Origin of the sequence: Bacillus sp. FSL L8-0099 (assembly GCF_038006385.1) — a bacterium.
Classification (GTDB): Bacteria; Bacillota; Bacilli; order Bacillales; family Bacillaceae_G; genus Bacillus_A; species Bacillus_A toyonensis.
Genome location: NZ_JBBOVC010000001.1, coordinates 911626 through 969296, shown reverse-complemented (window position 1 = coordinate 969296; position 57671 = coordinate 911626). Strand labels below are relative to the sequence as shown.

The following is a 57671-nucleotide window of genomic DNA, read 5'->3' as shown; positions in this document are numbered from 1 at the left end:
CACAAAATAGCATTCACTTAAACTCCACAAATATTATAGACATTGAAATACTTCGAACAAGCAATAATGATATTTCCAAATCTCAAACAGACAATGAAGAAATGATAAAACCTATCGTTTCGGCAGTTCAAAATGGAACCTCGAAAACAATTACATTAGATCAAAAAAAGAAACAATCGGCACATTCTACTATAACCGTTACATATAAAGATGACGCAAAAGAAGAGTTTCTTGTCTGGATCGATAATAAGGAGCAAATTACAATCGCTAAAGATGAGAAGAAAGGTAAAGTAGAAGCTGTGACATTAAACATGAAACACTCTAAAATGATGAAAGATTTCTTTAAAAATGATAAAACGTAAAAAGGATCTCCTTTAAGGAGATCCTTTTTCTCTTTATACAATTTGCTTTATACAAGCAAACGAAATACATACTATTGTTATGCTCCTTATCATTCGAAGAAGAAATATTAATTATATATTATGGAGACGGTTATTTACTCTCTAATTATATGACTATCGTTAATATTGATTTGCTAAATCGTGCTGTCCTATGTACCGATGATGACACTAAATTTTTTTATATAGTTGATGTTAAGTAAAGGAAGTAGCTTTACATCCTACTTCCTTTACTTAACCATTTCCATATTTATACTTTTATAAAATCTATTTAAGGTCTAATTTTGCTAAATCATGTTGTAAAACATTATTTCCTTCTTGTGGATTAAATACGATTGCACTAAGACCAAAAACATTCGTAACAACATCTCTATCATTTGGATGAATTATTCTTACTTCGTAAGCAAAAAGTCCTGGAGGAAGAGCTGCCGAACGAAAAGTAACATATTGATTAGGTGCTAATGTTCGTGTAGAAGGATCTACTAATGGTAACAATACAGGAGAACCAGATGACCAATCAAACATTTCAACAGTTACTCTATGAGTATCATCTGGATCAACATTCATAGCATCAACAGTAAGAAATAAAGTAGCAGAATGTCTACGTAATACACCCGTTGATAACGTTTCATTGTAATTTTTACAACATTTTTTAGAAGAATAACCATAGCCATAACTCATATCAATTTCCCCCTTTCATTTACAATTAAGGACAAGCATTCCTTATAATATATAATGCTATTATTATTTTATTGAAAGGTATAATAGCGGAATTTCATCTATATTTTCTAATATTTAAGTTTACGTTTGTTCACTCGTATTGAAAATAAAGTGAAACTTTAATCAGTGGGGGTTTTGTTCATCCCCCACTGATTATTAGCCTTCACCAATCGGGCGTTTACAGGCAGCCCGACAAATAGCGGGATAAATTTTATATCATTCTTGTCCATGAACTAGTTCCTAAAAGGTCCCTTTTCTACAATAAAAAAAAGAGCTGTCCATAAGTCGGTTTCACCAACTTATGAGACAGCTCCTCTTCACTTCACCTTATTTTATCGATGAATCCAAACTGCACCTGCAGACTTGTCTTCTGCTTGGCCTACTACTTCAAACTTTAATCCTAGTTTCGGCAACTTACGTCCTGCATCTGGAATCACGCTGTTGATATACTGCTTAGAATCATCAAATTTCGCAACACCTGGTAATCCTTTATAGTCAAAGATACCGCGAGTTGGCGAATCTACTCTCCATGCTGGTGTTTGATCGAATGAGAATGCAGCATCAGCAATTTGATAACGCGTACTGCTCTTCACAGTCGGTTGTCCATTTAATGTCCCTACGATTGCCTCTGGATGAGAATCTACTACTCCTAAGAATCCTTCACCTGGATGAACCCCTACCCAGTTATCTGTAAAGCTTTGATCCGCATACCATACAACCATTCCTGTATTAAATACTGGACCACGCGCATGTTGTAAAGCCGTGTCAGAACCAGCGTAATTTCTCCACTCTACATAGTAGTTATGTTTCTTCTGTTCAAATCCGTTAGACACCGTAAATCCTTTTAGTGTCATTGCTGGTTGGCCTTCTGCATCATCTGAGAAAACAACTTTTCCATTTACAGTTAATGCAGCATTATCTAATGCAAATCCTTTATAAGCTACTGCGATATCTGTTAAATACTCAAATTGCAGTTTTACTTTTTTCCCTTTGAATTGGCTTAAATCGTATGATTTATCAACCCACTTACCATCAGTTGTATCCACGCCGCCTTTTACATCTTTTTCGCCCATTCTATCAATGCGTGTCTTCGTTCCATCTTCTGCAATCGCATATACGTCAAGGAAATCATACTTCGCTTCTAGTTCGTAGAATGCCTTATAATCAAACTTAGCATCCGTTGCATTTGTTAAGTCAAATACTGGTGTCTCAAGTGTTGTATGAATGTCATTTCCTTTTGTGCTGTAGTAAAACTTCTTACCAAATGCCGATTCGATATTTTTAATATCTTTGTCCGGTAAGTTAACACGAACGATTCCTGGTCGTTTTGATTTTGTAACACTTTGATCTAAATATGTTGCAACACCGACTCCCGTGCGAAGTTTATCGTAATCTACCTCAACGATATTCGCCCAATTGCCCTTCATATTCTTTTGGAAAAACTCTTTATTTTGTGGTGAGAAACTTGTTGGCTCTGTTCCTGCAATTTTTCCAGCCCAACTACCGCCACTCATAATAGACCAAGACTCAACAGGTTCACCTTGCCCTGAGTACTTCGTATCGTACTCATCTGGTAATCCTAAATCATGACCATACTCATGCGCAAACACACCAACCGCTCCATCTTCAGGCTCGATTGTATAATCATATGCAGCCATCTTTCCGCCCCAATTTGAAACAGAAGATTTTGTGCCATCAATCGCATATGGTTTTGATCCAAGTTTTGAACGATGAGACCAAATTGCATCATCTTTCAATTTACCGCCACCAGCTTCTTGACCAACACCAGCATGTACAACCATTAAATGATCAATAATGCCATCTGGCTCGTTTTTATTTCCATCACCATCTTGATCGTATTGATCAAATTGATCATAGTCTGCTAAATTGATCCCTTTTGCTACCGCTGCTTTTAATGCTTCTTTCACAAAATCGCGTGGCCCTAAAGGACCTTTGTTATCATGACCAGTTCCAGCATCCGCACCATAGTCTGAAGCTTTTCCTGGAACAGTAAGCCATTCCGTTACAGTTCCATCAACTGTGTAGCTACCACCAGATTGTTCTTCATAATATTGTTTAAATGTGTTAATCTTCGATCCGTCAAATAACGTAAACGGTTCATCACCAAATAACATTTTTTGATAATGTTCACGATTGAAGTCCTTAGAATACATGTATCCTGGCTCTTGATCAATATTGTTATGCTTAAAATCGCTAAATTCTACGAGTAAAACAAGTACTTTATCTTTTCGGACAGCTCCATTGTACTCAGCTTGCTTCGCTGATGTAGTAGGTACTTTTCCATTTAATTTCCCTGGATTTAATCCTGCACCTTGTCCAGCTACTGGTCCTACTTCTGGCTGCTGCGCCTGTTCATTTTCCTTCATTTTTGAATCTTTTACTTTTTTCATAAAATCAGAAGCTTCTTGCGTAAGACTATCTCCTGTCAAGACTTCTTTCCCAGGGTTTTCCCCTTTCTTGTTCTCAACATACTTTTCAACAGCCTTTGACGTCTCAGCTTGTGATGCAGATTGATCAATTACGCCCCGTTGTTTTAGCGCTTCTGCCAAACGCTCCTCCGGTATTAAATGCTCATCTATCGGTAGAGATGATGGCGCATCAGCATACGCCGCATGACTTCCAAAAGCAAAACTACTACTTAGTACTGCCGCTGTTGCTAAAACTGATAATGGTTTTAACTTCTTATCCTTTTTCAATGCATTTCCTCCCCAGTGTCTGCAAATTATCGTTTTTTTGTCGATAACAACATAATATTCTTTATAATACGAATATTCAATCTTTTTCAACAACCAAAATGTTGAGAAATATTTTTTGTGCAGGATGAAATACGTAAGATAGCAAAATACAAAGGTTCTGCTTGTTTATGTTTTTTAAATTTTGCATATAACCATAAAGTGGGATCACTTGTTCTTTCAAATTGATAGCGATGGAGTAAAATGCTTATTTACAATACTAAGGAAATACAACATACAAACAGGCTGTTATTTGTTTTAAGTACAATAGTCATACTTGCTCGATGCACTTATTTTTTGGCAATAAATAAATGATCACCATCTAAGGAATCTTATTTATATTCTAATTACCTTTTAAATTATCGGAAAATTATTGAAAAAGTTTTTTCTTACTATCTATCACTCTAACACACTTAATTTCTTGCTAGTATATACATATCAATATACAAATAAATATAGTAGAAAGCGAGGAGAATTATGGTAAGTCATCTAAAACCAAAAGATATAATCACACAACTTTTAAATAATTGGTATCAAGAGATACGTGCCCAGCACCTAAAAGAAGCAAAACATTTAAAAACAGAGATTGATACACACATAAAAAGTATTAATGAAGATCCAAATTTACTATTCCATTACTCACTTCTTACTTTTCGCTTTAAAGTTTTGCTCGATCATTTAAGCATCACACCCACAAGCTTCCAGGCAATTGATTCACTGGATATACCAAAAAATGAATCGTTGTCTTATTATTATCACTTTTTCAAAGGGATTCATGCCACACTAATTTCCAACAACAATGAAGCCTGGGAATACTACGAAAAAGCCGAAACACTATTACAACATATTCATGACGATCTTGAAATAGCCGAGTTTAGCTATCGTTTTGCTAACTTCTATCTTCATACCTATCAACCTCTATTAGGAATTCAACATGTGACTAAAGCTAAAGAAATCTTCTCTAAACATAATGGCTATGAAAATAATGTTGCCGCTTGTGAGAACTTATACGGTTTAGCATGTATTAATATAAAACAATTCCCTGTAGCAGAAGAAAAATTTAATTCTGCAATAGATATTTTACGTAAAAATAATGAGGATTCCCTAATATTAAGAGTCCGCAATAATTTAGGTTTTTTATATAGTAGCCAAAACTTATCCGCTTTAGCAATTCGACACTTATCAGAAGTAACAACTAAAACTCCAGAGCATTTTAGGGCCATTTTTCTTAAGGCTAGAGAACATTTAAAGATTGGGGAACTTGAACAGTCGGCCGAGTTAATCGAACGAGGATTAGCAATTTGTGAGAAGCTAGACAATAAAGAATACCTATATCATTTCAAACTTTTAGATTGTATAAATAAAGGTGTTTCGGCTGCTATTCTCGAAGAATTATCTTTGGAAGCTATCTCATTTTTCGACACACAACAACTCTATACTTACACACAAGAATACACTGAAAAATTAGCAATCAAGTTTTACGAAGAAAGCGACACTGTAAAAGCTAGTAAATACTTTTATATTAGTCATCAAGCTAAAGAAAAAACTTTTGAAAAAGGAGCGTTAAAATAATGAAAAAACTTTTTGGAACGATTTTAGGTTTATCACTTTCAGTTGCATTATCTATTGGATTAGCATTCCCTTCACAATCAGATTCTAAGAAACAAGTTGATTCGACTAAATCTAGTACAATTATGTACATGCAATCAAGCCACGGTGACTCCTGGTAATACAAAGAGTTTTTTATCTGTTACCATCATTAATTAGGAAAAGGGCACTCCCTCAATGGAGTGCCCTTTTCCTAATTAATAGACAACATATAGCAGACTACTTATTAACTTCAGCCCATTTAACCTTGAACTCCGCACCGAAATCATTTGCGCAACACGTTCGAAAATATAAATCTATGATGTTAGAAACAGACTAATCATCTGTTCTTGTTGTTTCAATTTCATACTAAAAAGGAATGTATTGTATCATGTTGAAAACATAATTTATAACTAAATCGATTTACTTTCATTTACTTTTAAATAAAGATTAAAGAGAGCTTTTAAATCCATCTTTATTCTAAAGCTACAAACGAGCATACATTATGCTCGTTTTTCAATTGGTAGTTTAAATGTAAAAGTACTGCCTTCCCCTAATTTACTTTCAACGGTAATTTCTCCTCCATGTAGTTCGACAATCCATTTTACCATCGACAATCCTAAACCTGTGTTTCCCATGTTTGAAGATGTTCGTGCTGCATCAACTCGATAGAAGCGTTCCCATATTTTCGTAATATGTTGCTCGCTGATGCCTATGCCATTATCGGAGACTTTACCTATTATGTTCGTTCCATCACGGCATAGTTGTATATTCACACTACCATTCTCTTTACCATAAGCAATCGCATTCGTTAATAAATTCATTAATAAACGCATCATCAATGTTTGATCTGCTTTAATAAACAGGTCTTCCTCTATATTTGTTGTTATATCAATCGAGGCTTCTTGAACCATTAATGAAAGCTCTTCTACAACGATTTCCGTTAATTCACTCATATTGATACATTCAAATTGAAAAGTATCATGCTTTCCTTGATCAACTCGTGCTAATAATAAAAGTTGCGAGATTAACGAGGACATTTTACGTGATTGCCTTAAAATTACTTCTAAAGATTCTTCCATTTCTTTCGGATTATTCCTCTGCGATAAGGCGTATTCGCATTGCGAAATAATCACAGATGTTGGCGTTCTTAATTCATGAGATGCATCAGATGTAAATTGTTTTTCACTTTCAAATGATTTCTCCAATCGCTCAAACATGTTGTCAAAGGTTTGTGCTAAATGATAAATTTCGTCTTTCGATGAACCTTGTAAATTAATCCTCTTCGAAAGGTCTTTACCATCACCAATTTCACTAGCTGAATCACTCATTTGTTTCACAGGTCGAAACGCTCTTTGCGTAATAAAATATCCTCCCACTGCCGCAATGAGAATAAGTAATGGGAAAGAGATGAGTGTTACCACGATAAGCGTATTCATCGTTGATGATAATTGGTTCATCGTCATTATTCCACGAACCCAGACTTGCTCATCGCCGCCTACGTTATGGAGAAAATCATATACGATCCATTCTTTATTACCATTTTTAATGGTTTGTATTTCATCGGATTTAAGCGATATCTTTTTATTAAAGCTTGTTGGACTATTTCCTGCCAGTAGCTCACCTTGCTTACTATAAATGAGGAGATTTACTCCATCTTCTAAAGTTTCAAACTCATCGTCAATCTTTAACTGCCCATGCTTATATTTGATATCTTCCATGCTTTCTTTTACTGTGCTCTTTAATTGATTTTTCATATTAAAAAGCACAACTTTATCTGAAGAAGCTAAAATAAAAGCTAACACGAGTGCCATAATAATTACAATTAACCCCGTATACCAAAGGGTTACTCTCATTTTTATTGATAGTTTTTTCATGACTCTACTCGCAATACGTAACCAGTGCCTCGTACTGTATGAATTAACTTCGTTTCAAACTGACTATCAATTTTTTTACGAAGGTATCGGACGTAAACATCAATAATATTTGAGCCACCTTCATAGTCGTAATTCCACACATGTTGCTCAATTTTATCTCGTGTCAACACAACTTCTTTATTACGAATCATATATTCTAAAATAGCAAATTCTTTACTGGAAAGATTAATAACCTGCTCTCCCCTTGTTACTTTATGCATATTGCAATCCACCACTAGATCAGCAATTTCAAACACATTAGAGGTATTCCCTGTTTTTCTTCGCATCAACACTCGAATTCTTGCTAATAGTTCATCAAAAGCAAATGGCTTTACTAAATAATCATCCGCACCTAAGTCGAGTCCTTTTACGCGATCATCAATTGTATCTTTAGCTGTAAGAAGCAAGACAGGAGTTGTATTATTGTCTGCGCGTAATCTTTGTAACACTTGTAACCCATCTATTCGGGGAATCATAATATCAAGCACAATCAAGTCATAAGTAGCCATGCTTATATAATCCAAGGCATCTGCTCCATTCCCACATCCATCGACACTATAATATTCTGCATTTAATCGTTTTACTAATATATTTTGTAAGTCTTGTTCATCTTCGACAATAAGAACTCGCATTAGCATCCTCCTTTTTTCTTATTATATATATCACTATAGTTCCAAAACATTAAAGAAAGATTAGAAACGATTTAATTATATCATTTTATTTTTTGGCACATTAATCTTCCTTTAATGTTTGTTCAGTAATATAAAGGCAAGGATAAGGTGCTCAATTAAAGGGAGGAAAACATAATGAGAAACTGGATGATAATTGGAGCAATGTCTTGTTTATTCTTAACAGCTTGTTCTACTCAATCTGATAACAATACAGAAGTACAACAACTGAAAGCGGAAAATGATAAATTACAAAAAGAAGTTGCTCAACTACAAAAAGAACCAAACAAAACAGAGCCTGCTACGAATGATACGAAGCAAATACAAGATTTCAAAAATGAAGTCTCATCTATTATAGAAAAGGCACATAACACAAAACCAGTTGGAGCAAAAGAAGAGGACTTAAATACGTACTTAGCAGCAAAAAAAGAAATTGACCAATTAGATGACAAAATAGATTTATCTGATAATCAGCTAGAAGCAGATTATCGCGCTGGAACGATAACTGTTGAACAATATCAAACACAAGAAAGAGAACAAGATATACTGGAAGATCAATTAGAGCAAGCAGAAAATGCACTTGAAGCAAGATTTGGAATAGATGATTAATCATTAAGGAGTGAATGAAAATGTTAAAACATAAAAAGAAAATAATGATAAGTGTAATTGCTACTTTAGTAATTGGTATTGCTATTGTTGGTGGATATTTTGGTATGGGTTACAATTATGCAAAAAAGAATGACAACTACACAGAAAAACAAGTTCGTGAAATTGCTTTAGCACAAACAAATGGAGAAATTATTCATGTGAAAAAAGAATTTGAATTAGAAGATGACAACTTAACACAATCTCAATTCGAATATGAAGTGGAAATCAAGACACCTGATAATCTATTGAATGTTTTAAAAGTTAGCGCTAGAACAGGCACAATAGAAATCGATCACGAAGATTAAAAAATATAATTAAGCAACGTGAATTCCATATTTTTAGGAACTCACATGATGGCATTCATGTTAAAAAACAAAAAAACTCTAACTAATTCGTCATGGCGATTTAGTTAGAGTTTTTTTGTTTGAAGTATTCACGAGTATCTACCCTTATCTTTTCAGGTAAAACAATATCAAGTTCTTTATCTAACCATGCAAGAGTCTTTTTACGAAGAAACTCACGCATGTGTTCTTCTGCTTCAAGCATTACTAAGTTAATTGTACAAGAAGAATTGCTAGGTTCACAAGAATTGCAAGCCTCGGCCTCGTCTCGATATAGTAGACCATTCTGTACAATATTTTTACATTGAAAAATAGGTTTTGGACCTTCGACAGCTTCTATTACATCCCAAAAAGAAACATCTTCTGGAGACTTAGCTAACCTATACCCGCCCTTTACACCTGGGACAGAATTTACAATGCCAGCTTTAGATAATTTACCGAAAACTTTTGAAAGAAATGTTTCAGAAAGCCCTTGGAACTCTGCCAAATCTTTTATTCCGACACTTTCCTTGGAAGGAGTGTTAATTAAATAAACTAGGCAATGCAAGGCATATTCAACCCCAACACTATACTGCATATACAAATCACCTGCTTTTTATTTTAAGGGTTATCAAATTGTATCTTAGGACCATTTAGAATTTTAGTCAAATAAAAAAAGGCTCTTTTCGAATAGTATGTATTTCGTTTGACAAAAATAATTTCAGAGCTTATATTAAAGACAAAATTAATCGACGATTAACTTTGTCGACAATTAAAACGTAAAAACTTTTAAAAAGGGGAAATACAAATGAACAAAACACTTATCATAAACGCACATCCAAAAGTGGATGATACATCATCAGTCAGCATTAAAGTTCTTAACCACTTTTTAGTATCTTATAAAGAATTAATTCCTAATAATGAACCGATTGAACAAATTAATTTATACGATGATATAGTACCAATGATAGATAAAACTGTTTTAAGTGCATGGGAAAAGCAAGGAAATGGACAAAAGTTAACTGATGAAGAACAAAAAGTAACAGAGCGTATGTCCGAAATTTTACAACAATTTAAAAGTGCAAATACGTATGTTATCGTATTACCTTTGCACAATTTTAATATTCCATCAAAGTTAAAAGATTACATGGACAATATCATGATTGCACGTGAAACATTTAAATATACTGAAACTGGATCAGTGGGACTACTTAAAGATGGAAGAAGAATGCTTGTTATACAAGCAAGTGGAGGAATCTATACAAATGATGATTGGTATACAGAAGTGGAATACTCTCATAAATATTTAAAAGCAATGTTTAATTTCTTTGGTATTGAAGATTATCAAATCGTTCGTGCACAAGGAACAGCAGTACTAGATCCAAATGAAGTATTACAAAATGCGTATAAAGAAGTTGAAGAAGCAGCTTCTAGATTGGCTAACAAATAAAATTTTTCACTGGAAGAATGATGATTATAAATAAAGATCCCCTCCACCTTAAGGCAGAGGGGATCTTCTAATTCCTATTTCAAACTACCCGCAATCTCCGTAAAGATAACTCCAAGCGCATATGCACCTGCATCTGGATAGCCTAAACTTCTTTCACCAACTGTACCGGCGCGGCCCATGCGAGCTACGATTTCTTTCGTGTACTCTGCTCCTTTAACGGCTGCTTCTGCACCTTTTTCAAAGGCAGTTTTCATGTCTACTTCGTTTGAAGCGCTAGCTAACCAAGAATCCACACATGGAGCAAGTGCATCAACAAGTGTTTTATCACCAACTACTGCACCTCTACCGAACGATCTTTCACCGATAGATTGTATGCCTTGCAGTGCTGCTTGCAACATTTCAGCAAATTCTTTCACTGTTAACTCACGCTTCTCGCCTGCTGCTTTACTAGCTGCGCGGAATGCACCGCCCCAAATTGGACCAGATGCGCCGCCGCAATGTTCCATAATAATCATGGAACAACCGTCAAGGAATGATCCGATCGTTACATTTTCTTGTTCTACAATAGAATGCCACTCACGTTTTAATTGCTTAAATCCTTTCGCAACACTCATTCCGAAGTCGCCGTCACCTGCATGTGTATCTAACTCACAGAACGGTACTTCATTTTTAATAATAATGTCGCTCATTTTATCAACGAGATAAATCATGTTGTTTAATGTAATGATATTATCTTTAATCACAGCGTGCTCTTCCGCTGTTTCTATTTCAAATGAAACTTCTTTCTCTTCTGCCTCTTCAAGTACATTCACGTACTCTACACTTTCAACTGGTCCATCTACTTTGAACGCTGGTGTATTACATTCTTTCGATAGTAATGTTTTTAGCTCATCATCTAACTTCATCACTGTTAAAGACATACCAGCCATATCAATACTCGTCATATAGTTACCGACGAATACTCTATTAATTTTAATGTTTCTAGCAGCTAATTCTCTCGTAACTGCGTTATTAAATAAGTATAGTTCTTGCAGTGGTGTACCACCAAAACCATTTACTAGAAGCGCAATTTCCTCGCCATCTTTTACTCCTAAATCTTTTATTAAATCATTTGTCATACGGTTAGCTAACTCATCAGCTGACATCGTTTTTTCACGCTTAATTCCTGGTTCGCCGTGAATACCAACGCCGTATTCCATTTCATCTTCCGCAAGTGTGAAAGTAGGTGATCCGCTCGCTGGAACTGTACAAGAAGTTAACGCTAAACCGATTGTACGCACGTTAGCCGCTGCTTTTTCCGCTACAGCTTTCACCGCGCCTAAATCCATACCTGCTTCCGCTGCTGCGCCGGCAATTTTATGAACGAGAATAACGCCCGCAACGCCGCGACGTCCTACTGTGTATAGACTATCTTCTACCGCAATATCATCGTCAACTTTTACGTAATCGACTTCAATTCCATCTTCCTTCGCTAAATGCGCACCGTTTTTGAAATTCATAATATCGCCGCTGTAGTTTTTAATAATTAATAACGTACCTTTTTTACTAGCTGTCTCTTTAATTGCTTGATATACCTGAATTTGCGAAGGAGAAGCAAACACATCTCCGCACACTGCCGCATCTAACATTCCTTTTCCGACTAGTCCTGCATGTGCTGGCTCATGACCACTACCGCCGCCACTAATTAACGTTACTTTGTTTTCGTTCATTTCTTTCTTCTTAATTACTTTATATTTTTTCAAAAGCTCAAGCTCTGGGTGAGCCATAACCATCCCGTTACACATTTCCATAACTAATGTTTCTGGTTTGTTTATAATCTTTTTCATTGTGATTCTCCCTCAATTCCTTTAATATATTGTGATATATTTGAAATCTTCTTCTTACTAACCATGTTAAAATGAAAGCGTTTTATAGTAAACGGACAAAATGGACAATCTGTCTAAAGACACCGCTCTCATTTATAGATAGGATTTTTATATTACTACATTCTAGGGATGATTCAGATGACCTCTTCTATAATTTCTAAAAAGATAATCGCGAACTCATTGAAATATTTAATGGAAACAGAGTCGTTTCATAAAATATCAGTAAGCGATATTATGTTACACTGTCAAATGCGTAGGCAAACTTTTTATTATCATTTTAAAGATAAATTTGAACTATTAAGCTGGATTTATAGAGAAGAAACGAAAGAAAACATTATCGACTTTCTCGACTATGAAACGTGGGAAAACATTTTCGATTTATTATTTGATTACTTTTATGAAAATCAAAAATTTTACCGAAATGCGTTTAAAGTCATTGAACAAAACTCGTTTAATCACTATTTATTTGAGCATACGAAAAACTTATATATGAAGATTATTGATGAACTATCCGTGAGCTGTGGATTCAGCCTTTCTGACGAGACAAAAAATACGATTGCCTCCTTTTATAGTCACGGCTTCGTTGGAACGATAAAAGATTGGATTGAAAGCAAATGCGAAGTAGATCCTTCCATTATGTCTTCTCTCATGAAAAATATGATCAACAATCAATTACTACTATTACTGGAGCAATCAGCAAAGTAATTAAAGGGTGGCAAAAGCAATGAAAAAGATTATGAATGATGTACAACATATCGTTCAAGATATGCTGCATGGCTTTTATTTTGAACATAACGACAAAGTGAATTACGACGAAACAAACAACATCATTTATGTAAAAGATATCGAAAAACTGAAGCAAGACGTCGCTATTATAAGCGGCGGTGGTAGCGGACATGAACCTGCTGATATTGGCTATGTAGGAAAAGGAATGCTTACGGCGGCAGTTAACGGAAGTATCTTCACTCCGCCCACAGTCGAACAAATCGTCGCAGCAACTCGCTTAATACCAAAGGATAAAAGTATTTTATTCATCATTAAAAACTTTAAAGATGACGTTGAGAACTTTTTAGCGGCAAAGCAAATCACTAAAGAAGATGGAAGAAAAATTGAACACATCATCGTAAATGACGACGTTTCAATTGAAGATGATGCTTCTTTTAATAAAAGAAGACGCGGCGTTGCTGGTACTGTTTTCGTTCAAAAAATACTTGGCGCGGCTGCTCTTGAAGGTCATTCTTTAGAAGAACTAACAGCAATTGGCCGTTCTATCACCGAAAACTTACACACATTAGGAGTCGCCCTTTCACCTGCAAACGATCCAGTACAAGGAAAAGCTTCCTTCTCATTAAACGAAGATGAAGTCTTTTACGGCGTCGGTATCCACGGTGAACAAGGTTACCGTAAAGAATCGCTATCCTCTTCTGAAATATTGGCGATCGAACTGATGAACAAACTAAAAAGTATTTACCGCTGGAGAAAAGGAGACAATTTCGCTATTCTCATTAATGGACTCGGCGCAACTCCACTAATGGAACAATACATTTTCGCAAATGATATTCGCCGTTTATGTGAGCTGGAGGGATTACAAGTGAAGTTCGTAAAAGTCGGTACACTGCTAACTTCTTTAGATATGAAGGGTGTTTCGCTCAGTTTGCTTAAGGTAGAGGATTTGGATTGGGTGAAGTGGTTGAAGGAAAATACGGAAACTGCTAGTTGGTAATACAAATAGGATGGCTTCAATTGGCCATCCTATTTTTGTACGAAATTCAGCTATTAAAAAAATTCTGCCCTCAATATGACAGCAAATTTACATCAAAAATGTAAATCCTCATTTCCCTCGTATTTTCCTTTATTAAATCTTTTTCTTATGAACAATTCTGCAACAAGTAAATTGGGTACCCATGCTAACCAAGCAATAATAGCGTAACTAATTTCAAACCGCTCTATTCCAAATAGAACTATAAACAACGGTAGCCAAATTCTTAATGTAACTGCTCCAAAGGTTAAAGAATAATTCCTAATCATCCAGTTCCGATGCTCTTTAATTTTTTTATTCTTAACTCTATGTAACGCTTGATATGCTGATGTTAGCCAGAATACAGATAACAAACCAAAACCTAGCTTCGCTACCAATCCTCCCGTAGCATAAAAGGATAGATATAGTCCAGAAACGCCTCCTAATAATACACCAACCAGATAGATTCTCCCAACTATTCGATGACGGTTGATATTCCTTTCTCTAAATCTAGTGGATAATGTAAAAGGACCAATTACTAATGCTACTATACTAGTTGTAATATGTATAAATAGCATCCTATACCAGAACGCACTTAATTTAGATCCAAACATAAGCTTCGCTTTTACAAGCCCTGTTTGAAATCCATCCATAATAAAATATTGGACAACAATATAGCCAGTTACTAAAAGAGCAAAAAAAGTAACTACAAACCAAATTTTCCTGTTCAAATTTTACTGCCTCCTTATTACATTAAGGAATTAGATTATACATTACTGTTCATTCTAGGGAAAAATAGAAAAGCCTTCTTCATACATAAAAACCCTCAAGTATATCGTTCTATACTTGAGGGTTTACTCATCTATTCCTTCTCATCTCTCATTTTCTTAAATCAATAGTCAGATCATTTGTAATCTGCTCAAGATGGAAAAATCTTTTTATATAATGGATATCAGACCATTTTTCTTCTCCACCAATAATAAATAATTCTTGCGCATCATACATAAATGAAAAGCTTGGATAGAAACTGTCCGCTTTTATTTCAATCCCACCAGTACGATTACTGATCATCTTACAGTCTGCTGAATAGCTTAATAGCGTATAGAGAGAATCTTGTGCTGATTGGAAGAAATACTTCATAAGTGTGGTTATATCATCATTATTGGTAATGCACACTTTAAAAAAGTTCGTATCCTTTTTCTTATTAGTAAAAACTAGCTCAAAATGAAGTTTATTCTCTTCTAAAAATCCTTCAATAAAGTCTCTACATAAATAAGTTTCAAATAACATATACATAGGAAATTTGTTATGTGTACCCATAAATCCTTTAATGATTTCTTCGAATCCTGTATGTTGATTCCAATTCGTTCCCACTCCTATCATAATAGGGTGATTTAAATAAATAGGATACGGTGATAACCCTTCATCTTTTAACATATATACTCGTTTTTCATCTGTATGAAGAGCTGGTTGAGGCCCTTTTAGTAAGTATTGAGATAATTGAACACTTAACACATTTACACCTACCTATCATGTAATACATAAACTGTATCTATTAAGTTAGAAAAAGCGATTAATTATTCACATTTTACCGTGTTTAAGCGAGGAAAACTAGAATCATTTTATAAAGTGAAACTTTAATCAGTGAGGGTTTTGTTCATCCCCCACTGATTATTAGCCTTCACCAATCGGGCGTTTACGGGATAAACGAGATCGTATCTCATTGAAGGATTACAGGTCCCCAGGATAATAAATTAACATCATACCTACAAATGAACACACTAAACAAAAAACAGCCTCGTATTTTATGACTAAAGAAGAGTTGGTATCAAACTTTTTTTCTTCTCTTGTAAATATCATTTTAAATAAAACTCTATATAATACATACCCAATAATCGCCCCGAGAGTATTCGTAAATACATCATCAATATCTGTAATTCTACTATTTAGTAATTGACTTAACTCAATTGCAAGTGAAAAAAAGAATCCCGCATATATAGTATTTTTCATTTTTCTAAACTGCGGCCAAATAGTCGGTAATAAAAAACCTAACGGCATAAACAGTACAATGTTCAAAAGGTATGCAGTACTACCTGCAGTATCAAATAAAGTCAAGTTAATTTGACTTACACGAATCCACGTTTCATTTCTACTTATATCCCATACAGTCGCGATCTGCGTCACCCCATATACTAGCGAAAGGTAGAATAGAAAAACATATACCCATAGAAAATGCAGAATAGATATATTTCTTTTCGCTTTAAAATAAAACCCAATTTGAAACACAATACAAAAAATAATAGTAAAGAAATAAGTATACAAATAACTCATCAAAACTTCTGTATGCATGCAGAATCCCCTAACTTTACATTTTCATCTATGAATTTGTCGTTTTTAGTATCCTTCTTGATGTAACTCATTTATAGGATAGGAAAAATTTTTAAAATAAAAAGTGGGGGAAACATAAAATTTTTCTTAAATCTTCAGTTGGGTTTTATTATTACTCTTCTTGGGAATCCGCCATTGATAGCTAGGCAACAACATGCTTGAACGTAACAAGATTATCATTTTTGCACGTAATCCTCGTAGTACTTTAATCGATGAAACATATATAAAATCATGTGAATCGTTTGTTCAGTTAAAACATGAAATTAAGAAATATATGACGTACTATAGTCACTCTTGCTATCAATAGAATTTAAAGAAGATGACTCCTGTTTGCATACAGAAATCATCTTTTTTAGGTTACCTAACTTTTTTTAGAATTTCCTTTACAAAGAGTACAGATCAAGAACACCTTATGCCTATTCAAAGGGATCAACTATACCTTCTTCCCTTAAAATCACCAAAATCCATTCACAAATCTATAAAAGTAGATATAACATCCTTATGGAACCTTTATTAATTTATAAAGCATTGTCAAATGAAACAAGATGTCAAATTTTATCATGGTTGAAAAATCCAGAAAACTATTTCGATGAAAAACCTTATCTAGAGCAAGGCCTTAACTTTCAAGTTGGAGTATGTGTAGGAGATATCCAGCTTAAAACTGGTTTAGCCCAATCGGTTATTTCTAGTTATTTATTAACTATGAAAAAGGCAGGACTACTAGACTCTGACCGAATTGGAAAATGGACTTACTATCGTCGAAATGAAAAAACAATACAAGAGTTTTCTGAATACGTCCAAAACGAATTATAAAGTGAAAGCTAATAATCAATTAGCATACCAATTGATTATTAGCCTTCACACATTCTGCTTTTTTATAAAATTGCACTACCTATAAAAGCAAGAAACATGGAAAGGAGAAATTTTTTTAACACATCATATCTAGTTATTTAGATATCTGTTATTGTATTTCAAATTACATAGTCCTAATAATATTGACATCCAATCATGCTTGCAATAATGCTTCTTTGTTAATGAATTTACTTTCAAAATACTAGTACGAATGGAGAGTTTTATAAATGAAAAAAGTAAATCCTTTACTTATTCTGACACTCGCAATAGGTGTGTTCGGAATTATTACTACCGAAATGGGTATTGTCGGTGTATTACCACAAATCACTCAGAAATTCGGCATTTCAACTGCACAAGCAGGATTTTTAGTAAGTATATTCGCACTAGTTGTTGCTATTTCTGGTCCGTTTCTAATTTTGCTCGTCTCTGGGATTAATCGCAAAATAATTTTATTAACAGCAATTTTTACATTTGTTATTTCAAATATAATCTACGCTTATACAACACAATTTGAAATCATGCTTATTTTTCGTATTTTACCGGCTGCACTTCATCCACTCTTCTTTTCAATCGCTCTTGTAACAGCTGCTAAACTTGTCCCTCCAGAAAAGAGCGGTCAAGCAGTTACAAAAGTTTTCATGGGAATTACTGTTGGTTTCGCTTTAGGTGTACCACTAACCTCTTACCTTGCAGACCAATTTTCACTCGAAATGGCTTTCTTATTCGGAGCATTCGTTAACACTCTTGCATTCATTGGAATACTACTCCTACTTCCTTCTATGCCTGTTAAAGAAAAAATGTCTTTCGGCAAACAAATTCGTATACTCGGCAAACCAGGATTATGGTTAAATATTTTAACCGTCACATTCCTTTTTGCAGCCATGTTTTCCGTATACAGCTACTTCGCTGAGTACCTTGCAACAGTAACTTCCATGAATGGATCTCTCATCAGTATTATGCTATTCATATTTGGTATAGTTATGATTTTAGGTAATCATTTATTTGGTAGTCTCCTGCAAAAAAGCGTAGCAAATACCGTAATATCGTTCCCTATTCTATATTCTGTTGTTTACATATTAGTTTATTATTTAGGTTCCTACCTTATTCCAATGATTTTTATGGTATTCATTTGGGGAATCGTGCATGCTGGCGGATTAATTGTTGGTCAAACATGGTTAATAAGTGAAGCAAAAGAAGCACCTGAATTTGGTAATAGCCTATTCGTTTCATTCTCAAATCTCGGAATTACTTTAGGAACAACTATTGGAGGCTGGTTCATTTCAAACTTAGGTATTCACCAGCTTATTTGGAGCGGATTTCTATTCACACTACTTTCCTTTCTATTAGTTATAATAAAACTAAAATTTTTCAATTCTAATAGTCCAGCTTCATTATCAAGCTAGTACATTACAGTTCCAAATTTGATAAAAATATTATAAATTCTTCTCTATATAACATACAGGTTATTCTTCTTATAAGATTTTCCAAACTAAAAAGTATAATGCTCAAAGCCTTTAGCCATAATTACGACTAAAGGCTTTTTTGTATATAAAGTAAAACTTTAATCAGTGGGGGTTTTGTTCATCCCCCCACTGATTATTAGTCTTCACCAATCAGGCTTTTACAGGCAGTTAATGCGGGATAAAAATAAATCTCAAAGGAGCTACTACTTTATGGAGCATAATCAAAATGGAATACTTGCTATAATTGTTTTGGTTTTAGGATTAGTGTTTTTTGTTAGTGGAATGGTTTATCATTTATGGGGTTCTTATTAATAGCATGATTGTAATCACCCATCCCCCTCAAGTATATCGTTCCATACTTGAGGGGTTTTTTAATATGTTAAAAGACCATTTCTACGACCGTTGGCTGTATTTGGAGTATCAGCTGTATCTTTCATTTTACTAATCATAATAGGAAGGGTAGTAGCTCTAAATTTTCATGTGAAAGATCAACAGACTACTTCACTCCCAAAATTAAATACCGTTTATAAAGAAACGGATGATAAATCTAAAGAGATTGATAAAGTGAAACTTTAATCAGTGGGGGTTTTGTTCATCCCCACTGATTATTAGCCTTCACCAATCGGGCGTTTACGGGCAGCCCGACAAATAGCGGGATAAATTAAAAGGGGATATATCACTATTGGAAACGCAAAATAAAACGCTAGATGCTGAAGTGCAAAGATTAAAAGAAGAATTAGCAAAGAAAGAACAACCTAAAAAAGAAGAATCAAAACGAGAAACGCAACAACCTGCTGTTCAACCGGAAAAGAAAGAAGAAGCTAAACAACAACAATCTACAGGTTCATTTGCAAATCCAGTGAAGGATATCAACAAAACCGAAGCAATAAATAGAGTGAAGGAAAAAGCGAAGCAAGACTTCAAAGATGATTACATGACTCAAAACTTTGTTACTAGTGAGCAAACGAAAGCGTACGATTTCTTATATGGCATTGAAATAAAATCACAAGAAGAATTGAACATGATGAAAAACGCATTAAAAGATTTTCCTAACGATTTTATGAAAGCTAAGTTTGTTTATGAAGAACAGATGAAAACAAAAAATCAACAATAAACATTTTTAAAGTTCACATTGCCTTTATAAGGGGATTATGAACAAAGTAGTGAAGTAAGTGATAGCACTCGGATGAGTGCTTTTACTATGTAGATCAACAAAAGAGAGGAATAAACAATATGAATAGAAAAGCTTTCATTGGATTTCTAAGTACTATCATTATTCCAATTACCAGCATCTACTATCGGCCTAATTAATTTTTCCTTATGCCCTTTAGCATCAACCGTTTCAAATTTCTTTAAACTATTACATATGTTTGTACCACGCTTTGTTGATACGTTCACACTTCACAGTTGTTGAATTTTTAGACTTATCCCTTAGTGTACCCATACTATTAGAACATCCTACCATATTTAGACAGAATGTAGCCAACACACATGATATTATTAATTTCTTCAAATAGCCAATTCAAACTCTCTTTCGGTTAACGTTTTTTCATAAAAATAAGTTCCGTACTCATTTTACATTATATTAAAAGTTGAAAAATATTCTTATACTCATAAATTGTTACATTTAAAGGTGAGAAACGGAATTTCATAAGATATTATTATTAAAAACTTACATACAATTTAAATATAGCCTCTTATACAAAAAAATTCCAATAAAATATAGATTTGAAACATATTTCTCAATGAATAAAATAACTTAACATGGTAAAATAATATTGGGATGAGAATCCCAATATTATTAAAATTAAGATGGTTCAAGTCGAAGAAAGGCACCTTAGGGTGTCTTTTCTTTATTTCTCAATGTAAGAACTTTAAGGATATGCTAGCAAATTCCCTTTTGTACAATGAAGGAGTAACACCTAATAGTAAGGCCCATCTATTTCCGTAGGTGGGCTTTATGTAATTTTACACTTATGCATGATGGTTCGATTCGGAAGAAGGAGCCTTTTATAATGAAATTTTATAAAAAGGCCTTAAAAAACAATAATTGCAACTATATTAATTTTACATTACATTAAGGATGGAGAATATTATTATACTAATAAAGCGCTAAATAGTAGGGGGAAAAATGGAATTTTGTGATTTGGGTATTACCATTAAAGAACTTCGAATTAAAAAAAATATATCACAATCCGAATTATGTCATGGCATATGTTCACAAAGTCAAATTAGCAAGATAGAAAAAGGTATGATTTATCCATCTAGCATATTGTTATATCAATTATCAGAAAGACTTGGTGTTGATCCAAATAATATATTTGCACTAACTCAAAACAAAAAATTAAAATACGTAAAAAATGTAAAATATGTAATGAGAGATTGTGTAAAGCAAAAACAATATAAAGAACTTTATGAAATAGTAAAAAAAGAGAAAAACGAAAACAATTTCCAATCAACAGAAGATAAACAATTTCTAATATGGTATGAAGCAATTGCTATATATCGTGTGAATAACTCAACAAAAGCGGCTTTAACTCTTCTTAATAATGCATTAAAACTAACTTTAACCAATGTTGATTGTTTATCAGAAAGAGAAATAGATATTATGCAATCAACTGCTATATTGTATGCGGAAAACAAAGAATACGAAAAAAGTATTAATATGTTAAAAAAATGCTTAACTAATTTTAATAAGTTAGATTTTCCTAGAGATAAAGAAATTAAATTAAAAATTATTTTAAATTTAGCAAAATGTTTAGACTTCACCTATCAACATGAAGAAGCAATAAAACACCTTGATAAGGGCATCAAATTAGCTATTAATCTAAACACTTTATACCTATTAGGTGAACTATTCTATTTAAAAGGTCAGTATTTATTAAAGATTAAACAACATGATGAAGAAGATGTTGTGAATAACATGAAAAAAGCATTATTTATATTTGAACTAACAGAAAAAGAACATTATATACAAATGATTAAAGATGAATTGATTGAAATACAAAATAAAAAACACTCATAATTTCGTAAAAACTACTTACAAAGCCCACAGGAAAAATCTCTATAGTTTTTAAACTTAGAACGATATTATTAAAATGAAAGTAGTTCAAGTTGGAGGGAGGTACCTTTGGTTGTCTTTTTTCTTTATTCGTAAATCTGTATTTTAACATGCAATTCCTTTAATCTTATATAAAGGATAAATTAAAATAAGGAGGATATTTATACATGCAAAAAGGTGCTCTTATAATTACATCTTTATTACTTATAATTAGTTTATTTATAATCGGGAAAGGGATAATAGATCGTCATTTTATTACAGGTGATCCGAAATTAAGAGAAGAAGCTATTATAGGTATTATGTGGCACTTAGAGGACAAAGGCTATACGAAGTCAGATGTTCTAGAAATTAAATCTTCTTTTAATAGTAAAATAGGTCAATATGGAGCACATGTTAAATTTAAAGATGAACCAAACATATGGTACAAATACATAGGCTGGGATAACCCTCATACAGGTAAGGTTGAATTTGGGCAAGGTGATAATGGCGAGCAAGGAAAACATACAGAATTAAAATAATATATATTTAATTACATCATAAAAGCATATTAAGGTATCTTTTCTTTAAAAAAAGCACTCATAAGAGTGCTTTTTTTAATCTAACTAATATTATTAATTATCCCCAAGTTCCACCTTCACCAATAAAGTATAGCCCTAATTTATGTTGAGTAAATAAGAAATCTGCTGGGTGTACAATGTAGAATCTCTGTGTTGGGAATAAATCTACCCCAGCTCCATCACGATAAGATAAATAAACAAGCTTACTACAGTATGTTTTCGCACTGTCTACTTTAGCAGACGTTGTAAAAATGTCATATTTGTAGTTATAACGATTCTGATAAAAATGATTATAAGCATAATTACCAGCTGCCGCACCAACTGATCTATTCGGGTGTCTGAAATAGAAAAATCTCTTATAATACGGGTTGCCCTTATGAATGAATTCCCACTTAGATAGTTCTTGCATTTGAACAGCAGGATACTCATCTGTACCAGGAGCATGAACTATTTGATAATCTTTACCGTCCATAGGATCTTTAGCAATAATCGCTGTATGTCCTGCTATTGGACCATATCTAGAATTAGGCGTATATATTACATCTCCTTTACGTACCCAATCATCCGGCATTGCACGTGCCGCAAAACTTCTTGCTTTTCCATCATTACTAGATTCTAAACTCTTTCTAAACTCCTCAATCTCCTCTTTTGATGGAATTCGAAGTTGCTTTTGTTCAGGTTTAAGCATTGTGGAATCACTCGCAGATTCTACAAACGCTCTAGCTTTTGCTGCTTGTTGTACTTTAATACTGTCAAAATCTAAATCATTTTCATTATAACCTAGCGATTGTCGCATTGGTTCCCTTTTTTCATTGAACTCTTTTTCAGCGTCAAGGCTCATCCATTTTTTCCCTAAATTAGTGCCTACTAGATAAAAAGTTCCTTGCTCTGTTTTCTGCATATCATATGCAAAAATCGGTTGAGGACCATAATATCCAACTCTATCAGCTTCTATAAACGGTTTATCAAAAGTAGAGAAATTTACATCTACATTAATTCTAGCTCCGTTAGGCGCAGCCCATTTAAGGCCTTCACTTGCAGTAACTATCTTCCACCAACCATCGGCACGTTTTTCCACTACAGCAAGGAATTTTTGTGGCCCATATGCACTCCCCTTAGCTGATGTAAAAGACGGTTCGCTATAAGAAGAAAAGTTATTATTAACTGCTACTGTCTCTGCAACACCTGGATACATCCATTTGTCGCCTTCCCAAGTTTGAACTTTCAACCATCCTTTAGTATTTCCCTCAATTACTCTAATAGTAGTAGGGCTATAAGGTACTTCCATATTTCCTTTTTGAGATGAAAATGCAGGCTCATAAAACACTAAAAATGGTTTATCAAATGCTTTTAACTCCCCATCTAGGTTAACCCACTTATCACCCTCATAAGTTGCTACTTTCCACCAACCATTTGTACGTTTTTCTTTTACAACAAGTGATTTTTGTGGCCCATATTGGTTTCCACCACTTGCTTTTTCAGATGTAAATGAAGGTTCATTATACGCATAGAAATTTTTATCTACTTTTACCGCTTCAGAATTAAGGAAAATCCATTTATCTCCTTCATTGGTTTGAATCTTTAACCATCCATCTTCTTGTCCATCTATTACCGTAACTACTTGAGGTGCTATAACATTACCATTGTTCCCTTTTGGTGATGTGAATTTAGGTTCAGCAAAAGTAATATAGGGTTTCTCTATTTTCTTTTTTTCCCCATCGGTATTAATCCACTTATCGCCTTCCCAAGTTCCTATCTTCCACCAACCATTTGAACGCTTCTCTTTTACAGTTAGAGCTTTTTGAGGTCCATATTGAGCTCCACCATTTCCCTTTGCAGATGTAAACGATGGCTCGTTATATGCAAAGAACGATTTGTTAAATGGTATAACTTCATCAGCAAATGAAATGTTGTTCGCTGAAAAAATTACAAATACAAATAATAAAAATGAAAACAACTTCTTCAAGACAAATCTTCCTCCCTTGGAAATATATTAAATAAAATAGTAATTCATGTTATATAATGTCATATATTTATATAAATTTCTATATATATTTCTATATATTTATATAAAACGGAAAATGTTATTATAATTCGAAAAGTGTTATTATTTAAAGTTCAGATAATCCAAGTCGGAGAAAGGCACCTTAGGGTGTCTTTTTTTATTTTCAAAAGGACCTGCTCAATTATTGCGTAAAAAACATAAAGTAATTTGAATCCGTTAAAATACATGAGTGACCTTTTGTTTTCCCCTCTTATTAAAAGGAGGAACTATTATGGGATTTGGTGGTAGTTGTGGCGGCTGTGGATTTTCTGGAGGCTTTGCTTTATTAGTTGTATTATTTATTTTATTAATCATCGTTGGAGCTTCTTGCTTCTGCTAAAAAACTATCGGAAAAGACACTCATATATGGGTGTCTTTTCTTTTTACGTTAAAAGGCCCCCTATTTCCGTAGGTGGCCTTTATCTTTATTACACAATATTAAAGTATACTCTCTTTTCCCCGTAAACTTTATGTAATTATACATATTAGCGAAAAAATACACTTAATGAATATTAAATATAGTAAAATATAAATTGTGGACATGTTCTATAAAGCAGATTCTTTTGACAGGCGTAACATATCAATCATTATAGGGGATGTGGCGTTACTCCGATACTGATCTCAAATCTCTTTTATTTTATGAACTAACAATCTGATGTATATAAACAATTCTGTTTTATAGGGTGTGTTTACATTTATAACAAAGGGGTAATACGGATAGATTCGTATGAAATGAAAATGGTTCAAGTCGGAGAAAGGCACCTCAGGGTGTCTTTTCTTTATAATAAAAAAGCTCTCCATAAAGGAAAGCTTTTACGTTTATACATGTAAGTCATCCAAATTAGTGATTCACACAACTCTTTATTCCTTCACATCTTTCATGCTGTAATATCCTAAATTAATAATAATTAAGAAATACCCACCCATAATTCCAGCAGCAAATATCCACATGAAATCATGATGTTCAATTTCATACATAATAATCGCGCCGAGTATTGCGGCTGCAAACCGATTTATCATTCCAAGCATCGGCGCTTTTTCTTTTTTCACAATGCTGTCTCCGAACTTTTCAATACGCCTTCCTAAAATCCAGGCGCAATACATACTCACTAAAAGACCAATGCCCCCCCTACAAACTGGGCTGAAAAAGGTGTCATAAGCCATCCTAATACCATCACCCCTAGCAAACAATACATTTGTATATTGAATGATCTTAATGCCATACGAATCATGCAATGCTCCTTACCTTTCTCATTAGTCCCATCTTTCGGAGTTCAAGCTTTCCGATATATCTTTTTTAAAATGAGGAAATTTGATTTTGCTCACCATTAAATAAGCGAGTACGCATGTGCCAAACGCCACGGAAACTGGATTATTCAAAAAGCATAAAATGAGGAGACACATTGCCGCGAATGGTATTGGCATTCCGATAAATGTCGGGAGTTTGCTTTGCTGCGTGTTAAATCTCGCAAGCCGAAGCATGCCACACATACTGTAAGCAAGCGCACATATCATCCCGATAGACTGTAATTCTTTCAATGCGACACTATATGCAAGAATAGACGGTGCCACACCAAAGGTAACTAAATCCGCAAACGAGTCCAACTCTCCGCCAATTTCCGAAACAGCATCAAGTTTCCGAGCGACCATACCATCAAAAAAATCAAATAACATACCTGTAATAATAAAAACTGCTCCTAAATAAACATCGTGAACGAAAACAGCGTAAATAGCCAAAAGCCCACATACAAAATTTGCTATCGTAATCATATTTGGTATGTAACTCATAACATGCTTCTCCTCCTTTCTACTAATTGCTTCATCTACGTTCTTACTCATTAGAATCAAGATCCTTCTGTTTTTCTTCTAATATAACTTTATTTATTTTCGTTAACGTATCGGTCATTTGCTCTAAAGCATGTATATCGATTTTAGAAAAGTACTTCTCAATTAATACATCATCTAAATCAGACAACCGCTCTATATACTTACTACCGTTTGGACCAAGTGTAAGGAAATACTCCCGCTTATTATTAGGGTTTACTTGTTTCGAAATCATCTTCTGTTTTTCCAATTTCGATAAAACTTGGCTCACAGCACTTTTCGATATATTAAAAGTAGTCGCAATGTGATTCGCTGTCGTATTTTCATTTAAATTAATATGAAATAGCATGCTCTCTTGCTGTCCTGTAAGACCGTACTCATCTTTTAGCTCCTGAAATAGTAAAATGTAAAATTCATTATAAGCCCGGTTCATTTCATTAATTACTTCTTTATACGATCTAGTCATAGCATTATTCCTCCATGCTGTTATTTCGTTTTGTTATATAGTTAAGTTCACTTAACTTAACTATATAATACCGTTATGTTCGTGTAAAGGGAAATATAGCTCTATCCTTTATTTACAATGAAAAAAGAAGACATCCATTAAGATGTCTCCTTTTCATACTTAAGACTCCAAATTCTCACCATTCGTCTCAATTACTTCTTTATACCAATTGAAACTGTTTTTCTTCGATCTTTTTAATGAACCTTTTCCTTCATTATCTTTATCAACGTATATATATCCATAACGTTTTTTCATTTCTCCAGTAGAAGCACTTACAAGGTCAATTGGGCCCCAGCTTGTATACCCGATAATATCTACTCCATCTTGAATTGCTTCTGACATTTCGATCATATGCTTTTGCAAGTAATCAATACGGTATTCATCATTCACTTCGTCTTCACCATTTAATTGATCGATTGCACCGAGACCATTTTCAACAACAAATAAAGGTTTTTGGTAACGATCGTAAAGTTGGTTCGCTGTAATACGGAAGCCTTTCGGATCAATCGTCCATCCCCACTCTGATTTTTCCAAATATGGATTTTCAACAGAACCGAATACATTCCCGCTCGTTATGCTTTTTAACACTTCTGGATCTGTGCTTGTTGCTCGGCTTGAATAGTAGCTAAATCCAATATAATCAACTGTATGCTCTTTTAAAATTTCCTCGTCTTCTTTTTCCATTTCAATTGTTACATTGTTATCTTTAAAGAAGCGTTTTGCGTATCCAGGATATTGTCCTCTTGCTTGTACATCAATGAAGAAGAATGATTCACGGTCTTGTTCCATCGCACGAAAAACATCGTCTGGATTACATGTGTATGGATACGTTGCACCAGCAGCAAGCATACAACCGATTTTTGCGTCTGGAATCATTTCATGACACGCTTTTACAGCTAACGCACTTGCGACAAGTTGGTGATGCGCTGCTTGATACTGAATTTGTGTTTTGTTCTCACCTTCTTTAAATGCTAGCCCTGCACCCATGAAAGGTAAATGTAAAAGCATATTAATTTCGTTAAATGTCATCCAATATTTCACTTTATCTTTATATCTATTAAAAATCGTTTTTGCATACGTCTCAAAGAAAGTGACAAGTTTTCTACTTCTCCAGCTTCCATACTTTTCTACTAAATGAATAGGAACATCAAAATGAGCCATCGTAACGACTGGTTCAATGCCCTGCTTTAACAGTTCATCAAATAAATTATCATAAAACTGTAATCCTGCTTCATTCGGCTTTTCATCTTCACCATTTGGGAAAATACGTGTCCAAGCAATAGATACACGTAGCGCTTTAAATCCCATTTCTGCAAACAGCGCGATATCTTCTTTATAACGATGATAAAAATCAATCGCTTCGTGTGATGGATAAAACTCCCCTTCTGCTGGTGTAAAGGAATGAATATTCCCCTTCATAATATCCCAACGTTTTTCACCCGTTGGCAATAGATCAACTACCGTCAATCCTTTTCCATCTTCTAAATATGCTCCTTCAACTTGATTGGCTGCGATTGCTCCACCCCATAAAAATCCTTTAGGAAAAATAACTTTAGACATATAGAAAAACTCCTTTATATAAGAATTAACGAGGAAAGGCATTGTAAGTTTTAAAGAATACCTTTCTTCGTGTAAACCTGTATGAAATGTAACTACTATTTAACTCCTAACTCTAGTAAGGAATCTCCAGCTTGAATCTTTTCTACTTCAGTTTTTTTAATACTATATTTATTATAATTTGTAACAACAACTGGTGTTGTCACAACATAACCCGCCTTTTGAATTTCAGCTATATTAAACTCAATAAGTAATTGCCCTTTTTCTACTCTCGCTCCTTGTTCAATATGAGAGGAGAAAAATTCGCCATTTAATTTCACAGTATCCATTCCAATATGGATTAAAATTTCAGCACCTGAATCCGCCGTAATTCCTACTGCATGATTCGTCGGGAAAAGTGCAGAAATCGTACCTGAAACTGGTGAAAACAACTTTCCTTCTGAAGGCTCAATCGCAACCCCTTCACCTAACGCACCTGATGCAAATGCAGCATCGTCAATATTTTGAAGTGGCATAACGGCGCCATGAAAAGGACTCAGAATTACTTCATCATCGTTTGATGCAGCAATTTTATCAATTGTTTCAGCTGATTCTGTAGAATCTTTCTTTTTAGTAAAACCAAATAAATAAGTAAGAACAAAACCTAATATTAAAGAGACAACCATCGCAATAATCGCGCCCCAAAATCCAGCTGTAATCCCTTCTTTCGGACTAATGAATGTTGGAAGCGCAAATATACCAAGTCCACCTGTCATATAAGCTTGCGTACCGAATACGCCAAGTATTCCGCCGCCAATTCCTCCCGCAATACAACTCATAATAAACGGCTTTTTAAGAGGAAGTGTAACACCATAAATCGCCGGCTCTGTAACACCGAAAATACCCGAAATAAAAGCTGGAATACTAAGTGTTTTTAATTTCCGATCTTTCGTTTTCATCCAAACTCCAAGAACAGCCCCAATTTGAGCAAATGAAGTAGCGAATATAAGCGCTAATATAGGATCAATACCGTGCACTGCTAAATTGTTATAGCCAATCGGGACAATTCCCCAATGAAGTCCGAAAATAACGAGCACTTGCCAGAAAGTACCAAGTACTATCCCTGCTACTAATGGACTTAAATGATAAACCCAAAGTGTAGCCTGTCCTAAAAATTGACCTGCCCACGTCGCAATCGGACCAATAACAAGAAATGTAACTGGTACAACGATTAGTAACGTTAAGAATGGTAGTACAAATGTTTTCACAACATCTGGAATGACTTTCTTTAAAGACTTTTCTACTTTCGCTCCAAAATAAGTAGCAAGAATAATTGGAATAACAGATGATGCATAGTTCATTAAAATAACTGGAATTCCTAAAAACGTAATATGAATTGGTGATTCAAACATCGTTCCTGCAAATAGCGTATATAATGGCTCACTTGCTTTTAAACCGGATAGAGCCGGATACACTAACGCTCCCCCAATTGCCATACCAATGAATGGTGATCCTCCAAATTTCTTACTTGCTGTATATCCTAAGAAGATTGGGAAGAAATAAAATAATGAATCGCCAACTGCATTTAATATTTGATACGTTCCTGACTGCGTACTTAACCAGCCTAACGCTACAAATAGTGCATTAAATCCTTTAATCATCCCAGTTGCAGCTAGTACTCCTAAAATGGGAGTGAAAATGCTAGAAAGAATATCTATAAGACTACTCTTTTTCTTCTCACTCGCACTTTCTTCCTCTGTTTCTTGAAACCCTCCAGCAGCAATAACCGCTTTATATACGTCGGATACATGGTTACCAATTACAACTTGATATTGTCCGCCACTTTTCATAACAGTCACAACATCTTCCATACTTTTCAGTACTTCTGTATTTGCTTTCCCCTCATCTTTTAACTGAAATCGTAAGCGAGTTATACAATGTACAACGCTATTTATATTTTCTCTCCCGCCAACATGTTTCAGTATGTCCTTTGCTAATTTTTCATACTTCATAGTTATTTCTCCTCCCTACAATCATCCCATTTATCATTTTTATAAAGTGAAACTGTAATCAGTGGGGGTATTCATCCCCCACTGATTACTAGCCTTCACCAATCGGGCATTTACGGCAGCCCGACTCCCACATAACTTCTTTGCCTCAGCCGAATTTTGAGGTGGGTAAAAGAAAAAACCTAAACTAACCGTAACGACGTGATACATACGAATCACTCCATTACAAGTCAATTTAGGTTTTGCCTGCCAAACAGTAACAATCCCGTTTATTCAATTACATAATTCATTGCGTTTCGTTACACGATGAATGTGCAACGTTACGTACACTTTTTCATCTTTTGAAAGATGACTATTATGTGCTTTTTGTAAGTATGCTTCAATTTTTTCTGTACAACAATATGCCTCTTCATACTTACTTTTCACTTGCTCGTATAAAAACTCATCCTCTGCCGAATGCAATTCCTTCTGCATTAAACGCTGGGCAAAGTATCGTAAATGCGTTACGAACCGACTATAATTAAATGAATTTTCATCTAAGTTCATCTTATAGTGGTACTTTACAACATTTAAAATATCTTGGACGATTTTCGTCATCGCCACCGTTTGCTGCATTGCCGGCTCTCCTTGCTGCGCATTCACGAAATGCAAGGCAATTGACCCTGCTTCATCTTCAGAAAGTCTAAAGCCAGTCTCCTCTTCAATTATGTTCAAAGCTTGTAGACCAATTTCAAACTCTTTCTGATAAAATCTCTTAATCTCCCAAAGCAAAGTATTTTTCAGATCCATTCCTTCTTTATGCCGAGTTAAGGCGAAACTTAAGTGATCCGTTAATGTAAGATAAATATAATCACTTAAAGTCCCCGGCAAAACTGTCTTAGCAAACTGAATAATTCTCTCTGTAATCTCTAAATTTTCTACAGGAATTTCAGTTAGTAACCTAGCGAGTTTCTCTGATAATTCTCTTGTTTCTAGTACAAAGGTCTTTTCTATCTTAGATTCATCAATCGCATCGCCTACTTTTTTCTGAAACCCCAAACCTCTGCCCATAAGTACAACTTCTGTCTCATTATCCTTCATCGTACAAACAACATTGTTATTTAAGATTTTATGGATTCTCATATTGTTCCGCCTTCTTCTTCTTAAAGTCACAAAAGGTAATAAAAAAACCTAAACTGATTCCAAAAGCTACACTACACCCGTAGCCTCTAGATCAATTTAGGTTTTGCCTGCCGAACAGTAACAATCCTTTTACTTATTAACTTACTTTTATTATACACAACAAGTAAGCGTTTGCAATGATAAATTATTGAACATTTTTTTACAAGAGAAAACAAAGACTAAGCATTTCAAAAAGTATTTTTCCTTTTTCGATATACTAATAGTTTATCAGCTGTTGTTTTAATGTATTTAAAACTTTCTTTCTCTCTTCATAATCTTCTGCATCAGCTTCTTCCCAAAGCTCAAGATCAGCCCCTCGCTCAATTAATGCAATCGCATTGTTGCGAACCTCATCCTGAAGACACCCTTTCTCCAATTGTATTGCCGCAAGACCAATATATACTAAAGACATAACCTCTAAATCTTCATCTATATCAAACTCATCTAAATACTCTTCTAAAATGAGCTTAGTTGCTTCTTCTACACTATTATCTTCTTCTAAGTACTCAATAAACTGTTCTTTCACATCACAAGTTGTATCATCATCAAATAACCCAGTTCCCCAAGCGCCCATATTCCACAGCCCCTTCTTTGTACTTTTCTATTATATTTCAATCTTAAATATAATAGAAATTCATTACAAGGCTAGTTATATACATCATTATATTTTACAATTACTATAGGTAATATATATATTTTACCACATGTATCATTCTGAATAATCAAACAAAATTATCGATAAAATTCCATATAGACCCATTACTGGTTAAAATGTTATAATTAAATCACCCTACATAGTTACTCATAGTCAGACTGAGGAACTAGCGTCTTATTAAGCAATGCGCATAACTTAAATAAAAAAGACACTTTACAGTGTCTTTTTTATTTACATTCTATTCATTATTTTTTCATAGAAGTTATCTCTTTTATACACAAAATATATCAAACTTGAGCTCGACTATCTTTCAAGTTCCCTTATCGACCTATACTTATTTAGAGTTTCCCTTCAATCCAACTACCCGATTGGTCAAAATAGTATTTGTTACCACCAATTGATTGCCAACCCGTTAACATTGCACCTTCACCATTTAAGTAGTACCATTTACCACCTATTGATTGCCAGCCTGTTAACATTGCACCTTCACCGTTTAAGTAGTACCATTTACCACCTATTGATTGCCAACCTGTTAACATTGCACCTTCACCATTTAAGTAGTACCATTTACCACCGATTGATTGCCAGCCCGTTAACATTGCACCTTCACCATTTAAGTAATACCATTTACCACCTATTGATTGCCAGCCCGTTAACATTGCACCTTCACCATTTAAGTAGTACCATTTACCACCTATTGATTGCCAACCCGTTACCATTGCACCACTACTATTTAAGTAATACCATTTACCACCTATTGATTGCCAACCCGTTACCATTGCACCTTCACTATGTAAGTAATACCATGCACCACCTATTGATTGCCAACCCGTTACCATTGCACCACTACTATTTAAGTAATACCATGCACCACCGATTGATTGCCAACCTGTTACCATTGCACCACTACTATTTAAGTAATACCATGCACCACCAACATTTTTCCAGCCAGTAGCCATTTTGCCATCACTGTTTGTATAATACCAATTGTTATTTTTAAATACCCAACCTTCTTTTGTTGTATTAGGGTCTTTATCTTGAGCATTGTTAGTGAGCTTACTCCAGCTTGGATCGTATTTCACCCACTCACCTTTCTTGATTTCATACCAGCCATCTTTAATAGATAACACTTTGTATTTTTCACCCTTCTTAGCAATGCGGACAACTCCATAATTCACTCCTGCACCACTACGAACATTCACGCTTGTACCAGTGATTTCTAACTCAATATTTGGCTCAGCTGGGTTTGTTTCGTTACCATCTACATCTTCTTTTTCGTCTACTAACGGAGGATTCGTTCCAGTACCCCCATTCAGATATCCATTAGCGCCTTCTACAAATGAATTCCAAGTCCCCCTTGTGATAATAATATCAGGGCACTTCTTTCCACTCCATTGTTCATGGCGTCGTAAATTACTCGCGCTGATTCCTTCTTGTTTCATTAAATGCGCTACTAATTTTTTCGCGTTTTCTACCGCTTTATTATAGTCGCCATCTTGATTAACCGCTATCTCAATACCGATTGATTCTCTGTTTCCTGTACCTGTACCACCATCACCTGCATGCCAGCCATTTTCATTTGTTGGTAGATGCTGATAAATTTCTTTATCATCTACAGTAAAATGCCAAGAAGCCGTTCTAACAGTACCGCTTGTTGCTTGATTGTATAAATACTTTGCATGACTCTCAGCATTCGCACCCGGTGCCGTATTTGCTGTTTCATGAATCGTAATATACTTTGCTTTCATTGGGTTTGCAGGTCGAATATCTGTGTTACCAGCTGGTATAATCCACTCTACAAACGGAATTCCACTAATTGTTCCACTTTTCTTCGTTGCTGATGGATCTGCTGCTGAATACCCTATACGGTTAGAACTACGCATTTGGGGTTGCATAGAGCGAGAGCTTCCATCTCCTTTACCATCTACATCTTTAAACGCATTTTCAATATTTTTTAAAGCTTCCGCTTCCGTGACTTTTCCTGTCTTAGCTTCTTTAACGGTCTCTATATCACCATGAACATGTGCGTCTTTTTCTCCGTCTGCAATTGACAATTGATTCGGTTGATTAACACTCTCTTCTGCTAAAGTTGTTAATGGCACAGTTGATAATAAAGTTAGTCCTGTTGTTAAAGTAATTACGTATTTTCCTAGATTTCTTGTCATAGTTATTACGGTATATTTTACTAGATTAGTAGTAATACCTTCCTCCCCTATACATGATTTTTTCACTTCCAGATTTATGAAATAGAACATTCATTTCATGCATCTGATACCACCAAAATTAAAGAACAGATTTTTCGGAAACTTACTACAATGCATTAGTAAAATTAACTTCTCTCTTGTTTTATACATTCTATCTTCCGAATATTAAATACACTAGATTTATATTCAAACAATAGGTTCGTTAAATAGTAACCTTTGAGTGTAATCATTCCTATTCATTCTAGTTCTCCTAAATATACATAAGTGCAGTGGCGTCCCAGACTATATCATATATGATATAGGAGAAAAGTAAAAGGTCATATATTTATATTGTTGTAAACTTTTATAAATAATATTACATACACAAAACCACTCAAGTATATCATTCCGCATTTGAGTAGTTCTCATTTCTGCCCTAAAAGATATGAATCTATTTCTTAATAAAACTATCATAAAAATTTCAATGTAAAGCAATCGAACTGCATGAATAATAACTAAAAAAAGGCCCCATTACTGGAGCGCTCAAAAAATAATATAAGTAAATGAATTAAAAGAAATAACAGACAACTAAAATATATACGAATAAACATTCTTTAATCTATATATATGCAACATTACATAAAATTATTTATTATTACATGCTATACTAAAACTGGAGTCGATAATTGTTATTTTCTTCTTAGTTTTAAAGCAATATGGATATACCTTCTAATCGCATTTGGATTGTACAAGGAAAAGAAGACACCTTAATGGGTGTCTTCTTTTCTTATATTTTTATGAATTCTTTTGAGTTGATGCTCTCCAATCACGAAAAGATGTTGGGCGTCCAGAATAAGCTCTTTGCTTTGTAACAGCTGGTTTTTCTTCAATAATAGTTGATTTCTCTTCAGGAGTATTTGGTTTTTCTTCAAGAATAGTCAAAGCTGTTTGCATTTTCTCCAGCTGTTCTCTTAAAGCTTGCTGTTCAATCTTTAAATCTGTAAGTAAGCGTAAAATCATCTCAGAATTAGCCATAAAGATCCTCCTTCTCCCAATACACAGAATAAAATACAATATGTAAACGACGAAATACCGGTGACAAAAATAAGTTTGTCAACTCTTATAAAGTGAAACTTTAATCAGCCCGACTCCCACCTAACTCCTTTGCTCCAGCCAAATTTTGAGGTGGGAGTTTTACTGCACATTAATGCGGGATAAAATCCCAAGTACTTTTATTTTTCAAAAGGACCTGCTCAAGTTTATCCGTAAAAACATAAAGTGAATTAAATCCATTACGGAAGGAGGAGTTAATATGGGTTATGGCGGTAGTTGTGGTGGAGGCTGTGGTTTCGGTGGCGGATTCGCCCTACTTGTTGTACTCTTTATTTTATTAATCATCGTTGGAGCTAGCTGTTGGGGCGGCGGATTCGGCTGCTAAGGAGAGGCACTCTTGAGAGTGTCTTTTTTTTTATGTTCTACATACATATTACTTCATATAGTAATTTCCCAGCACTAAAGGCTACTTTCACAATGAAGTGCACCCCCATTGTATTGTTTGTTTCATATTTATTGTTATTTTCCCTCTCAAAAATTGCACATTTTAAAATTGACATAGCATTTCATTCACCATATACTGTTAACAACAGTATACTGTCATTAACAGTAAAATAATCTATTTTAGGAGGTCTATTTATGAAACATACAGGAAGACATACAGGGGCATTCCTTTTATTATTTCTAGCCGAGGGGGATCACTATGGCGGGCAATTATTACAAAAGTGTGAAGAAGAACTTCCGGTCAATCCAATCGATAGTGCCATCCTATACCGCACACTAAAGAAATTAGAAAACGAAGGTGCGATTGCATCTTATGTAAGTACAGCTCATCAAGATAAACCGAGAAAGATGTACAAAATTACCCTTGCTGGAAAGGAACAATTAGCAGATTTTCAAATGGATATTGAAGAAAAAATGAAGAACTTATCCTTTTTCCTAGACAAATATAAAGACTTAAAGGAATCCGATCATGATTAACGGTATGATCCTTTACACTTTAGCCATTGTCCTTACGGGAATTTCTTTTATGAAAGATCGTAATAAAACGAAAGAAGCTCTAATGAAGTCATGGAAAATGTTTCGCAATCTTCTACCTGCCATGCTCTCCATCATGCTTTTCGTTGGCTTATCACTTTCCGTATTAACGCCGTCCTTCATCTCTTCCATCATTGGAGAGCAGTCTGGATTGTTAGGTATTATTTATTCTGCAATCCTCGGTTCTGTGGCACTCATCCCAAGCTTTGTCGTATTCCCTCTTGGAAATACATTAGTTCAACATGGTGCAGGTCTTCCTCAAGTTGCGGCACTTATGTCTACACTCATGTCAGTAGGGCTTACAACTATGCCGATGGAACAAAAGATATTTGGGCGAAGCTTCGCTTACGCACGTAATGCGTCTGCTCTGCTCATGTCTCTCCTATTCTCCTATATCATTTGGGTGGTGATGGTATGAACGAATTAAAAAGATATCGCTTCTTTTTCATTTTACTACTGGGGCTCTTTGTATTAACTTTTATAAATCAATCTTTAGGCAAGGCGGCATTACAACTAACAGGGAATAGCATTTTAGATATGCTGTTTCTCCTTCCTCCTGTCCTACTATTTGTAGGATTACTTGATCAATGGGTGAAGAAAGAAACCCTCATGAAATATATGGGCAAAAATTCCGGCGTATACGGAATCTTATTCTCTCTATTATTAGGTGGAATTGCAGCTGGCCCCCTCTATGTCGCCTTTCCAATCGCCGCATTACTTTTGAAAAAAGGGGCGAGCATTAAATACATCGTATTTTTCTTAGGCGTTTGGACAACTGCAAAATTACCAATTATCGTATATGAATTTTCTTCATTTGGAGCTACTTTCACACTTATTCACATTTGCTTCGGTTTAGTATTCTTCTATGTAATGGGCCTTATTTTTGAGAAGTTTTATGATCAGGGGCAATTGTTGCGGTATGATGTTACGGAGGAAATGTAAGGTTAACACCCATTGGATAACAGATGCAGAAGATCGAACTGTCATTGTAAAAAAAGAGAAACTAACATTAACAACTTGTTACCCCTTTAACTACATCGGTGATGCCCCAGATCGCTATATTATTGAAGCATCTTTAATTTCTACTAGCTACAAAGAGGTGTCACCTTATAACTATGTGACACCTCTTTTTTACTTTAGAAACATTACCATAATCTTAATTCGATACAGTATAATAAATGTATAATACAGAAAATTAAATATTTTGTTTTGTAATATTTTTAGAGGTGATTATCTTGAGTAAAAACGTGAATTTACTTCTTCAAATAGTAATTGGAATTACCATTATGATCGCACCTATTCTCATTACAGGGACTATGTATGATGTCACTAAAACAATGGGTGACTTATTAGTTGCAGAACTTATTATAAGAACACTTTCCCTCATTATTGGACTTTTAGTTATTAGTAAAGCTTTACATCGTTGTTCTCAATAGTTCTTCTTACTAAAAAACAGATAATACATACACCACATTTCCCTCGGCTGTTTGAACTATTATTACGAAAGAAATATAAAAAGACATCTTTAATCGTAAAGATGTCTTTTATATAAAACTTAATTTTCGTTCTGTAAAACCCCCTTTACTTCTACTCCCTTTTTCTCTTCTTTTAAGAATAGCGATACGATAAAAGCAACAACAATAAAGATTAACCCAAGTGCAAATGCACCTTGGAACCCTGACGTTAAACCGTTTAACTTCTCCACTGGGTCCATTGGATTTGCTACGCTTTCCATATACTTAGTTGTTCCTGAAGACATTTTCGATATAAATATAGCTGTACCAATTGCGCCAGCTACTTGCTGTAACGTATTAAACAACGCTGTTCCGTGCGGATATAGATCTGGTGTTAATTGATTTAAGCCGTATGTTTGTGCTGTCATGACAAACATGAGTCCAACCATTAATACGCTATGCATGACAATAATTTGTAACATTGATGTGTCAGGCGTAATGTCTTTAAATAAGAACATTGCAATCCCTACTAACACAATGCCAGGAACGATAATAACTTTCGGACTAAATTTATCAAATAGTTTACCCGCGATTGGTCCCATTATGGCGCTAATAATACTTCCTGGAAGCATGATGATTCCTGATTTAAAGGCTGTAACGAGTAAAACTGTTTGCAGGAACATCGGTAATAAAGTCATCGTTGAAAATAACGACATCATCACAATGACGATTAATCCAACTGATAATGTAAACATCGGGACTTTAAATGCTCGTAATTCTAAAATTGGATTCTCAATTTTCAATTGTCGAACGACAAAAATACATAATGAGATAAGCCCAACAATTAAAGTGCCATACACTTTCGCATCGGACCATCCTAAATCACCCGATGCACTAAAGCTATACACAAGCCCACCAAATCCTAATGTCGATAAAAGGATAGATGGATAATCTACTTTTGGCCTTGTTAACTCTGAAACATTTTGAATGTACTTCATCCCAATCATAATTGAAATGATCACGATAGGAATAACAATATAGAATAACCAGCGCCAATTCAGTGAGTCAACGATTACTCCAGATAATGTAGGACCAATTGCCGGAGCAGACATCATCACAAGTGCGATTAATCCCATTGTGGCACCACGTTTTTCAGGCGGACAAATGATTAAAATCGTATTCATTAATAACGGTGAAATTAACCCCGTCGCTACAGCTTGGACGATACGGCCGACTAATAAAACGGAAAATGTCGGTGCGAATCCCGCAATTAATGTACCGACTAAAAATGTTACCATAGCGATCAAAAACATCTGTCTCGTTGTGAGCCATTGCTGAAGTAATGCTGTAATTGGGACTAAAACCCCAACCACCAACATGTAAGCTGTAGAAAGCCATTGAATCGTTGAAGCTGTTACGTCAAATTCTTTCATTAATACCGTTAATGCATTACCAAGTAACGTTTCGTTTAATAATGCAACCATTGCCCCTAGAAGTAATGCAATTAAAATGGGGGTATGTTTTATATTAGAAGTATCAACTTTGCCACTTGCAGGGCTCTTAGTTGTCATATTCATTTACAAATTCTCCTCCTGTTTCTTACTTAAAAAGCTTTATATAAACACGAACACATGTAATATAATATACATATGTAGATTAAAAAGGGAGAATCAATTTTCAGCCATTGTATACTTAATCTACAAAAAAGGAGAATTGTAGATGAATGATAATGAAAAACAACTTGATTTACGTATTAGACGTACACATAAATTACTATGGGATTCCTTATTTGAATTAATGACGCAATCAAAACAAAAATATAGTACCATCACGATTAACCAAATTTGTGATCGTGCGATGGTACACCGAACAACCTTTTATAAACACTTTGAAGATAAAGATGCTTTATTAACATTTGGATTTAAACGATACGGCAAGATGATTGCTGAAATACCGGTTTCAGATCGATTAAGTAAACCATTTCAAGTAATGGAACAATTCCTACATCATGAAGAAATCGGTAAAATATTAGAAACGCAAATGTCTGATGAACAATTTATTAGCCGTGCACAATATTTAAGTCACGAAACGAGAAAACAAGAAATAGAAGCTTTAAATCAACTTTGTAAAAATTATACGATGCCAAATGATTTAATCATTGAATTTTATTCAGGGGCGATCACCTCATTAAGCGCATGGTGGTTTAAAAATGAAAGAAGCGTTTCTGCTGCTGAAATGGACCAATATCTCCATCAACTTATTAATCGGGATATTTTTCAGTTTGAAGAGGAATAAGACTACACCTTTTCAATTATGCAATCAAATTGACCACAAAATAGGAATATGATATATTTTCGGTAGAATGCTATATAAGTATGACATCAAATAAAATGGCATATAATAAAAGAAGAGATGCGATAACATCTCTTCCCTAACTGCTACCGTATGGGTGGTAGTTATTATAAGCTATTTCTTTTTACGAAACCCACCCTTCTGCTTCCTACGGCGCGGAGTGGGTTTTTTGTTGTCCTTATCTAGAAGTTGCTTCCGCAAAAAATACGCTGAAACTTCGCGCACAGTCGCTTTGACAAACTCTTTTACAAGGTCAAACAAAACCTCCATATTATCACCTCCTTTCCTTCCAAATAGAAAGAAGGGATAACCACCCACCCTCACAATACGCAATTGACTTTATTTTATCAAATAATTGTAAAGATATTATGTAAACAAAACAAATGAAATTTTACATATAAAAAAAGCCCTTCTAAACTGGGCTTTCTTTATACATACTATTACTTCCCAATTATGCGGAAAAGAAAAAACCGTCGATAAATTTATGTTTTAAATATTCAGAATTAATATTAAAATATAAAATGGGGATAGGGGTATGGAATTATAAAATTTATACATAACGAGGGAATAGAAATGAAACTACAATTAAAAGCAGATTTAGGGCTACTACTAGTTACATTCTTTTGGGGTGCATCTATCTTACTTACAAAAGTTGGACTCGAAGGCATAGAAGAATACAATTTAATCGCATTACGATTTATTATCGCTTTTCTTTTATCAGGTTTAATATTTTACAAACATTTATTCAAAATCAATTTTAAAACGGTAAAATATGCATTTATACTCGCTTCTGTCTTATTTATCGTTTACATTTTCGCTACTTTCGGCACAAAGTATACGAGTGTTTCTAATGCTGGTTTCTTACTATGTCTAACAGTCATTTTCATTCCGATATTATCAGCTATATTTTTAAAACACATTCCGGAAAAGAAAGTTATAGTAGGAATCATTTTAACGATAATAGGAATCGGCTTATTAACATTAACGAGCGAATTCAAAATCGGTAACGGCGATATATTTTGCATACTGTCAGCCTTATTTTATGCCATTCACGTCATCATTACCGGAAGCGTAACGAAACATGTGAACTCCATTGCACTTGGAGTCATACAACTCGGTTTCGTCGGTCTATTTAGTCTTATATTTTCATTCATTATAGAAACGCCAAAACTTCCTAGCACAGCCAACTCATGGTTAATTATCTTAGCCTTAAGCATATTTTGTACCGCAGTCGCATTCATCGTGCAAGTGATCGCCCAGCAATACACGACGCCTACACATACAGGCCTTATCTTTTCATTAGAACCTGTTTTTTCAGCAGGCTTTGCTTTCGTTTTCACAGGTGAAACACTTACCGGAAAAGGATACTTAGGAGCAACGCTTATATTAGTAAGTGTGTTGATTGCTGAGATGGATTTTAAGAGTTTGCTAAAGGTAAATTACAAGAAAAATATGGGATAGATATTTTACCAAAATAAATAACTACACATCCACATTAAGAAGATTTGTTTGTATTATTCTCTTAATCTAAGTGTACTTCTAAGTGAATATCTGTCCCTCAGAAGAATATTCAGGTGACTGAAGCATACTGTGCTATGCCTTTTATTCAGCGACAGGAATTTTATTTCCTGTTGTTGATATTAGTTTAGAATAAAGTTTGATTAAAAATAATGCCCCCCCTATTTTTTTAGAAAACAATTCTAATTCATCAAAAACTGATAATTAATAATAATTTATAGTCCAATACATCCCACTTACGTAAACAAAAAAACGTCAGATCTATAGGAGAAATTTTCAAAGATTATCACCCTTAGTTTAACAGTAACTTTTATCAACAAACGGATGCATTAGTAAATAGGATATGTGGATGAAATGCTTTATACAATTGATGGACATGGTATGTGAATATTTTCTTACTATTGGAGGGATTTCCTAATGGTTGATGAAATACAACAACTTATTCAAGAACATAGACAATTTTTCCATCATGATCATACAAGAAGTCTTCAATTTCGGCTTAAACAGTTAGAAAAGCTAAAAAATTCTATTCAAAAATATGAAAGTCAAGTGCTGAGCGCATTATATCAAGATTTACACAAAAGCGAGTTTGAAGCATACGCTGCAGAAGTTGGTTTCGCATTTAACAGTATCAATTTTATAATGAAATATCTAAAACAGTGGATGAAACCTCAAAAAGTAAAAACCCCTATTCATTTTGCACCATCCAAAAGCTACATAATAAAAGAGCCATATGGTACCGTGCTAATTATTGGGCCTTTTAATTATCCATTTCAATCATTAATTGAACCTCTCATTGGGGCAATTGCAGCAGGAAATTGTGTAGTTCTCAAGCCTTCAGAAAATGCACCAAATGTTTCAGCTGTAATGAACAAAATAATAAGTGAAACGTTTGATAAGCAATACATTCGTGTAATTGAAGGAGGCAGTGAAATAACTTCTTTATTGATTCATGCACCTTTTGACCACATCTTTTTTACTGGTAGCGTTCAAGTTGGAAAAATTGTCATGGAGGCTGCGGCGAAAAATCTTGTACCAGTAACATTAGAACTTGGTGGAAAAGGCCCCGCTATTGTCGATGAAACCGCTAACCTCGATATAGCAGCCAAGCGCATTATCTGGGGAAAATTCATAAATGCTGGCCAATCCTGTATTGCACCTGATTATGTTATTGCACACAAATCTATCAAAGTAAAACTGATTTCGAAAATGAAAGAAATCATTACAAACTTTTATGGATCAGATGTATTAAAAAGCAATGATTATGGTCGAATTGTTAATGAGAGACAATTCGATAGACTTCTTTCTATATTAGAGCAAGACAAAAATTATATAGTATTTGGTGGAAATTCATCTAGAAGCCATTTATATATTGAACCAACACTTCTTGAAGTAAAATCATGGGATGATGCAGCTATGAAAGAAGAAATTTTCGGGCCAATTTTACCAATTATGGATTACAATGATTTAGATGAAGTCATTCATACGATTAACACCCAACCCAAACCGTTAGCTTTGTATGTGTTTACTGAAAACAAAAATGTTGAAAAGCAGGTATTAGGACGAATTTCTTTTGGAGGAGGATGCGTCAACGATACAATGTCACATATGGCTAATCTCCACCTACCTTTTGGCGGAGTAGGAACTGCAGGATTTGGCTCCTATCATGGGAAACATAGTTTTGATGCTTTTACACATCGTAAAAGCATTTTAAAGAAAAGCTCAAGGATAGATTTAGGGTTTTTATTTCCACCGTATAGGAACAAAATTAATATTTTGCGAAAGATTTTTAAGTAATACGATTTGTTAAACATTCATGTTGATATTAAAGAAGAAATAATAAAGGGAATCCAGTAGAATGGACTCCCTTTACCTTGTAATAACCTAATCTATTTTTAGCGATGGTTCTCCCTGCTTTAAGCAGGATAGGGATACGCGTTAACAATGTTCTAGCTTATACAAATATGAATGAAGTGCTTTATTTTATCTTTGCACCAGAACCGCTAAAGAAAATGAAAATAATATACAAATTTTCCGTCTTAAGATCTGTATTTCCTCCAATTATTAAACGAACAATCTTCCCTTTCTCTTTTCCTTTCATAATTGAAGCCGCTTCTACTCCGTTCTTAAAAACACAAGCTTCTCCCTCCCACTAATTCACCCTCTCCACAAACCGCCCAAACTCCTTCATAAATCTCAATTTAAAACTCCCCACAGGTCCATTTCGATGCTTCGCCACATGAATCTCCGTCATCTCTTTCTGCATCGTTTCCTTATCGTAATAATCCTCTCGATACATAAGCATAATGACATCCGCATCTTGCTCAATTTGTCCCGTCTCTCTTAAATCAGATAAAAGGGGACGCTTATCTTGACGCGACTCTACAGAACGAGATAATTGCGACAACGCCACTACACAAACATTTAAATCACGCGCTAACAACTTGAGCTTACGTGAAATTTCACTGATCTCCTGAAATCGATTGCCCTTATGCTTCGGATCTCCCGTAATAAGCTGCAAATAATCTACAATGACTAAAAGCTTTTTATCACCATGCTTCCGCTTTAACTTACGAGTTTGCATCCAAATATCTTGCACCGTAACCCCTGCATTGTCGTAAATCTCAAGCGGCAGTTCACCAATCTCCGCAAACGCCTTACTCACCTTTTCCCAGTCTTCCATCGCAAAACGATGCTTCGGATTTTTCAGCCTACCTCCTGACACTTCCCCTACGCAAGAAGCCATTCTTTTTAACAATTGCTTACTACTCATCTCTAACGAAAACAATCCAACCGCCACTCCAGACTTCGCCGCATGTAGTCCAACATTTAACGCAAACGCAGTCTTTCCCATAGAAGGGCGCGCACCAAGGACAATGAAATCACCTTCCTGCAATCCGCACGTCATTTTATTTAGCGATATATAACCAGTCTCAATACCAGTATTCTCTTTCGTATCTTGATGAAGCTCTTCATACAAACCAACTAACGCATCCTTCAAATCAAACTCACATACGCAGTCCTTTTCCTCTAACTCACAAAGTGCCGTAATCGTCTCACCAATAACTTTCTCATTCTTCTCCGCAATAAGACGCTCTCCCATCTTGTGCCCGAGAACACCCGCCTGATACATTTTCCAGGCACCTCGAACAAGCCCCTCATAATAAGAGAAGTTACTAGTCGCAGGCACACCATCCATTAATCCTATAAAATACTCCATTCCCCCGATCCCCTTCAAAAAATTCGGATCTACTCTAGAAATGAACGTCACAAGATCAATCGGTTGCCCCTCCTCTTCCATTTTTCGCATTAACTGAAATATAGACTTGTGCACGGGCATAGAAAAATAGTGCTCCGTCAAACGGCACTCCTTAATAAGCTCTCCATCAAGTAATAGAGAACCTAGCACCGTCTTTTCCGCCTCTACATTTTGAATACTCATGGCCGCCACCCGCGTTCCGCTAAAAAGCGCTGCAACTCTTCCTCTGACGGCGTATTCTTCTCCCACTCCTCACACTTCGCCAAAAAATTCTCCGTCTCTCCACTACTAACAGACGACTCCTTCTTTCGAAACCTTGCCGTATCCGCCTCAACCTCAGACACTTTCGTAAATCCTTTCCCGTGCCATCCCCGCAAAATCCCCTTCACATAAGCCATCTTCCGATTTTTATTCTCATACGAAATTTGAAGAGCCTTCAGCACAAGCTCCTCTGACAAATCATTCATCCATGCATTCAATTCCTCTACCGTATACGGAGACAAACTACCAAAATGTTGTTCATAAAACGTGAACACCTTACTTCCCGTTTCCTCCTCTATAACCTCTTCTTCCACTGTTTCCTCGCAAACTGGATCAACATCATCCATAGTCATATCACTAGGCATACCGAAATGTGCTAAAAGCATCGGAACATTCAGCTCCTCCTCTACGCACTTCTGCAAAAACATATGTACAAACTCCTTATTCTTCACACCCTTCAGCTCACGGAGCACACACTTCTCCACATTTGTATTCGTCACAGGATTATAACGAAGCCAATTTAAAATGAATAACTCCCGCGTCTCCGCATCATAAAGGATCTTTCCATAATCAATGAAGCGCTGCAAAAGCTTATCAACAGTCTCCCGGTTATAACCCGTCTCCATCTCAGCTAACCGCTTCGGAAAAGGAAAAATCCCACACTGCGTCGTCTTCGAACAAGTTAACAAATAAATATAAAAATACCGCTCCTCCGGCGTCAAATCCAAAACAAAATCATCCTGCCAAAAATTCACCTGCACATTACGATACACCGCCATCCTAATTCCTCCTGTCTCCATTCAAAAATGAAAAATCCCTCTTTGTACTATATATAGAAAGGAGGGCCAGGTTTTTGGCGTGTTATTTCAAAATTTTTTTCGACGCCTACTACGGTGTTTGTTGTTGTTGTTTTTGTTTTTGTTGTGTTTTTTCTTAGTGATTTATTACTTGGTAGGGGCTTGTAAGGGGCTTGTAAGGGGCTTAGGAGGGGTTAGTTATCGGTTACTTCGATTAGAAAGACCCATCTCCACATTCTGCTTAAACCAATTAAATGAATCCACAAATCTAATAAAAAACATATTAAATTCCAATAAAAAAGACCATATCAAAAGCATACTCCGATGTCATTTTGATACAGCCCCATCTATATTCGCTTAATAATTTTAGAAACATAAAGATATTAAAAATTTAATATACCTACAAAACATTACCGTCCTTTATATAATCATAGATCTTATTATCAATTGATTTCTCCATAATCATATTCATCGTAACAACAGGTAGTTCTTTTCCATTTTTATCTTTCATTTCAGTTTGTTCTACACTTGCTTTATCAGGTGTCGCTTTTCCTAAATAGTAAAAGTCGCTTCCCTCGTCATCATCTTTTTTCACAAAAATATGGACGTCAATATTATTTTCTTTAGCATCAATAATTGTTTGAACTTCCTTTGATTTTAATGTTCTATTACTTCTTGTATACCATTTAAGAACATCTTGATTAAGGAATTCATCACCGTAGTCCACACTGGATTCTACCTCATCATTTTTATGGTATGTGATAAATATTGGACAAGTATAGTACTTTGTCTTATAACCATACATAGTTGAGCTCTCGTCATTATGCCAATTTAAAAGTTTACACACATCTTTTCTTGAGTATTTTTTATATACAGTAAGGTTACTATCACACTCATAGTTTTTGCTCTTTTTCCTTGCACTTTTAATAATGTCCATAACCATACGCTTAAAGTATTGATTTTGTTCTAAGCTTTTTCGGATAGAATCATTAAACATATACATCTTATCGTCCTGTAAAGAGAGAATTGGCTTTTCTCCATATTTCTTTTGACTGTTTTGTGAGAAAAACTCTAATTCAAAAATTCGTTGTACTGAAGTAATCGTTTCATCATCTGTTAAGCAATTAGATTCTTCAAGTTGTTTTATATACTCATCCTTATCAACTTTTTCTTGCTTTAATAATAAGTCTAACAAAACGATTTCGTTTTTACGTTTTCCATTCAATACTTCCAATGAAAACATCGTTAAAACTTTATTTTCGTACTCTGTTAATGCAGGGACATCTTCTTTCATTTTCAATAAGAACTGATAATAGTTCGAATATCCTTCTGCAAGTACAACTGGATCAATAGAATGGTTTACTATAAAGTCATATAGATATGGAGTTCTTCCTATTCTATTTTTCAACTCAGCAAAAGCTTCCTTCAATACTTTCATTGCTGTTAAATTACTATTGTTAATCGCTTTAAAGATCTGCTTTTTCGCTATCTCTTCAAAGTTAACTGTTGAAATACCTTTAATATAACTCGTGTCATTTGTATATCTACGTATATTATCTTTATTTTGTGATCTATCTCCTGAAAGGGCAATCGGAATTAAATAGTTATTTTTATAGTTTCCAATAAAATCAATAATCGTAACAAAATCCTTCGAATCGTGTTTTCGAAGTCCACGCCCTAACTGCTGTATAAAGATAATGCTTGATTGAGTTTGTCTCAACATAACAACTTGGTTCACACTCGGAATATCAATACCTTCATTAAAAATATCTACTGTTAAAATATAATCCAGTATGCCATTTTCTAATTGATTCACCCGCAGTTCTCTTTCCTCTTGGGAATGATCGCCGGTTAATGCAAATGTGCGAAAACCTCTATTATTTAAGGCATGTGATAATTGTTCTGCCTCATCTTTTCGGCTGCAAAACATTAGTCCTGTTACTTTCTTACCAGAAAAACCGTAATATTTTACTTTTTCAACTATATGATCCACTCGTTCTTCCGTAACAAGCTTAGATAAAACAGTAGTGTCATCTATCTTTTCACCATTATATTCAAAATCAGTAACTCCAAAATAATGAAAAGGACAAAGCATATCTTCTTCAAGTGCTTCTTGCAATCGAATTTCATAAGCAATGTTGTAATCAAATAGCTCATAAATATTAAAATTGTCTGTACGTTCAGGTGTAGCGGTCATTCCCATTAAAAATTTCGGTTTAAAATAATCAATGACTCTATGATAAGAACTAGCACCAGCTTTATGAACTTCATCTATTAAAATATAATCAAATAACCCAGGATCAAATTGATGTAAATTTTCTTCCTTTGAAATAGTCTGGATTGTCGCAAATAAATATTTAGCATTTATTTGCCTATTTGATCCTGATAAAATTCCAAAATCCTTATCTACTCCACCAAGAACCTTTTGAAAATCTGATTTTGCTTTATTTAATATTTGCTCTCGGTGAACAATAAATAGCATCCGTTTAGGTGCAAAACTTCTGACATCAAATGCTGAAAGATATGTCTTCCCCGTTCCTGTTGCAGAGATAACTAATCCTTTTTCTTTTCCAGCGTCTCGAATAGTTTGTATTTCTTTTAACGCAGCTTGTTGCATTTTATTTGGGGTAATTTTCAAAGCTTCTTCAATTGAATTATGATATTGACCAGGTAATTCTATAACTCGATCTAGTAACTTATTTTCTGCAACTTGTTCATATATTGTTTCGTAATTTCCAATTAACTCTTCAGTTAATACTTGAGAATGCTCCCAAACTTCTTCAAATTGATTTTTAAAATGTTGAACAATCTCTCCATCTTCATGCGATGTTAACTTGACGTTCCATTCATAGTTTACCTTCAAAGCATGTGCAGTCAGATTTGAACTACCAACTATTAATGAACAATGTGTTTTGTTATCAAATATGTATCCCTTTGAATGAAAACCAGATAAATTTGTTAATCTTACTTCTACATTTTCAAGTTTCATTAACTCTCTAAACACTTTTGGTGTATTAAAGTTTAAGAATGTAGATGTTAATATACGTCCTTTAACCCCTTTTTGTTTAAGATCAAGGAAATGTGATTTTAAAGTCGCTAGCCCACTTTCTGTAATAAAAGCTACTGAGAAAATAAAAGATGTACTATTTTCTAGCTCCTCCAATAATGAGCTTAAAACATTTTCATTTTTTTTCGTATTGTTTACTAATAATTTCGGCTTATATATTCCAGGATGATTATGTTTTTGATCAATAAACCCTTTATATAAAGACCCCTCTAATTTTTGAATAAAATTCTCCATATGATCACCATTTATGACAATTTTTTATATTAATTGTATTACTCACTGATTTAAAGTGCAAATTTATTACAAATATAAAAAACTATCCGTATAAAACGAATAGTTTTTTTCAAATTACTTTACAATCGATTCTTTTGATAATTTCTCAATAGTCGGGATATCCGCAGGTGCCCACTCTAAAGCTGCTAGTTCATTCGGATATAACCATTTAATTGCTACGTGCTCAGTTAGAACCGGACTTCCTTCAACAAGTTTACAATAGAAAGTTTTCAAATGAACAATACCAAAATCATACTCATAGGCTGTATAATCAATTTGCTCACCAATCTGCACGCTACAATGCATTTCTTCATCAATTTCACGCTTTAACGCCTCTTGAGGTGTTTCTCCCTCTTCTATTTTCCCACCTGGAAATTCCCACATAAGAGGTAGCGATTTAGATGGTCCTCTTTGTGCACATAAAATTTTCTCATCTTGAACAATTACTGCTCCAACAACATAAATATTTTTCTTCATTATGTCCTCCTTAAATCTCACAGAAACTCTATACTTTATGTTTCCACACTTTATAGACTGAAAAATACCTTTTATATCTTTTAACGACTAATATATTTTTAATCAGTAAGCTAGATTTTATCTATCCCTATCTAGCTCTTTTAATGTAATTAGCCTAACACTCTCATCTCTTTTATATTATATAGAAGTAACTACAAAAATAAAGCCTGATTGAACACTTCCCTTTTAAGCCTCTTTTTTCACCATTTCCTCGTACCTAAAATCACTCTCCTCCAAAAACCCCCTACTCTCCCCACTCCCCTTATAAAAACTCTCCCAACCCCTCTCCCTCAAAATCCCCTTCCAACTATCACTCTCCACCATCCTCTTAATCACACCATCCCAATAAGCAACCTCTTCCTCCGTCATATCTTTCGGGCCCATAATTCCTTTCCAGTGCTGGAAGATGACGTTGATTCCTTGTTCTTTCCACGTTGGAATTTCTGGTAGTCGGTCTAGGCGTTTTGGTGCGGATACGGCTAGTATTTTTATTTTGCCGGCTTTGTATTGTTTTTCAGCTTCGGATAGGGTCATGGTTGCGGCGCCTATTTGTTTGTTCGTTAGGGCGTTTATGATTTTTTCTTTGTTTTCGTAGACGAAGAATTGTAGTTCGGCAGGGTTTATGCCGAATGCTTTGCTTACTTGTACGAATGATAGGTGATCGTCGTTTCCTAGGCCTGGGGCAACGCCGATTTTGAAGTTTTCCTTGTTTTGTTTTAGTTGTTCCATTAGTTGTTTTGCGTTTTCTATGTTTGATTCTTTTGATACAACAACGACTTCCCAGTCCGATGCTAGTGTCGCGAGTGGTGTGAAGTCTTTATATGTTAGTTTACTGTGGCCTAGTAGGTTGTTCGTTATGAGTAAGCTTGAGTTAATCGCCAGTACGTGACCGCCTTTTTGTTTCGTATATTTCCATCCGACATCACCGCTGCCGCCTACTTTGTTTGTGACAGTAATTGGTTTTGTGAAGATTTTTTCTTCTGTCAACGTTTGTTGCATCGCTCGTGCTGTTAAGTCCCATCCTGCTCCTTGAACGTTTGGCGCAACGATTTCTACTTTGTCTATGTTTACTTTATTCGTATGGGATTTTTCCGAAGAACAACCCGCTATTACTCCTGTCATGATCCATATACATAGTAATAATCGTTTTTTCATAGTCCTCGTCCTATTCGGTACTTTCGTTCTGGTCGTCCGATAATGCCGTATGTGTACTCTACTGTGCATTCGCCGGTCGCTACTAAATATTCTAAGTATCTTCTTGCGGTTGTTCTGGAGGCCCCCATTTGTTCGCCCATTTCTTCTATTGTAATGCCCTCTTCGAATCCTTTTATAATCCCTTTCACTTTTTGCAGTGTTAACGGATCTACACCTGTCGGTAAGTTTTTTATGTCTTGTGTTTGCGAAAGGCCAAAGAAGTTATCGATAAGTGCTTGATTCACTTCATTGTTACTATGTAATAATTGCTTCTTTCTTTTATAGTCTTCAATTGTGCGAACGAATTTTTCTAACGTGACCGGTTTTATAAGATAGTTGCTTACGCCGTTTCGAATTGCTTTTTCTAGCATATGGTTTTCATTTGCCGCAGTAACCATAATGACGTCAACGTTTGGAAAATCAGCATGGATTTGTGGTAATAAGTCGGTTCCAATTCCGTCTGGTAAATAATTATCTAATAGAAGTAAATCAATTTCTTCCCTTTGTAGTAATTCCATCGTTTCTTTCGCATTCAATGCTTTCCCAATCACTTTTACGTCCTTTATTTTTGATAAAAACTCTTCCTGAATTTGCGCGACGCGGAAATCATCTTCTGCAATTGCAACCTTCAACATATGCCCATCCCCCTGTTTGTCATGTACTTTCTCTAAATGTTTTCGGAAGGTAAATTGTAAAAATCGCTCCCCCATTTTTCTCGTTTTGAATTTCAATTGTTCCCCCTAGTAGATCTACCATTTCTTTTACGTTCGCTAGCCCGTAACCACGATCATTTCCTTTCGTTGAAAATCCTTTTTGAAAAATGGGGGTAATTTTTTCTTCTGGTATCCCTATCCCGCTATCTATCACTTCAAACACAATATCGTGCCCAATATCCGTAACAAAGAAGGAAACATTTTTTTCCTCTCGTTCGCTCACCGCATCAAATGCATTATCGATTATGTTTCCAAGAATCGTAATAAGATGCGACACTTTTATATGTTCTGGTAATGGACGAAGCGCACTATCTCCTTCAATATGAAAATCAATTTTCTTCTCAGACGCTGTTCCGATTTTCCCTAATAAAATAGCTTGTACTTTCGCATCGTGAATTTGATGAAATAAAATATGATTTTGGCTTTGATGAATAGTAGATTCTTGCTGGATAAATTCAATTGCTTCTTTGTAATGTCCTAACTGAAGTAATCCTGATAAGACGAAAAGTTTATTTGTAAATTCATGCGTTTGAGCACGTAAGTCCTCGGAATATTTTCTTACCTCAGATATTGTGTTCACTAAGTTTTGCAGTTCTGTTTTATCTCTAAAACTACATACAACGCCTACCGTACTGTTATTTTCAAGTATCGGCGTCCTATTTAAAATAAACACTTTATCTTGAAACGCGATTTCTTGATCGTTTTCTAACACTCTCTCCATATTAAATTCAGGTAAAACTTTTGAAATGTGTTGCTGCATATATTCATCATTTACATGCAGCATTTCTTCTGCCGAGGTGTTCATCATCGTAATAAAACCGTTTTGATCAATGGCGATAATCCCTTCTTTTATAGATAGTAGTATCGCGCTTCGTTCCCGGTATAACGCTGCGATTTCATTCGGTTCCAAACCGAGTGTATCTTTACGAATGCTACGTACTAAAAGAATGCCACCAACAATGCCAGCTAATAATACTGCTAATGAAAAGAGTATAATTTCTTTCGTTCTGCTCAGTATATTAGATTCAATACCTTTTATTGAAAACTCTACTGTCACAACGCCTACTACTTGATCGTAGTCTCCGTTATGAACAATAATAGGTGCCTTCGCCATTAAAGCTGGACCACTTGTACCATTTCCTTCGAGTGTATAATAACCACCAAAAGTGAGTGCTTCATAGTTATACGGGTTGTTACTCTTTGTGCCAATTAACTCCGAATTAGAATGGGAATACATCACCCCAAAGCGATCTTCTATAATGACATAATCGGCACCAGATTGCTCGCGAACTTGTTCCGCAATAGATTGAATGTTACTTTTATGCTCGTTATTTTGAAAAGCCTCTTTTATAGCTGGCATAAAAGAAAGAGATTTAGCCGTTTGCAGCGCTAACTGTTCTACTTGGCGCTTCGTATCAACGGACTGAATGTAAACAAATATTCCCGTTAATAGGAGAACGACAAATAAAATTAACGCGATAATTAAGCTTACTATTTTCGTTTGTAATGACACTTTGCGTGATTTTTTCATGCTTCATATCCTTTGATAAAATATTCAAAACTATCAATCTCCTTTTTCTATTATTATGACAAAACTGAAAATGAAGCAACTATTAAAAATATCCATGTTCATAAAGTACAAAAAGAATAAAATTGTCATAATATTGAGATTTTAATTCATGAACAGTACAATTCAACTATATTGAACGCGCTTTCATAAATATCATTTTATTTATAAGCAAGAGGAGGAATTAGTATGGCTCAAGCAAAATCTAACCGAGTCGCCGGTAATATTTTCAAAGGTTCTGTCGGCAATTTAATTGAATGGTACGACTGGTACGTTTACTCTGCTTTCGCTGTTTATTTTTCAGCAGAGTTCTTTCCTAAAGGTGATCCAACGAGTCAATTACTGAACACAGCAGCTATTTTCGCAGTTGGATTTTTAATGCGCCCTATCGGCAGTTTGCTAATGGGACGATATGCAGATCGGCACGGACGCCGGGCAGCATTAACGCTTTCGATTACAGTTATGGCCGGTGGTTCTTTAATTATCGCCTGTACACCTAGTTACGAAAGCATCGGTATTATGGCACCAATTATTTTAGTTCTTGCTCGTTTACTGCAAGGATTATCACTTGGCGGAGAGTACGGAACTTCCGCAACGTATTTATCTGAAATGGCTAGTAGTGGTCGCCGTGGTTTTTATTCAAGCTTCCAATATGTAACGCTCGTTGCTGGGCAAATGGTTGCGTTAGGTGTTCAAATTGTTCTTCAGCAATTACTAAGCGAACCAGATATGAAAGCTTGGGGATGGCGTATTCCATTCATTATTGGGGCGATGGGCGCAGTAGCTGTATTATGGCTTCGCCGCACGATGGATGAATCAGAGCAATTCTCAAACATAAAATCGCAAAAACGCGAAAGCGCAGGAACCATTAGCGCTCTTATGAAACATCCGAAAGCAGTATTAACAGTAGTCGGCCTAACACTCGGAGGCACTGTTGCATTCTATACGTACACAACATATTTACAAAAGTTCATGGTAAACACAGTCGGCCTTCCGAAAGAAGTTGTAAGCTGGATTAACTTTGTCGCACTACTTATTTTCGTCGTACTTCAACCGATTGCGGGGCTATTATCCGATAAAATTGGACGCCGCCCACTATTAATGGCTTTCGGTATTCTCGGAACATTACTAACAGCACCGATCTTCTTCTTCATGGAAAAAACGACAGAACCAATCGTAGCATTTTTACTCATGATGGTCGGTCTCATTATCGTTACTGGTTACACATCGATTAACGCAATTGTAAAAGCAGAACTCTTCCCAACTGAAATTCGCGCACTCGGCGTAGGTTTACCATATGCACTAACCGTTGCGATATTCGGCGGAACAGCTGAGTTCATCGCATTATGGCTAAAGAGTATCGGAATGGAATCACTCTTCTACTTCTACGTAGCTGGATGTATCGCGATCAGCTTTATTACGTATTGGCGTATGGATGAGTCATCGAAGACTTCGCAGATTGAGGCGGAGCTTGGTGGTGGGGATAAACTAGCTAATAATAAGTCTAGTTAAAATTATGTATTCTATGTTCTTCATTTACCTGAACTCGATTTGCTTTATCTAAAAAAGCATAATTCATTCATATATAATTTAAAAACCTCTACTTATATGTAGAGGTTTTTGTATGACGAAAAAACACGTAGTTTCATTGTTATTTTACAAACCCAGCTTCTGTTCGATATAGTGACAGCACATAATTTGAAGTTTAAATAACGATGTCTTGATAACCAACTTCTACAACTTGCTCATTTTCAAATTTCACCCCGACACCGTCCTCTTCCCAGGTACAATTGAATATTAATCCAACTCTTCTAATTCCATCTTCAAAATCTGGTAATATACTTAACCCAACAGGTTCCACCAATTTTCCTAGTTCTTGAATAGTTGTTATAATTGGCGCTATTTTATCAGCAGATTCATCACCTACCATATCTCTATATTCCATATATTCTTCTTTATAATACTCGAATATTGCTTGTTCAGCTTCTTTTGTAAGTTTGTTCATATCAGTAATGAACTTCCTATATGCTTCTTCTTGAACTTTAGGAATTAAATCATCTTCTTCTCCATCAATAGTTAAAGAAACTATTTTTTCCTGCCCAAAAATAGTTATCTTTTGTTGTCCGCTCCAATATAAATCGTGAACAATTTCACCAAATAATTCATGGTTTATTTTTTTCATAATTTTATTCTCCTGAATTTTTTCTCGATAACCAATTACGCCCATATTCCCCGAATAAAAAAAATAAACTCATGTTAAACTTTTCTTATTCTTTAGGAACACAGCTATTACATTTCCATTCTTATCAATAACTACTCTCAAATTGTTAATACGCCTTCAATTAGCTGTAGCACCAATAGATTCTTTGAAAGTTTGTTCGCAACAAATAGTATGATTATAAATTTTAAAAATAAATGTTATAGTCACCCGAAATAAAAAGCGTGAGCTATCTAGCCCACACTTAAGAAGAGTCTTAATTTAAATGTTTTTATAAAAATTATTTTTTAAATTGTTATTTTTATACATTTTTTTGTGCTTGTCCCCATATCTCAATTAAATCTCTAAGTTCAGTTGTTTCTATTTTACATATATTAGGATCATGATTAGAATATAAATCGACTAGCAGAGTTTCTTCTTTTTTCACTTGAACTGCACATAGATTACCTTGAAATTCATTATATTCTTTTATATTGTTTAATACTTCATCGATTTGTTGTAACCACCATTTAATGGGAATCCCTTGGATATCATCTTCTAAAAATGTGGCTACAATTTCTATTTCTTTAGGCAATTCTATTTTTAAAGAATCTACATCTTCATATTTTGTTATTTTATAATCATATTTCATTTTTGGTACCTCACCATCTTTAGTACTTTGGATAAACAGTTATAATTTTATCATTAATAAGAACAAATCTAATTTCCATTCCCTCAGAAGTCTTACCAGAATATACATTGCCATGTCGATGTCTTTTATTATTAAAAGCCTCATGAATGGCTTCCATTACTTTAGTTCTATCCCAATGTTTTGGGAAAAAGGTCGATGGTGATTCCTTTAGAACCCCATTAACTTCGATTTCAGCAGTATATACACCAAAACGATTAGGTGGTGACTCAGTTCCAGGTTTTATTTTTCCGCCTCCCATCATACTCTCATGATGGTACCCACCAGGTTCTCTATTTCTATTAAAGTTTCCATGAAAAAGATGTTCAACAGCTTTATTATTCAAGAAAACAGAATTAGGGTGTGCTTTGAATTTATCGAAGAATAAAAAAGTATCTTTAGCTTGTGTAAAAGTATTACCTGTAATATTGGATTTTAAAGTAGTTCCACCAGCAAAAGCAAATTGGTCTTTCAATGGTATTTGATTCGAAACGGAAGAGATACCTTCTGAGAATTTTGCTAGATTCGCGCCTTCACCGAGTGTAGTTATTTTCCCTACTCTGCCTATCCCTTTATCCCCAATCCATCCTATCCCAACTTCCATAAAAGTACTTGTTCCCCATTTTGCACGACTTTCTGCATCACCATGCCAAAAATCATTCACAAATGAATCAGAAAAAGTATTATACATGGTATATGCTGTCTCTAAGGGATGACCTATAGCATACTTAATATTTTCTTTTGTTACTGTATCATCTAGTGAATTGAATCCTTCTACAATCCCTCCGATAACTTGCCCAGAACCAACGTATATACCATCCCAAATTTTTCTGAGCATAGATTTTTCAGTGGGGGTATCATACATTGTACCTTCTTCGATATTATCATCTGATAAATTATTATTTACAAAATTGTCCGCTTCGCGTGCCTTAGCTTCTGTCATTTTTTGAATGGAAGTCGTCCAGTTCATATTCAACCCCTGTGTACTAAATGTACCACTTACGGGACTAAAACCTTTTCCACTTTGAACTTCCGCAAGACCTGCAGCAATACTAGTTGCTAATTGCTGTACTATAATTATTACTAGAGGTCTGATTGAATTGATACAAATGATCCAGCTTTTCTTGCAGTTTTTGCCTCATAACTATAAAAAGATTTACCATGGCATCCATACCTGGCATTGGCATAGCTTGATTAACAGCTTCCATACTTGTTTCAATTACATCTGCCTGAGCTACCTGTGATTGAAATTAATAAAAAACTGAAATAACATCAAGAACTTGCAGATTTACAATATTAAATATCTATCAATATGATTTATTCTATTGATAGATATTTAATTAATTTTACACTTCAACTAAAGCTTACAAGTATTCGTATGACTTATCTCAAAATCCTTATCGATGTTAAAGTTATTTATTTT

At 34.8% G+C, this 57671-nt stretch carries 52 protein-coding genes and 6 pseudogenes (1 of these 58 running past the window's edge); 26 read left to right on the top strand and 32 right to left on the bottom strand.

The annotated features are described in order from the left end of the window. Both MHH42_RS04985 and MHH42_RS04980 read left to right on the top strand, forming a co-directional pair. On the top strand, positions 1-362 hold the 3' portion of the coding sequence (locus MHH42_RS04985) for a hypothetical protein (protein ID WP_340892957.1). It extends 109 nt beyond the left edge of the window; only the last 362 of its 471 coding nucleotides appear in the window; the start codon falls outside the window, past its left edge; it ends in the stop codon at positions 360-362. 71 nt (positions 363-433) lie between these two features. Next, positions 434-601: pseudogene (locus MHH42_RS04980) on the top strand (YolD-like family protein); the annotation flags it as partial. A gap of 64 nt (positions 602-665) precedes the next feature. Here the strand turns inward: MHH42_RS04980 and MHH42_RS04975 are convergent. Beyond that, positions 666-1079 (bottom strand): hypothetical protein, encoded by a 414-nt coding sequence (locus MHH42_RS04975; RefSeq protein WP_000120220.1) that lies wholly within the window; start codon positions 1077-1079, stop codon positions 666-668. Positions 1080-1450: 371 nt separating this feature from the next. Continuing rightward, positions 1451-3835: an immune inhibitor A domain-containing protein gene (locus MHH42_RS04970; protein ID WP_087949083.1), complete on the bottom strand. Its 2385-nt coding sequence runs from the start codon at positions 3833-3835 to the stop codon at positions 1451-1453. A gap of 513 nt (positions 3836-4348) precedes the next feature. Between MHH42_RS04970 and MHH42_RS04965 the strand changes: the two genes are divergently transcribed. Both MHH42_RS04965 and MHH42_RS04960 read left to right on the top strand, forming a co-directional pair. Beyond that, positions 4349-5443 carry a response regulator aspartate phosphatase gene (locus tag MHH42_RS04965; RefSeq protein WP_000253567.1) on the top strand — a complete coding sequence of 365 codons (1095 nt, stop codon included), beginning with the start codon at positions 4349-4351 and terminating at the stop codon, positions 5441-5443. Beyond that, positions 5443-5601: a hypothetical protein gene (locus MHH42_RS04960; protein WP_000732343.1), complete on the top strand. Its 159-nt coding sequence runs from the start codon at positions 5443-5445 to the stop codon at positions 5599-5601. Before MHH42_RS04965 ends, MHH42_RS04960 begins: the two co-directional genes overlap by 1 nt. A gap of 360 nt (positions 5602-5961) precedes the next feature. Here MHH42_RS04960 and MHH42_RS04955 read toward each other — a convergent pair whose 3' ends face one another. Both MHH42_RS04955 and MHH42_RS04950 read right to left on the bottom strand, forming a co-directional pair. Next, complete coding sequence (locus MHH42_RS04955; protein WP_000736484.1) at positions 5962-7335, bottom strand: sensor histidine kinase; 1374 nt, start codon at positions 7333-7335, stop codon at positions 5962-5964. Next, positions 7332-8006 (bottom strand): response regulator transcription factor, encoded by a 675-nt coding sequence (locus tag MHH42_RS04950; protein ID WP_001264540.1) that lies wholly within the window; start codon positions 8004-8006, stop codon positions 7332-7334. The genes MHH42_RS04955 and MHH42_RS04950 overlap by 4 nt, the downstream gene beginning before the upstream one ends. A gap of 174 nt (positions 8007-8180) precedes the next feature. Here MHH42_RS04950 and MHH42_RS04945 point away from each other — a divergent pair, with 174 nt between their 5' ends. Both MHH42_RS04945 and MHH42_RS04940 read left to right on the top strand, forming a co-directional pair. Beyond that, positions 8181-8651, top strand: a complete 471-nt coding sequence (locus MHH42_RS04945) for a hypothetical protein (RefSeq protein ID WP_001246840.1) — start codon at positions 8181-8183, stop codon at positions 8649-8651. A 20-nt stretch (positions 8652-8671) separates the two neighbouring features. Continuing rightward, on the top strand, positions 8672-8995 hold the full coding sequence (locus tag MHH42_RS04940) for a PepSY domain-containing protein (RefSeq protein WP_000912147.1): 324 nt from the start codon (positions 8672-8674) through the stop codon (positions 8993-8995). A gap of 100 nt (positions 8996-9095) precedes the next feature. On the opposite strand, the gene MHH42_RS04935 is transcribed toward MHH42_RS04940, so the two are convergent. Beyond that, entirely contained in the window at positions 9096-9608 is a 513-nt protein-coding gene (locus tag MHH42_RS04935) for an RrF2 family transcriptional regulator (RefSeq protein WP_001200345.1), read from the bottom strand. A gap of 210 nt (positions 9609-9818) precedes the next feature. On the opposite strand from MHH42_RS04935, the gene MHH42_RS04930 reads away from it, so the two are divergent. Further along, positions 9819-10460 (top strand): FMN-dependent NADH-azoreductase, encoded by a 642-nt coding sequence (locus tag MHH42_RS04930; RefSeq protein WP_001044357.1) that lies wholly within the window; start codon positions 9819-9821, stop codon positions 10458-10460. A gap of 74 nt (positions 10461-10534) precedes the next feature. On the opposite strand, the gene dhaK is transcribed toward MHH42_RS04930, so the two are convergent. Continuing rightward, positions 10535-12286: a dihydroxyacetone kinase subunit DhaK gene (gene dhaK / locus MHH42_RS04925; protein WP_340892956.1), complete on the bottom strand. Its 1752-nt coding sequence runs from the start codon at positions 12284-12286 to the stop codon at positions 10535-10537. Between the two features lie 177 nt (positions 12287-12463). Here dhaK and dhaS point away from each other — a divergent pair, with 177 nt between their 5' ends. After that, on the top strand, positions 12464-13030 hold the full coding sequence (dhaS, locus tag MHH42_RS04920; protein WP_000204220.1) for a dihydroxyacetone kinase transcriptional activator DhaS: 567 nt from the start codon (positions 12464-12466) through the stop codon (positions 13028-13030). 19 nt (positions 13031-13049) lie between these two features. After that, positions 13050-14048 (top strand): DhaKLM operon coactivator DhaQ, encoded by a 999-nt coding sequence (dhaQ, locus tag MHH42_RS04915; RefSeq protein ID WP_070172809.1) that lies wholly within the window; start codon positions 13050-13052, stop codon positions 14046-14048. Between the two features lie 92 nt (positions 14049-14140). Here the strand turns inward: dhaQ and MHH42_RS04910 are convergent, their stop codons facing one another. The 3 genes from MHH42_RS04910 to MHH42_RS04900 form a co-directional block, all read right to left on the bottom strand. Next, positions 14141-14794, bottom strand: coding sequence for a DUF2306 domain-containing protein (locus tag MHH42_RS04910; protein WP_097895891.1), 654 nt, complete (start codon positions 14792-14794; stop codon positions 14141-14143). Positions 14795-14942: 148 nt separating this feature from the next. Beyond that, a complete protein-coding gene (locus MHH42_RS04905) occupies positions 14943-15578 on the bottom strand; it encodes a hypothetical protein (protein ID WP_070172807.1) in 636 nt (211 codons plus the stop codon). A gap of 216 nt (positions 15579-15794) precedes the next feature. After that, a complete protein-coding gene (locus tag MHH42_RS04900) occupies positions 15795-16412 on the bottom strand; it encodes a VanZ family protein (RefSeq protein ID WP_070172806.1) in 618 nt (205 codons plus the stop codon). A 244-nt stretch (positions 16413-16656) separates the two neighbouring features. Between MHH42_RS04900 and MHH42_RS04895 the strand changes: the two are divergent. The 6 genes and pseudogenes from MHH42_RS04895 to MHH42_RS04870 form a co-directional block, all read left to right on the top strand. Then, positions 16657-16758, top strand: a pseudogene (locus MHH42_RS04895) (TetR family transcriptional regulator); the annotation flags it as partial. 194 nt (positions 16759-16952) lie between these two features. Next, positions 16953-17264, top strand: a complete 312-nt coding sequence (locus MHH42_RS04890; protein WP_000433544.1) for an ArsR/SmtB family transcription factor — start codon at positions 16953-16955, stop codon at positions 17262-17264. 266 nt (positions 17265-17530) lie between these two features. Continuing rightward, complete coding sequence (locus tag MHH42_RS04885; RefSeq protein WP_070172805.1) at positions 17531-18706, top strand: MFS transporter; 1176 nt, start codon at positions 17531-17533, stop codon at positions 18704-18706. Positions 18707-19424: 718 nt separating this feature from the next. Beyond that, a pseudogene (locus tag MHH42_RS04880) lies at positions 19425-19880 on the top strand (Branched-chain amino acid permease); the annotation flags it as partial. Between the two features lie 1017 nt (positions 19881-20897). Next, a complete protein-coding gene (locus MHH42_RS04875; RefSeq protein WP_000393592.1) occupies positions 20898-21791 on the top strand; it encodes a helix-turn-helix domain-containing protein in 894 nt (297 codons plus the stop codon). Between the two features lie 203 nt (positions 21792-21994). Further along, on the top strand, positions 21995-22345 hold the full coding sequence (locus MHH42_RS04870) for a DUF3139 domain-containing protein (protein ID WP_340892955.1): 351 nt from the start codon (positions 21995-21997) through the stop codon (positions 22343-22345). Positions 22346-22442: 97 nt separating this feature from the next. Here the strand turns inward: MHH42_RS04870 and MHH42_RS04865 are convergent, their stop codons facing one another. After that, a complete protein-coding gene (locus MHH42_RS04865; RefSeq protein ID WP_016107949.1) occupies positions 22443-24350 on the bottom strand; it encodes a hypothetical protein in 1908 nt (635 codons plus the stop codon). A gap of 310 nt (positions 24351-24660) precedes the next feature. Here MHH42_RS04865 and MHH42_RS04860 point away from each other — a divergent pair, with 310 nt between their 5' ends. Further along, a complete protein-coding gene (locus MHH42_RS04860) occupies positions 24661-24768 on the top strand; it encodes a YjcZ family sporulation protein (protein WP_000505673.1) in 108 nt (35 codons plus the stop codon). A gap of 521 nt (positions 24769-25289) precedes the next feature. Here MHH42_RS04860 and MHH42_RS04855 read toward each other — a convergent pair. From MHH42_RS04855 to MHH42_RS04815, 9 genes and pseudogenes are all read right to left on the bottom strand, one after another. After that, positions 25290-25660: pseudogene (locus tag MHH42_RS04855) on the bottom strand (ATP synthase subunit I). Between the two features lie 22 nt (positions 25661-25682). After that, on the bottom strand, positions 25683-26267 hold the full coding sequence (gene pssA, locus MHH42_RS04850) for a CDP-diacylglycerol--serine O-phosphatidyltransferase (protein WP_340892954.1): 585 nt from the start codon (positions 26265-26267) through the stop codon (positions 25683-25685). Continuing rightward, positions 26260-26718, bottom strand: a complete 459-nt coding sequence (locus MHH42_RS04845; RefSeq protein WP_000198623.1) for a MarR family winged helix-turn-helix transcriptional regulator — start codon at positions 26716-26718, stop codon at positions 26260-26262. The genes pssA and MHH42_RS04845 overlap by 8 nt, the downstream gene beginning before the upstream one ends. Before the next feature lie 159 nt (positions 26719-26877). Further along, positions 26878-28317, bottom strand: coding sequence for a 6-phospho-beta-glucosidase (locus tag MHH42_RS04840; RefSeq protein WP_098624107.1), 1440 nt, complete (start codon positions 28315-28317; stop codon positions 26878-26880). A gap of 95 nt (positions 28318-28412) precedes the next feature. After that, entirely contained in the window at positions 28413-30305 is a 1893-nt protein-coding gene (locus MHH42_RS04835; RefSeq protein ID WP_340892953.1) for a beta-glucoside-specific PTS transporter subunit IIABC, read from the bottom strand. A 270-nt stretch (positions 30306-30575) separates the two neighbouring features. Next, positions 30576-31424: a BglG family transcription antiterminator LicT gene (licT, locus tag MHH42_RS04830; protein WP_052943389.1), complete on the bottom strand. Its 849-nt coding sequence runs from the start codon at positions 31422-31424 to the stop codon at positions 30576-30578. 256 nt (positions 31425-31680) lie between these two features. Then, positions 31681-32037, bottom strand: a complete 357-nt coding sequence (locus tag MHH42_RS04825; protein ID WP_000501498.1) for a DUF4259 domain-containing protein — start codon at positions 32035-32037, stop codon at positions 31681-31683. A 419-nt stretch (positions 32038-32456) separates the two neighbouring features. Beyond that, a complete protein-coding gene (locus MHH42_RS04820) occupies positions 32457-34283 on the bottom strand; it encodes an N-acetylmuramoyl-L-alanine amidase (RefSeq protein ID WP_070173003.1) in 1827 nt (608 codons plus the stop codon). An 813-nt stretch (positions 34284-35096) separates the two neighbouring features. Then, positions 35097-35336 (bottom strand): hypothetical protein, encoded by a 240-nt coding sequence (locus tag MHH42_RS04815; RefSeq protein WP_000013684.1) that lies wholly within the window; start codon positions 35334-35336, stop codon positions 35097-35099. Between the two features lie 277 nt (positions 35337-35613). Between MHH42_RS04815 and MHH42_RS04810 the strand changes: the two genes are divergently transcribed. From MHH42_RS04810 to MHH42_RS04785, 6 genes and pseudogenes are all read left to right on the top strand, one after another. Next, positions 35614-35739, top strand: coding sequence for a YjcZ family sporulation protein (locus MHH42_RS04810; protein WP_000540377.1), 126 nt, complete (start codon positions 35614-35616; stop codon positions 35737-35739). Between the two features lie 254 nt (positions 35740-35993). After that, the gene (locus MHH42_RS04805) at positions 35994-36335 is read left to right on the top strand and encodes a PadR family transcriptional regulator (RefSeq protein WP_000683174.1); all 342 of its coding nucleotides are present in this window, start codon (positions 35994-35996) and stop codon (positions 36333-36335) included. Continuing rightward, the gene (locus MHH42_RS04800; RefSeq protein ID WP_070172803.1) at positions 36328-36810 is read left to right on the top strand and encodes a hypothetical protein; all 483 of its coding nucleotides are present in this window, start codon (positions 36328-36330) and stop codon (positions 36808-36810) included. Before MHH42_RS04805 ends, MHH42_RS04800 begins: the two co-directional genes overlap by 8 nt. Beyond that, the gene (locus MHH42_RS04795) at positions 36807-37334 is read left to right on the top strand and encodes a permease (RefSeq protein ID WP_070172802.1); all 528 of its coding nucleotides are present in this window, start codon (positions 36807-36809) and stop codon (positions 37332-37334) included. Before MHH42_RS04800 ends, MHH42_RS04795 begins: the two co-directional genes overlap by 4 nt. Further along, a pseudogene (locus MHH42_RS04790) lies at positions 37333-37476 on the top strand (sortase domain-containing protein); the annotation flags it as partial. The gene MHH42_RS04795 and the pseudogene MHH42_RS04790, both read left to right, overlap by 2 nt. 151 nt (positions 37477-37627) lie before the next feature. Next, positions 37628-37828, top strand: coding sequence for a hypothetical protein (locus tag MHH42_RS04785; RefSeq protein ID WP_000042280.1), 201 nt, complete (start codon positions 37628-37630; stop codon positions 37826-37828). 119 nt (positions 37829-37947) lie between these two features. Here MHH42_RS04785 and MHH42_RS04780 read toward each other — a convergent pair whose 3' ends face one another. Next, entirely contained in the window at positions 37948-39423 is a 1476-nt protein-coding gene (locus tag MHH42_RS04780; protein ID WP_001057515.1) for an MDR family MFS transporter, read from the bottom strand. 142 nt (positions 39424-39565) lie between these two features. On the opposite strand from MHH42_RS04780, the gene MHH42_RS04775 reads away from it, so the two are divergent. Then, positions 39566-40141 (top strand): TetR/AcrR family transcriptional regulator, encoded by a 576-nt coding sequence (locus tag MHH42_RS04775; RefSeq protein ID WP_000999316.1) that lies wholly within the window; start codon positions 39566-39568, stop codon positions 40139-40141. Positions 40142-40312: 171 nt separating this feature from the next. Here MHH42_RS04775 and MHH42_RS04770 read toward each other — a convergent pair whose 3' ends face one another. Next, the gene (locus MHH42_RS04770; protein WP_000453392.1) at positions 40313-40468 is read right to left on the bottom strand and encodes a hypothetical protein; all 156 of its coding nucleotides are present in this window, start codon (positions 40466-40468) and stop codon (positions 40313-40315) included. Between the two features lie 303 nt (positions 40469-40771). On the opposite strand from MHH42_RS04770, the gene MHH42_RS04765 reads away from it, so the two are divergent. Both MHH42_RS04765 and MHH42_RS04760 read left to right on the top strand, forming a co-directional pair. Continuing rightward, on the top strand, positions 40772-41659 hold the full coding sequence (locus tag MHH42_RS04765) for a DMT family transporter (RefSeq protein ID WP_070172800.1): 888 nt from the start codon (positions 40772-40774) through the stop codon (positions 41657-41659). A 474-nt stretch (positions 41660-42133) separates the two neighbouring features. Beyond that, positions 42134-43513: an aldehyde dehydrogenase gene (locus MHH42_RS04760; protein WP_070172799.1), complete on the top strand. Its 1380-nt coding sequence runs from the start codon at positions 42134-42136 to the stop codon at positions 43511-43513. A gap of 181 nt (positions 43514-43694) precedes the next feature. On the opposite strand, the gene MHH42_RS04755 is transcribed toward MHH42_RS04760, so the two are convergent. From MHH42_RS04755 to MHH42_RS04720, 8 genes are all read right to left on the bottom strand, one after another. Next, positions 43695-43817, bottom strand: coding sequence for a hypothetical protein (locus MHH42_RS04755; RefSeq protein WP_255253891.1), 123 nt, complete (start codon positions 43815-43817; stop codon positions 43695-43697). 51 nt (positions 43818-43868) lie between these two features. Next, positions 43869-45158 (bottom strand): replicative DNA helicase, encoded by a 1290-nt coding sequence (gene dnaB, locus MHH42_RS04750; RefSeq protein ID WP_070172798.1) that lies wholly within the window; start codon positions 45156-45158, stop codon positions 43869-43871. Continuing rightward, entirely contained in the window at positions 45155-46015 is an 861-nt protein-coding gene (locus MHH42_RS04745) for a DnaD domain-containing protein (RefSeq protein WP_070172797.1), read from the bottom strand. The genes dnaB and MHH42_RS04745 overlap by 4 nt, the downstream gene beginning before the upstream one ends. Before the next feature lie 418 nt (positions 46016-46433). Next, positions 46434-49334, bottom strand: coding sequence for a DUF3427 domain-containing protein (locus MHH42_RS04740; protein WP_070172796.1), 2901 nt, complete (start codon positions 49332-49334; stop codon positions 46434-46436). Positions 49335-49448: 114 nt separating this feature from the next. After that, positions 49449-49850, bottom strand: a complete 402-nt coding sequence (locus MHH42_RS04735; protein WP_000739608.1) for a (deoxy)nucleoside triphosphate pyrophosphohydrolase — start codon at positions 49848-49850, stop codon at positions 49449-49451. A gap of 225 nt (positions 49851-50075) precedes the next feature. Next, a complete protein-coding gene (locus MHH42_RS04730; protein WP_070172795.1) occupies positions 50076-51044 on the bottom strand; it encodes a tripartite tricarboxylate transporter substrate binding protein in 969 nt (322 codons plus the stop codon). Next, on the bottom strand, positions 51041-51718 hold the full coding sequence (locus MHH42_RS04725) for a response regulator (protein ID WP_061664133.1): 678 nt from the start codon (positions 51716-51718) through the stop codon (positions 51041-51043). The genes MHH42_RS04730 and MHH42_RS04725 overlap by 4 nt, the downstream gene beginning before the upstream one ends. Positions 51719-51737: 19 nt before the next feature. After that, positions 51738-53327 carry a sensor histidine kinase gene (locus MHH42_RS04720; RefSeq protein WP_340892950.1) on the bottom strand — a complete coding sequence of 530 codons (1590 nt, stop codon included), beginning with the start codon at positions 53325-53327 and terminating at the stop codon, positions 51738-51740. Between the two features lie 225 nt (positions 53328-53552). Between MHH42_RS04720 and MHH42_RS04715 the strand changes: the two genes are divergently transcribed. Beyond that, complete coding sequence (locus MHH42_RS04715) at positions 53553-54875, top strand: MFS transporter (RefSeq protein WP_000035832.1); 1323 nt, start codon at positions 53553-53555, stop codon at positions 54873-54875. 193 nt (positions 54876-55068) lie between these two features. On the opposite strand, the gene MHH42_RS04710 is transcribed toward MHH42_RS04715, so the two are convergent. The 3 genes and pseudogenes from MHH42_RS04710 to MHH42_RS04700 all read right to left on the bottom strand — a co-directional run. Further along, positions 55069-55545 carry a DUF6985 domain-containing protein gene (locus MHH42_RS04710; RefSeq protein WP_002125637.1) on the bottom strand — a complete coding sequence of 159 codons (477 nt, stop codon included), beginning with the start codon at positions 55543-55545 and terminating at the stop codon, positions 55069-55071. Between the two features lie 337 nt (positions 55546-55882). Further along, positions 55883-56212, bottom strand: coding sequence for a hypothetical protein (locus MHH42_RS04705; protein ID WP_000872946.1), 330 nt, complete (start codon positions 56210-56212; stop codon positions 55883-55885). Between the two features lie 19 nt (positions 56213-56231). Then, a pseudogene (locus MHH42_RS04700) lies at positions 56232-57498 on the bottom strand (EndoU domain-containing protein); the annotation flags it as partial. Positions 57499-57671: the final 173 nt, after the last annotated feature.

Coding starts and splice junctions, on each gene's coding strand:
- MHH42_RS04975 (WP_000120220.1), bottom strand. CDS start 1,079: ATGAGTTATGGCTATGGTTATTCTTCTAAAAAATGTTGTAAAAATTAC.
- MHH42_RS04965 (WP_000253567.1), top strand. CDS start 4,349: ATGGTAAGTCATCTAAAACCAAAAGATATAATCACACAACTTTTAAAT.
- MHH42_RS04960 (WP_000732343.1), top strand. CDS start 5,443: ATGAAAAAACTTTTTGGAACGATTTTAGGTTTATCACTTTCAGTTGCA.
- MHH42_RS04955 (WP_000736484.1), bottom strand. CDS start 7,335: ATGAAAAAACTATCAATAAAAATGAGAGTAACCCTTTGGTATACGGGG.
- MHH42_RS04950 (WP_001264540.1), bottom strand. CDS start 8,006: ATGCGAGTTCTTATTGTCGAAGATGAACAAGACTTACAAAATATATTA.
- MHH42_RS04945 (WP_001246840.1), top strand. CDS start 8,181: ATGAGAAACTGGATGATAATTGGAGCAATGTCTTGTTTATTCTTAACA.
- MHH42_RS04940 (WP_000912147.1), top strand. CDS start 8,672: ATGTTAAAACATAAAAAGAAAATAATGATAAGTGTAATTGCTACTTTA.
- MHH42_RS04935 (WP_001200345.1), bottom strand. CDS start 9,608: ATGCAGTATAGTGTTGGGGTTGAATATGCCTTGCATTGCCTAGTTTAT.
- MHH42_RS04930 (WP_001044357.1), top strand. CDS start 9,819: ATGAACAAAACACTTATCATAAACGCACATCCAAAAGTGGATGATACA.
- dhaK (WP_340892956.1), bottom strand. CDS start 12,286: ATGAAAAAGATTATAAACAAACCAGAAACATTAGTTATGGAAATGTGT.
- dhaS (WP_000204220.1), top strand. CDS start 12,464: ATGACCTCTTCTATAATTTCTAAAAAGATAATCGCGAACTCATTGAAA.
- dhaQ (WP_070172809.1), top strand. CDS start 13,050: ATGAAAAAGATTATGAATGATGTACAACATATCGTTCAAGATATGCTG.
- MHH42_RS04900 (WP_070172806.1), bottom strand. CDS start 16,412: ATGCATACAGAAGTTTTGATGAGTTATTTGTATACTTATTTCTTTACT.
- MHH42_RS04890 (WP_000433544.1), top strand. CDS start 16,953: ATGGAACCTTTATTAATTTATAAAGCATTGTCAAATGAAACAAGATGT.
- MHH42_RS04885 (WP_070172805.1), top strand. CDS start 17,531: ATGAAAAAAGTAAATCCTTTACTTATTCTGACACTCGCAATAGGTGTG.
- MHH42_RS04875 (WP_000393592.1), top strand. CDS start 20,898: ATGGAATTTTGTGATTTGGGTATTACCATTAAAGAACTTCGAATTAAA.
- MHH42_RS04870 (WP_340892955.1), top strand. CDS start 21,995: ATGCAAAAAGGTGCTCTTATAATTACATCTTTATTACTTATAATTAGT.
- MHH42_RS04860 (WP_000505673.1), top strand. CDS start 24,661: ATGGGATTTGGTGGTAGTTGTGGCGGCTGTGGATTTTCTGGAGGCTTT.
- pssA (WP_340892954.1), bottom strand. CDS start 26,267: ATGAGTAAGAACGTAGATGAAGCAATTAGTAGAAAGGAGGAGAAGCAT.
- MHH42_RS04845 (WP_000198623.1), bottom strand. CDS start 26,718: ATGACTAGATCGTATAAAGAAGTAATTAATGAAATGAACCGGGCTTAT.
- MHH42_RS04840 (WP_098624107.1), bottom strand. CDS start 28,317: ATGTCTAAAGTTATTTTTCCTAAAGGATTTTTATGGGGTGGAGCAATC.
- MHH42_RS04835 (WP_340892953.1), bottom strand. CDS start 30,305: ATGAAGTATGAAAAATTAGCAAAGGACATACTGAAACATGTTGGCGGG.
- licT (WP_052943389.1), bottom strand. CDS start 31,424: ATGAGAATCCATAAAATCTTAAATAACAATGTTGTTTGTACGATGAAG.
- MHH42_RS04825 (WP_000501498.1), bottom strand. CDS start 32,037: ATGGGCGCTTGGGGAACTGGGTTATTTGATGATGATACAACTTGTGAT.
- MHH42_RS04820 (WP_070173003.1), bottom strand. CDS start 34,283: ATGACAAGAAATCTAGGAAAATACGTAATTACTTTAACAACAGGACTA.
- MHH42_RS04815 (WP_000013684.1), bottom strand. CDS start 35,336: ATGGCTAATTCTGAGATGATTTTACGCTTACTTACAGATTTAAAGATT.
- MHH42_RS04810 (WP_000540377.1), top strand. CDS start 35,614: ATGGGTTATGGCGGTAGTTGTGGTGGAGGCTGTGGTTTCGGTGGCGGA.
- MHH42_RS04805 (WP_000683174.1), top strand. CDS start 35,994: ATGAAACATACAGGAAGACATACAGGGGCATTCCTTTTATTATTTCTA.
- MHH42_RS04800 (WP_070172803.1), top strand. CDS start 36,328: ATGATTAACGGTATGATCCTTTACACTTTAGCCATTGTCCTTACGGGA.
- MHH42_RS04795 (WP_070172802.1), top strand. CDS start 36,807: ATGAACGAATTAAAAAGATATCGCTTCTTTTTCATTTTACTACTGGGG.
- MHH42_RS04780 (WP_001057515.1), bottom strand. CDS start 39,423: ATGAATATGACAACTAAGAGCCCTGCAAGTGGCAAAGTTGATACTTCT.
- MHH42_RS04775 (WP_000999316.1), top strand. CDS start 39,566: ATGAATGATAATGAAAAACAACTTGATTTACGTATTAGACGTACACAT.
- MHH42_RS04770 (WP_000453392.1), bottom strand. CDS start 40,468: ATGGAGGTTTTGTTTGACCTTGTAAAAGAGTTTGTCAAAGCGACTGTG.
- MHH42_RS04765 (WP_070172800.1), top strand. CDS start 40,772: ATGAAACTACAATTAAAAGCAGATTTAGGGCTACTACTAGTTACATTC.
- MHH42_RS04760 (WP_070172799.1), top strand. CDS start 42,134: ATGGTTGATGAAATACAACAACTTATTCAAGAACATAGACAATTTTTC.
- MHH42_RS04755 (WP_255253891.1), bottom strand. CDS start 43,817: ATGAAAGGAAAAGAGAAAGGGAAGATTGTTCGTTTAATAATTGGAGGA.
- dnaB (WP_070172798.1), bottom strand. CDS start 45,158: ATGAGTATTCAAAATGTAGAGGCGGAAAAGACGGTGCTAGGTTCTCTA.
- MHH42_RS04745 (WP_070172797.1), bottom strand. CDS start 46,015: ATGGCGGTGTATCGTAATGTGCAGGTGAATTTTTGGCAGGATGATTTT.
- MHH42_RS04740 (WP_070172796.1), bottom strand. CDS start 49,334: ATGGAGAATTTTATTCAAAAATTAGAGGGGTCTTTATATAAAGGGTTT.
- MHH42_RS04735 (WP_000739608.1), bottom strand. CDS start 49,850: ATGAAGAAAAATATTTATGTTGTTGGAGCAGTAATTGTTCAAGATGAG.
- MHH42_RS04730 (WP_070172795.1), bottom strand. CDS start 51,044: ATGAAAAAACGATTATTACTATGTATATGGATCATGACAGGAGTAATA.
- MHH42_RS04725 (WP_061664133.1), bottom strand. CDS start 51,718: ATGTTGAAGGTTGCAATTGCAGAAGATGATTTCCGCGTCGCGCAAATT.
- MHH42_RS04720 (WP_340892950.1), bottom strand. CDS start 53,327: ATGAAAAAATCACGCAAAGTGTCATTACAAACGAAAATAGTAAGCTTA.
- MHH42_RS04715 (WP_000035832.1), top strand. CDS start 53,553: ATGGCTCAAGCAAAATCTAACCGAGTCGCCGGTAATATTTTCAAAGGT.
- MHH42_RS04710 (WP_002125637.1), bottom strand. CDS start 55,545: ATGAAAAAAATAAACCATGAATTATTTGGTGAAATTGTTCACGATTTA.
- MHH42_RS04705 (WP_000872946.1), bottom strand. CDS start 56,212: ATGAAATATGATTATAAAATAACAAAATATGAAGATGTAGATTCTTTA.